Source organism: Streptomyces sp. NPDC019890 (assembly GCF_044903445.1).
Classification (GTDB): Bacteria; Actinomycetota; Actinomycetes; order Streptomycetales; family Streptomycetaceae; genus Streptomyces.
Window position 1 is genome coordinate 1 of sequence record NZ_JBJDQK010000022.1, and the last position, 41,146, is coordinate 41,146.

Sequence of the window (41,146 nt, forward strand, 5' to 3'; positions counted from 1 at the left end):
CGACCTTCGGGTCATCGATGTGGGCCTCGACCCAGTCGGCGTCTACCAGGACGTCGCTGCGGCTCATGCTCTTTCTCCTCCGGGGCAGTGTGCGGCGGGTGGTGCGAAGAGAGGGTGTGCGGGTACGCGAAGCGGGCGCTACCCGACACGAGGGGTGGCCCTGACAACGGTCGAAGGGCCCGAGGGATACGGGAGCCGGGCTCCCGTTCAGAAAGTGCGACAGAGCATGGCGGCGACGCGGCACAGGTCTACTGCCCGCCGCTTCGTAAGATCCGCCTGCTGTCGCTTCATGCGTCCGATCGTAGGGACGTATCCGGGCCCCTGTCATGGGCGTGTCGCATTCTGAGACGCGATCATCCACTATGTGGGACGAGAAGCTGGCTGGGGCGGTCCCGGCCCGCCCCTCGGCGCATTGTGGCTGTCGTGCTTCTACCCAGCGGACGAGTCCGTCTCACCATGCGGCCGAGGGCGGGTTCAGGCAGCCACCGGGGTCGTGGCAGCCGTGGGCGGGGGTGCGGGCTAGCCCGCGAGGGAGACGTTCGTGCCCGTGCCGGAGAACCGCAGGCCCCCGTCCGTCGCCGCCACCTTGTCCAGCTTGATGCTCGACGGCATTCCGTCGATCTTCATGTCGTAGTCGACGACCCTGCGCAGCTTGTCGTCGAGGCCCACCGGCAGGTTCGGCAGCGACTCGGCCTTCAGCTGGACCGTACTGCCGCCCTTGAGCGCGACCGTGCTGTACGTGGTGACCATGCGACCGTTGAGCATGCCCTTGAACGCCTCGGGCACCGAGATGCCCGCGCCTTCCAGCAGGTCGGCCAGCGGTCCTGTGACCTTGACCTGGCCCTTGGCGGCCCGGTCGGCGCCCGCATAGCTGACGGTGGCGCCCCTGGGCGCGGCCTTCGTCAGGTCGGCGTAGGAGATCCGGGCCGAGCCGTCGGCGCGGTCCGCGACGGCGGAGGAGAAGCTGCTGTCGATCCGCACGCTGCGCAGCTCGGCCTTGACCTCGGTGACATTGACCGAGCGGCCGCCCGCGGTGGCGGTGATTCCGGCGAGGCTGACGTCGACCTCGTCCAGCTCCTTGCCCACGACCTGGGTGAGGAAGGGGAAGCCCTTGATGGAGATCTCCGGCGTCGAGCTCAGCCCCTGGCTGCTTTTGATCTTGTCGGCCGCCTCGGACTCGGCCATGTTGACCGCGATCCGGTCCGCGGCGACAAAAATGCCGCCCAGGACCACAGCGATGATCAGCAGTATTCGCAGTGCACGCATTGCTCGGTGTCCCCCACCCTGTCTCTGGCCCCCCGTGACGCCCGCGAGCCTAATCCAGTCCGGACGACGCCTTCTTGTTAATGATCGACTCAGTGATCGACGTCCAGGTGGGGGCTTTTGGTTCCGGCCGGGGGGACCGCGCAGGTCACACGAGGGCCCGCCCGATCAGATAGACCGCGGGCGCCGCGGCGGTCAGCGGCAGGGCCACGCCCGCCGTCATATGGACGAAGCGGGACGGATAGTCGTAGCTCGCCACGCGCAGCCCGATCAGCGCGCACACGCCCGCCACGAGACCGAGCAGCGCGCCGTTGGCACCGATGTCGGTGAGGCCGCCGGCCGCAATGCCCGCGCCGGTCGCGGCCAGCAGCGACAGGACCAGGGAGGCGACGTCCGGCAGCGGCAGCGCACGGGCCAGGACGGCGACGGCGACGGCGACACCGCCGATGACCACGGCATCGTCCGCGGCCGCGAGATGTCCGGCCGCAAGGATCGCGAGGGCAGCCGATGCGACGGTCGCCATCAGGCCGTGCATCCGCTCGTCCGTGCCCGCGTGGCTGCGCAGCTGCAGTACGAGGGTGAGCAGCACCCACACGCCCAGCGTGCCGATGATCGCGGCGGGGGCGTGCTCCCGGCCGACGGAGAGCAGTACGACGTCGGCGGCGAGGCCGCCCGCGAAGGCGAGGGCGATGCCCTGCCGGGCGGGCCACATGCCGTTCAGCCGGAACCAGCCGGCGGCGGTGACGGCCTGCAGCAGCACGAGCGGCACGAACAGCGCGTACTGGCCGATGGCCGCGCCGGTGGCGAGCAGCAGTCCGAGGGCGGCGGTCAGACCGGCCGGCTGCATGCCGGGCGCGATGATCGGCGAGCGTCCCTCGGCGCGGGCGCGCTGGGCGTCGGTGAGCCGGGGGTTGCCCGAGACGCTGGGGGCGCTGTACCCGGCGGCGGGCGGCTCGTACGTCATGGGTGCCGTAGCCGGAGCCGGAGCCGGTGCCGGTGCCGGTGCCTCGGGGGGCAGCGGGTAGGCGGCCTGCGGCGGCAGATAGGCCGTGTCGGCCGCGGCCTGCGCGGGCGGCACGACCGGCTGGTACTGCGTGTCCCAGGTCTGGCCCTCCCACGTCTGGGCGACGTTGGGGTCCGGGTAGCTCTGCGGATAGCCCTGCGGCTGGCTCTGCCGACTCTGTGCGTACGGGTCGTACGGGTCGTACGGGTCGTACGGATGCTGCTGATCGCTGCTCATGATGTGCGGCTCATCCTCCTGCGAACGGCGGGAGCACCTCGACCGTGCCGCCCTCGGCAAGCCGTACGGTCTCATGGCCGCGGGTGCCGACGGGGTCACCGTCGATGAGGAACGAACTCCGTTGCAGTACGCGCGTCAGCTCCCCGGGGTGCCGCTCGCGCACCGCTTCGAGCGCCTCGGCGAGCGTTCCCGCCGCGTACGGCTCCTCCGCGACCCCGGCGGCTGCCTTGGCCGCTGCCCAGTAGCGGATCGTTCCCGCTGCCATGACGGCACTCCTTTCGTCGGCTTCCATGATGAGCCACGCGCGGACGGTCCCGGCGAGACGGCTCGCACGCCGTCCCACGCGCCGTCCCACGCGCCGGCTCACTCGCCGGTGAGCCAGGCCGCGATGCGGGTCAGGAGCTCGTCGTCCGCGGCGTTCTCGGCGTGGCCCATGCCAGGTTCCAGCCATAGTTCGGCTCCGTCCCCGGCCGCGGCGGCGAGCATCCGCGGATGGTCGAGCGGAAAGTACGGGTCGCGGTCGCCGTGGACGATCAGCAGCGGCGTCGGCGCGATGAACGGCACAGACTCCACCGGGGAGGGTGGGACCGGGTCCCATTCCTCGGGATGGATTCGGGTGCCGAGGCCATAGCGGCCGACCAGGCGCCCGACCGGCCGGGTGACCACCCAGTGCAGCCGCCGCATGGGGGCCGTACCGCGGTAGTACCAGCGCGCGGGCGCACTCACAGCCGCCACTGCGTCCGTACGCGCCTCTTTGCGCCCCCCATGCATCCCCGCATGGCGCAGCACGACCGAGCCGCCCATCGAGAATCCGGCCGTCACCACCCGGGTGTGACCGAATCCACGCGCCCACTCCACCGCGGCCGCGAGATCGAGCACCTCGCGGTCGCCGACAGTCGAGCGGCCGCCGGAGCCTCCGTGCCCGCGGAAAGAGAACGTGACCACGGCCGCATGCTGTGCGAACACCCGTGCCGCACGGCGTACTGCGGGCCGGTCCACCGACCCCGTGAAGCCATGCGCGATCACGATCGCGGTGGCGCTGACGCACGCCGTACACGGCTCGTACACAGCCTCGATACGGACTCCGTCACTGGTACGCAGGGTTGCGCGTTCCGGGCCACGAATTGTCGACGAAGCGTCCGAAGTGTGAAATGACCCCTCTGCCAGGGAACTCATGTGGGCTATTCTGCTGGACAGAGGATCCGGGCAACGAAGCCCCCGGGTCCTTTTGTGTTTTCCGGCCGTTGTTACAGGCAGGTGAACAAGGGCTCTCAGGGCGCGGGAGCCAAGCGTACGAAGCAGTGCCGCAACGTCCTCGCAGGGACCGAGGAGGAACCGACGTTATGGGCGAGCGAACCGTGCACAACCGCAAGACGACCCAGGCAGGTGGGGCGCGATGAGCTCTCTGCTGCTCCTCACCAATGCCCTTCAGCCGTCGACGGAGGTGCTTCCCGCCCTCGGACTGCTGCTGCACAACGTGCGGGTGGCCCCCGCCGAGGGCCCGGCTCTCGTCGACACCCCTGGTGCCGACGTGATCCTGATCGACGGCCGCCGCGATCTGCCGCAGGTGCGGTCGCTGTGCCAGCTGCTGCGGTCCACCGGGCCCGGCTGTCCGCTGATCCTCGTGGTGACGGAGGGCGGGCTCGCCGCGGTCACCGCGGACTGGGGCATCGACGACGTCCTTCTCGACACCGCCGGACCCGCCGAGGTGGAGGCGCGTCTGAGGCTGGCCATGGGCCGCCAGCAGATCACCTCGGACGACTCCCCCATGGAGATCCGCAACGGCGATCTGTCGGTCGACGAGGCGACGTACAGCGCGAAGCTGAAGGGCCGGGTCCTGGACCTGACCTTCAAGGAGTTCGAGCTGCTGAAGTATCTGGCCCAGCACCCGGGGCGGGTCTTCACCCGCGCCCAGCTGCTGCAGGAGGTCTGGGGCTATGACTACTTCGGCGGTACGCGGACGGTCGACGTCCATGTGCGGCGGCTGCGGGCGAAGCTCGGCCCGGAGCACGAGTCGCTGATCGGGACCGTACGGAACGTCGGGTACCGCTTCGTCGCGCCGGAGAAGGTGGAACGCGCGGCCGAGGAGGCCAAGGCGAAGGCCGCGGCGGAGGCGGCCGCCAAGGCCACGGCGCCGGTCGCCCGTACGGAGGACACCACCGAGGTACACGAAGAGGCCGTACGGCCTGCCCAGCTATAGGTCACCCCGCGTAGACTTCGCGCGTGGCCAAGGTGACGCGGGACGATGTGGCGCGACTGGCGGGGACTTCGACCGCGGTCGTCAGCTATGTCATCAACAACGGACCCAGGCCGGTCGCCCCGGCCACGCGCGAGCGGGTACTCGCAGCGATCAAGGAGCTGGGGTACCGGCCTGACCGGGTTGCCCAGGCGATGGCATCGCGGCGCACCGACCTCATAGGCATGATCGTGCCGGACGCGCGGCAGCCGTTCTTCGCGGAGATGGCGCACGCGGTGGAACAGGCCGCGGCGGAACGCGGAAAAATGGTCCTCGTCGGGAACTCCGACTACCGCGACGAGCGCGAGGTCCACTATCTGCGGGCTTTCCTCGGGATGCGGGTGTCCGGGCTGATCCTGGTCAGCCAGGGCCCGAGCGAGCGGGCCGCCGCGGAGATCGAGGCGTGGGACGCGCGGGTGGTGCTGCTGCACGAGCGGCCCGAGGCGATCGACGACGTCGCCGTCGTGACGGACGACATCGGCGGTGCGCAGCTCGCCACGCGCCATCTGCTGGAGCACGGTCATGCGTACGTGGCGTGCCTCGGCGGCGTCGAGTCGACCCCGGCGGTCGGCGACCCGGTGGCGGACCATGTCGAGGGCTGGCGGCGGGCGATGCTGGAGGCGGGGCGCTCGGTGGAGGGGCGGCTGTTTCAGGCCCCGTACAACCGCTACGACGCGTACCTGGTCGCCTTGAAGCTGCTGTCCGGGCCCGAGCGGCCGCCGGCGATCTTCTGCTCGACGGACGACCAGGCGATCGGTGTGCTGCGGGCGGCGCGAGAGTTGCGGATCGATGTCCCGGGCGAGCTGGCGGTGGCGGGCTTCGACGACGTGAAGGAGGCGGCGCTGACGGATCCGCCGCTGACGACGATCTCGTCGGACCGCCCGGCGATGGCGCGCGCGGCGGTGGACCTGGTCCTGGACGACGGGCTACGGGTGGCGGGATCGCGCCGGGAGCGGGTGAAGCAGTTCCCGTCGGGGTTGGTGATCCGGCGGTCCTGCGGGTGCGTTTAGGGGGTACGGGAGTTCGGCGCGGGGGTCCGTTGCGCGGGTTCGGGCGTCCGGGGCGCGGGGGGACCGCTGCGCGGGGGCACACTTCTGTCGGGCTTCTCAGCGCCGCCTCAGAAAGCTCTCATCTACAGGCCCGACAGTCAGCTCCATGACGGACTACTACCAGTACCCGCAGCAGCCGGAGCCCCAGCCCTACGGCGCCCCCGCCTACCCCCCGCCCCCACCCGCGCCGCCGCAGGCCGTCGCGCCGCCGCGGGCCAGGGCCAAGCGGCCCGTCGCGCTGATCGCCGCCGTCGCCATCGCCGCCGCGGTCATCGGCGGCGGCGCCTCCGCGCTCGTCCAGCAGCTCACCGACAAGGGCAACAGCAGCGGCTCCGGCGTCAACGGCACCACCGTGGCCCAGAGCAGCAAGGGCACCGTCGCCGGCGTCGCGCAAGCCGTCTCGCCCAGCATCGTGGAGATCAGCGCGACCTCCAACGCCGGGCAGTCCACCGGCTCCGGCGTGATCATCACGGCCGACGGTGAGATCGTCACCAACAACCACGTCGTCTCCGGCGCCGACTCCGTGAAGGTGCGGCTCAGCGACGGCAAGACGTACACCGCCAAGGTCGTGGGCACCGACCCCGACAAGGACCTCGCGCTCATCACGCTGGAGGGCGCGAGCAACCTCAAGGCCGCGACCCTCGGGGACTCCGGCAAGCTCGGCGTCGGCGACGAGGTCGTCGCCATCGGCTCGCCCGAGGGCCTGACCGGCACCGTCACCAGCGGCATCGTGTCCGCCCTCAACCGCGATGTCACCGTCGCCAAGGACCAGGAGCCGCAGCGACAGCAGGGCCGCGGCAACTGGCCCTTCGAGTTCGGCGGGCAGCAGTTCAACGGCGACACGGGCTCGTCGAAGACGACGTACAAGGCCATCCAGACCGACGCCTCCCTCAACCCCGGCAACTCCGGCGGCGCCCTCATCAACATGAACGGCGAGATCATCGGCATCAACTCGGCCATGTACTCGCCCAGTTCCACCGGCGGATCCACGGCCGGCAGCGTCGGCCTCGGCTTCGCCATTCCCATCAACACGGTCAAGGCCGACCTCGACGACCTCCGATCGGGCGGCGACAGCTGAGCGCGTGCGAGGCTGAAGCCATGACGACCCCCCGTGAAGGCGACCGCATCCTCATCGTCGACGACGAGCCCGCCGTCCGTGAGGCGCTCCAGCGCTCTCTCGCCTTCGAGGGGTACGAGACCGAGGTCGCCGTCGACGGCATCGACGCGCTGACCAGGGCCGAGGCGTATGCGCCCGATCTGATCGTGCTCGACGTCCAGATGCCCAGGATGGACGGACTGACCGCGGCCCGCCGGCTGCGCGCCTCCGGATCGACGACGCCGATCCTGATGCTGACCGCGCGGGACACGGTCGGCGACCGGGTGACGGGGCTCGACGCGGGGGCCGACGACTATCTGGTCAAGCCGTTCGAGCTGGACGAGCTGTTCGCCCGGGTGCGGGCGCTGCTGCGGCGCAGTTCGTACGCGACGGCGACGAGCGTCACCACCGACGCCGACGTGCTGGCCTTCGCCGATCTGCGGATGGACGTGGTGACCCGCGAGGTCATGCGCGGCACCCGCCGGGTGGAGCTGACCCGTACGGAGTTCACGCTGCTCGAAATGTTTCTGGCGCACCCGCGCCAGGTGCTCACCCGCGAGCAGATCCTCAAGGCAGTGTGGGGCTTCGACTTCGAGCCCAGTTCGAATTCGCTGGATGTGTATGTGATGTATCTGCGGCGCAAGACGGAGGCAGCCGGCGAGCCGCGCCTGGTCCACACGGTGCGCGGAGTGGGGTACGTGCTGCGGTCGGGCGGCGCGGAGTGATCCGAAGATTCCGTGCGCTGCCCCTGCGGTCGCGGCTGGCGCTGCTGGTCGCGGTCGCGGTGGCGGTGGCGGTCGCGGGCGTCTCCGTGACGTGCTGGTTCGTCGTGCGCGGCAAGCTGTACGACGAGATCGACGCCAAGCTGAAGTCCCAGAACGCGCCTCTGCAGCCCGGCGACATCGAGCTCGCACTGCGTACCTGCTCCCAGACCCCGGCCGGGCGGACCGGCTACGGCCCCATGCCCGTCTACTACGTCCAGCTCGTCCGGGCCGGCAGCGACAGACCGTGCGTTTCCGCCTACTCCGCCGGCACCGTCAAGGTCAACAGCGGCGACCAGCAGGTGGCGCGGGACGCGGACCTGACCGTCCTGACGTTCCGCGACGGCACGGACACCACCGGGAAGGACGTCCGCGTGCTCACCGTCCCGGCCGTCGTCCAGGGTCCGGCGGGCGGAGTCGTCACGGACACCGCCGTGACGATCGCGTACCCGCTCAAGGAGACCGAGGCCACCCTCAACGATCTGGCCCTGCTGCTGCTCATCGTGTCCGGCGTCGGTGTGGTGGGCGCGGGCGCGGCCGGGCTCTGGGTCGCGCGGGCCGGACTCAAGCCCGTCGACCGGCTCACCGGGGCCGTCGAGCATGTCGCCCGCACCGAGGATCTGACCGTGCGCATCCCGGTCGAGGGCGAGGACGAGATCGCCCGGCTGTCCCGCTCCTTCAACTCGATGACCGCCGCGCTCGCCTCCTCCCGGGACCGGCAGGCGCAGCTGATCGCGGACGCCGGGCACGAGCTGCGTACGCCGCTGACCTCGCTGCGTACGAACATCGAGCTGCTGGCGCGCAGCGAGGAGACGGGCCGGGCGATCCCGCCCGCGGACCGTGCTGCGCTGATGGCCTCGGTCAAGGCACAGATGACCGAACTCGCCGCGCTCATCGGCGATTTGCAGGAACTGTCGCGGCCGGACGCCGTGGACCGCGGGCCGCTGAAGGTGGTCGCCCTGCATGAGATCGCCGGGGCCGCACTGGCCCGGGTGCGGCTGCGCGGGCCCGAGCTGGCCTTCGTGGCGGAGCTGACACCCTGGTACGTACGGGCGGAGCCGGCCGCGCTGGAGCGGGCGGTGGTCAATGTGCTGGACAACGCGGTGAAGTTCTCGCCGCCGGGCAGCACGGTCGAGGTGGCGCTGAGGGCCGGCGAGCTGACGGTACGGGACCATGGCCCCGGCATCCCGGCCGATGAACTCCCGCACGTCTTCGAGCGGTTCTGGCGCTCGCCGTCGGCGCGCGCGCTGCCGGGCTCGGGCCTCGGGCTGTCGATCGTGGCCCGTACGGTCCAGCAGTCGGGCGGCGAGATCTCGCTCGGCCCGGCGCCGGGCGGCGGCACGCGCGCGGCGATCCGGCTGCCGGGGGCGGCGACGCCGCCCCCGGCAGCCGCCTGACCGTGCCGCGGCCCCGCGTCCGACCGGAATGACCCGATCCTGACAACCGCGAGCTCACCAGTCGCTACCTTCGGTGGAATGCAGCCACAGGAACTTTCCTCCGCGCCCTTTCCGCCGCCTCCGCCCGGCTCGTCCGGACCGCCGGTACCCCTGCCCCGTCGTCGCAACGGCCCCCTGATCGCGGCCCTCGCGATCGGGCTGCTGACAGGCGGCGGGGCGGTGGGCGCAGCCTGGGCACTCTTCGGCGGCGCCGGGTCCGGTCCGGCGTCCGATGCCCAGGGGGCGTGCAACGCCCTGGCCGGCTTCGACGACTCCAAGATCACGGGCAGTGGCAAGGAGAGCGAGATTGCGCTCAACCGCTGGTCAGGGGCGGTCACCCTCTCCGCGGCGGCGGCCGCGGGCGACTCGGAGTACAAGCCGCTCGCGGACGCCATCATGTGGGCACGTCAGCGCCAAGCCAATGGTTACGACGTCAAGAAGGACGTGGCCAAGGCCCGCAGCATCTGCGACGACCTCTGATGTTCCGCATGGACACGCCCTAACCGTTGTGGCGGATCAGTGAATCGACCAGTCCCGAGCGGGTGTTGGGGAAGTCCAACGGCACGATACCCAGTCCCTTCCACCCGCTCGCCTCGGAGCCGTTGATGAAGGAGTGGACCCGCGGGTTGAGGTTGTCGGAGTTCCAGCGCGGCGGCAGATACGCGGAGGTGCTGACGAAATTGATGTACAGCTTGCCGGGCTGCTGGGCCGCCTTGCGGAAGTGCGCCTCGATCTTGGGGTACTTGGCGTTCGGCGCGGCGTTCCAGTCGTCCTGGATGTCGAAGAAGCTGCCGTCGCCCCAGCGGAGGCCGGGCAGCCCGCCGTTGTCGCCGATCAGCACGACCTTGCCGCGTGCCTCGCCGAGCGTCGGCAGCCCGTCGCCGATGCGGAACAGCGGGCGCCAGCCCTTGTTGTCGAGGTAGATGTCGAAGATACGGCGGAAGGCGGCGTCGCTCTCCTGCGAGTACTCCTGCTTGACGCGCATCAGGACCGTCTCGGAGGGGTGGGCGGCGAGGAAGTCCCGGCAGGCGATGAGCACATCGCCGAACATCAGGTTCTGGTAGGCCGCCCCGTGGTGGATGGCGAAGGAGTCCCCGGTGATCCGGCACCGTACGTCCAGGAAGCGGATGCCGCTGTTCAACTGGTCGGTGATGGTGGTGTTCTGACACTCCGCCCAGAGCCCGCCGAAGCGCGCGCCCGAGTCATGGGTGCCGGGGATCGTCAGCCGTGCCAGCGCGGTCGAGTCGCCGGGGCCCGCCATCCAGTCCTGCGCGGACAGGGTGCGCCGCGGTGCGGCGAACGCGGGTGCGCCGATGAGGGCGGTCGCTGAGATGGCTGCCGCGCCCGCGAGAAAGCTCCGTCGGTCCATGGTCGGGGATTATGGCGGGGCCACGTCAAGTCCCGCAGGGCGGGTACGCGCCAGTAATGACCGACACTTTCCAGCCGCGATTTCCCACCCCGCCACCAACACGCGTGGGGCGGCAGGCCCTTGGCCCACCGCCCCACCGTCGTACAACTGGTACCGCTACTACTTCACGACCGTGATCCGGTCCGCAGCCGGCGGCGTGATCGGCTTGGCCGCCGTCGAGTTCGCCGCCAGGTAGGCGTTGAAGACATCCAGGTCGGACGCACCCACCAGCTTGTTCTTGTGCTCCTTGAAGACGGGGAAACCGTCGCCGCCACCCGCCAGGAACTCGTTCAGCGCGACCCGGTAGGTCTTCGCCGGGTCGAGCGCGACGCCGTTCAGCTTCACCGAGTCGACGACGATCCGCGCCGCCCCCGTCTTCGTCATGTCCAGGGTGTACGTGAAGCCCGCCGAGACCTGGAGGATCTTCGGCGAGGCCTCGTTCGGGCCGCTGACCTGCTGCTGGAGCGCGGTGATCAGCTGGGCGCCGGTGAGGTCGACGACGTTCATCATGTTGGTGAAGGGCTGCACGGTGAATGACTCGCCGTAGGTCACCACACCGTCGCCCTCGCTGCCGGAGGCCTTGTAGACCAGGTCGGACCTGATGCCGCCCGGGTTCATCAGCGCGAGCTGCGCGCCGCCCTTGTCCGCCGGGGCCAGGCCCGTCAGCTGCGCGTCCGTGATCAGGTCGCCGAGCGGCTTCTCCAGTGCGGTGGAGCCACGGCCGTTGATGTCGGCGGAAATCCAGCCCTGCGGGCGGTTGGCGACCGGCGCGGCGAGCTTGTTCCAGCGAGCGATGAGCGCCGTCATGTCCTCGGCCTTGGCCTGGTCACGGCTGACGATGTGGTTCGCGGACTTCACCGACGTACGCACGATGTCCTTGGTGCGGCGGTCGTAGGTGAGGGTGGTGTCCGTGTAGAGCTTGCCGTACGAGGCCGCCGAAGTGACCATGCGCGGCTTGCCGGACGGGTCCGGGATCGTGCACACGTACGCCTGATGGGTGTGGCCCGTGACCAGGGCGTCCACCTTCGGCGTGAGGTTCTTGGCGATGTCCACGATCGGGCCAGAGATACCGGCGCCGGGCCCGGCCGAGTCGCAGTTGTAGTTGTACGAGGAGGAGGTGGGCAGGCCGCCCTCGTGGATGAGCGCGACGATCGACTTCACGCCCTGGCGGTCGAGCTCACGGGCGTACTTGTTGATTGTCTCGACCTCGTCGTTGAACTTGAGGCCCTTGATGCCATTGGCGTTGACGATGTCCGGCGTGCCTTCGAGGGTGACCCCGATGAAGCCGATCTTGACGCCGTTCTTCTTCCAGACGGTGTACGGCTTGAGGATCGGCCGACCGGTCTTCTCATTGGTGACGTTGGCCGCGAGGTAGGGGAAGTCCGCTCCCTTGAACCTCTTCCCCTGCTCGTAGCAGCCCTCGACCGGGTGACAACCGCCGTTCTGGAGGCGGCCGAGCTCGACCGCGCCCTCGTCGAACTCGTGGTTGCCGACGGCCGTGACATCCAGGTCAATCTTGTTCAGCGCCTCGATGGTCGGCTCGTCGTGGAAGAGCCCGGACAGCAGCGGGCTGGCTCCGACCAGGTCGCCGCCGGCGGCGGTGATGGAGTACGGGTTCCCCTTGCGGGCATTGCGCAGGGAGGTCGCAAGGTACTCGGCACCACCGGCCGGTATCACCTTGACGGTGCCGTCGGGCTGCGTCTCACTGATGGTCCCGGCCGAGCCGGCGGGCGGCTCAAGGTTCCCGTGCAGGTCGTTGAATGAGAGCAACTGCACGTCGACGGTGCGGCCGTGGGCCCGCCCATGTCCATGGCTCTGCTCCTGCGCCCCGGCGGGCATCGCGGCGACCAGTGCGCCGACGGTGGTCAGTCCAGCGACCGCGGCGAGTATGCGGAGGCGGTTCTTTTGCGGTGTCGCTGACATCTGTCCCCTTGTCAGTTCAGCGTGGTCAAAGGCTGCGAGCGGCAGCCTAGAGTCAACGCGCGTAGCGCGACAGGGGGTACGGGTTACGACCTGGTTGCCATCGTTCGTCAAAGGGGCCACTCGCGCCCTCGGCCTCTCCTCCGTCCGGCCGTCGCCGACGACCTCGTACGCGATGCGGAGCGGGACGCCCCGGACGATCCGCTGCACGCATGACCTGGCCCTTACCGCCGACAACGTGCCGCACAGCCGTACCCTCGACCCATGACCACTGAAGCGGTGATTCCGGAGCCCGGCCGGCAGATTCAGACCCTTGACGAGCTCAGCCCCGGGCAGGCCCGGGACGTGCTCGGCATGCTCGACGAAGCCGCCCGTGCCGACGGGATGCAGGCCGTCTCCGAGCAGGGGCGACTGCAGCTGAAGGGCGGCAGGCGGGAGGGCGTTCGGCATCTTCTGCTCACCGTCCGCGGCGAGCTGATCGGGTATGCGCAGCTGGAGGACACCGACCCCGTCGAGGCCCCGGCCGCCGAGTTGGTCGTGCATCCCGCGCACCGGGGGCGGGGGCACGGGCGGGCGCTCGGGAGCGCGCTGCTGGGTGCCTCCGGGAAGCGGCTGCGGGTGTGGGCGCACGGCGGGAAGTCCGCCGCGCGGCATCTGGCCCAAGTGCTCGGGCTGACCCTTTTCCGTGAACTGCGTCAGCTGCGACGGCCGTTGAGCCCGCTGGACATTCCCGAGCCGGTGTTCCCGGCGGGCGTGACCGTACGCGCCTTTGTCCCCGGGCAGGACGACGCCGCCTGGCTCGCGGTGAACGCCGCCGCCTTCGCGCACCACCCCGAGCAGGGCTCACTGACCCAGCGGGACCTCGACGACCGCAAGAGCGAGCCGTGGTTCGACCCCAAGGGCTTCTTCCTGGCCGAGCGCGAGGGGGAGATCATCGGCTTCCACTGGACGAAGGTGCACGCCGCAGAGCACCTCGGCGAGGTGTACGTCCTCGGCATCCGCCCCGACGCCCAGGGCGGCGGCCTCGGCAAGGCCCTCACGGCGATCGGTCTGCGCCATCTCGCCGCGCAAGGGCTGCCGACCGCGATGCTGTATGTCGACGCGGACAACCCCGCGGCGCTGGCGGTGTACGAGCGGCTGGGCTTCGTCACGCACGAGGTGGATCTGATGTACCGCACCGAGTCCTGAGGCGCACGCGTACCTCGCCGCACCTTGAAGCGCTGAACGGTCAGGCGGGGCGCCCGGGGCCCTGAGGGCGCAGACCTACCACACCGGGCCCTGAGGCAGAACGGCCGGCCGGGCGCCCGGGCCTTGCCGGGGCCGCCGTCGCCGCTGCATTCTGGCGGCTGCGCCGACGCCACGGCCGGCCCGCGCGACGCGGAACCACCCGCCGGACCCCCCGGGGGCCCCGCCCCGCTTCCCCTCACGTCATGTCGTTGTTACCGGCCATTCAGACGACCTTGCGACCCTCACCCAATGCAGCCCGCTGTGCCCGCCTCCCCGAACGGGAAGATCCCCCCGATCCCGGCCCTCTCCGACGCGCCCATCACACCTGCAAGGCGGAAGAATGGGTTCATGAGCCAGCAGCCCGCCGAGGTACCGGTCCAGCACCCCCAGCCGTCCGTCGGTTCCATAGCCGCGCACCGCCCGCACACCGTCGCGGCCACGGCCTCCGACCTGGAACCCGATATCGACGCCGATCTCGACTCGTACGAGGAAGAACACGAGGGCGCCGGGGAACTGCCGGCGGGGCGGTTCCTGGACCGCGAGCGCAGCTGGCTCGCCTTCAACGAGCGCGTTCTGGAGCTCGCCGAGGACCCCGCGACCCCCCTGCTCGAACGGGCGAACTTCCTGGCGATCTTCGCCAGCAACCTCGACGAGTTCTTCATGGTCCGGGTCGCCGGACTCAAGCGCCGCATCGCCACCGGCGTCGCCACCCGCTCCGCCTCCGGCCTGCAGCCCCGCGAGGTCCTGGACCTGATCTGGACCCGTTCCCGCGAGCTCATGGCCCGGCACGCCGCCGCCTACCAGCAGGACATCGCCCCGGCGCTCGCCGACGAGGGCATCCACCTGATCCGCTGGCCCGACCTCACCGAGAAGGAGCAGGCGCGCCTGTTCACGCTCTTCCGCCAGCAGATCTTCCCCGTGCTCACCCCACTGGCCGTGGACCCCGCGCACCCCTTCCCGTACATCTCCGGTCTGTCGCTCAATCTGGCCGTGGTGGTGCGGAACCCGGTCAGCGGGCACCGCCACTTCGCCCGGGTGAAGGTCCCACCGCTGCTGTCCCGCTTCCTGGAGGCGTCCCCGCAGCGATACGTGCCGCTGGAGGACGTCATCGCGGCACACCTGGAGGAGCTCTTCCCCGGCATGGAGGTGCTCGCGCACCACATGTTCCGGGTGACCAGGAACGAGGACCTGGAGGTCGAGGAGGACGACGCCGAGAACCTCCTGAAGGCCCTGGAGAAGGAGCTCATGCGGCGCCGCTTCGGCCCGCCGGTGCGCCTCGAGGTCGAGGAGTCCATCGATCCGTACGTCCTCGACCTGCTGGTCCGCGAGCTGAAGGTCTCCGACGCCGAGGTCTACCCGCTGCCCGGGCCGCTGGACCTGACCGGACTGTTCGGCATCGCGGCGCTGGACCGGCCCGAGCTGAAGTTCCCGAAGTTCGTCGCGGGCACCCACCGGGACCTCTCCGAGGTCGAGTCGGCCTCCGCGCCCGACATCTTCATGGCGCTGCGCGAGCGCGACGTGCTGCTGCACCACCCCTACGACTCGTTCTCGACGTCCGTCCAGGCCTTCCTGGAGCAGGCCGCGGCCGACCCGGACGTACTGACCATCAAGCAGACGCTGTACCGCACCAGCGGCGAGTCCCCGATAGTGGACGCGCTGATCGACGCCGCCGATTCGGGCAAGCAGGTCCTCGTCCTGGTCGAGATCAAGGCCCGCTTCGACGAGCAGGCCAACATCAAGTGGGCGCGGAAGCTGGAGGAGGCCGGCTGCCATGTCGTCTACGGACTCGTCGGTCTGAAGACCCACTGCAAGCTGTCGCTGGTGGTACGCCAGGAGGGCGACACACTGCGCCGTTACTCCCACGTCGGCACCGGGAACTACCACCCGAAGACCGCCCGCCTCTACGAGGACCTGGGGCTGCTCACCGCGGACCCGCAGGTCGGCGCGGACCTCTCGGACCTGTTCAACCGGCTGTCGGGATACTCGCGCCGCGAGACCTACCGCCGGCTCCTGGTCGCCCCCAAGTCGCTGCGCGACGGCCTCATTTCGCGCATCAACAAGGAAGTCGCGCACCACCGCGCCGGACGCCCCGCCTACGTACGCTTCAAGGTCAACTCGATGGTGGACGAGGCCGTCATCGACGCCTGCTACCGGGCCGCGATGGCGGGCGTACCGGTGGACATCTGGGTCCGCGGGATATGCGCAATACGTCCCGGGGTCCCCGGCCTCTCGGAGAACATCCGGGTGCGCTCGATACTCGGCCGCTTCCTGGAGCACTCCCGGATCTTCGCCTTCGGCAACGGCGGCGAGCCCGAAGTGTGGTTCGGCAGCGCCGACATGATGCACCGCAACCTCGACCGCCGTATCGAGGCACTGGTGCGGGTCACCGACCCGGCCCACCGCGCTGCCCTGACCCGGCTGCTGGAAACCGGCATGTCCGACACCACGTCCTCCTGGCACCTGGGCCCGGACGGCACCTGGACCCGGCATTCGACGGACCCGGACGGCCAGCCGCTGCGGCATGTACAGGAGATGCTCATAGACGCCCGGAGGCGCCGGCGTGCACAGCCCTGATCTGTCCCAGCAGGACGCTGCCCCCGTCCCGGCCGCCCTCTCCGCCGCGCCCACGGCCGGCGAGGCGCTGGCCAGGTATCTGCACGCCCGGGCGGGCGACTTCCTGCGCAGTCTGCGGCTGCACAGCGAAAGCGGCGCGGACACCGCGGGCGTGGCGGAGGCCGCCCGCGCACTGCGCCGGGCCGCCCGGCGCATCAGCGGGACGCTGCACACCTTCCGGCCGCTGCTCGACCCCTCCTGGGCGGACGAGCTGCGCACCGAACTGGCATGGCTGTCCGCGACGTTGGCACAGGAACACGCCTGCACCTCGCGGCTCGGCCGGCTGCTCGAAGCGCTGTCGAGGCTGTCGGGGGCGAGCCCGTTGCCACCGGCGAGGGGGGAGCTTCGCCCGCTCGACAACGATGCCCCCTCGTCCGTCGCGTCCGGTGCCTCCGAAACCGCCGCCGGCGCCCTGCGCCCCACGGGCAGCCTGACCGTGGGGGCCGCGCGCGCCGGAGCCCTCCTGGAGCGGCAGCTCACCCTCGCCAGGACCCGCGCCCACTCCGCTGCCCTCCAGGCACTCGGCTCCTCCCGCTTCCACGCGGTCGCCGACTCCGTCGCCGTGCTCGCCTCCGAGCTGCCGCTGGTCCCGGCGGCAGCCGGCCCGGCCGCCGAGACCCTGGCCCTGCCCGCCGAACTCGCCGAGCGGCAGCTGCTCGAAGCCGTCGCCGCGCTGCCGCTGGGCCGCGCCGCGCACCCGTACAACGCGGACGCCCTGGTGTACGGCCTCGCCACCGCATCGGCCGAGGAGGCGCAGGACGCCCCCTGGCACCAGGTCCGGCTGCTGCTGCGCATGCACCGGTACGCACAGGAAGTGCTGCACCCGCAGGCGGATCCGGTCCTCTGCCGGGCCGGCCTCGTCCTCGACCACCACCGCGACGCCGCCGAGGCCGCCGCGGCCGCGGCCACGGCCGCCCGCACACCGCGGATCGCCCCGGCCACCGCGTACGCCCTCGGGGTGCTGCACGCCGACCAGCGGCACGAGGTGGAGGCCGCCCGGTTCACCTTCCAGCAGGTGTGGCGGACCACGGCGGTGACGGCCCCATGAAGGGGGCGGGGCTCCGATGAGGGACGAGACCGTACTGGCCGCGGGCTGTGTGCTGTGGCGGCGTTCTCCGTATGGCGACGAGGGCATCGAGATCTGCCTCGTGCACAGGCCGAAGTACGACGACTGGTCGCATCCGAAAGGGAAGCAGAAGCGCCTCGAGAAGACACTCGACTGCGCACTGCGCGAGGTGCTCGAGGAGACCGGCCACCGCTGCGTACCGGGTGCCCGGCTGCCCAGCGCGCGGTACGTCGCAAACGGGCGGCCCAAGCAGGTCAGTTACTGGGCGGCCGAGGCGACGACCGGGTCCTTCACCCCGGGCGAGGAGGTGGACCGCATTCTCTGGCTGCCGCCCGCGGCGGCCCGCAACCGCCTCACCCAGCCCCGCGACCGCATTCTCGTCGACGCCCTGCTAGAGGCCCTGCACTCGGCGTGAGGGCCAGTGACCCGGGCCACCGGCGGGCACTCAGCTGCCCGACACGGTTCACCTTCCGTTCACTCTCCCCCGTGGGCGGCTTCATCTGATCTGCCTAATTTCGGCCCTACAAGGTGACCGGCACCGCGCCGGTTCCCCCACCCCCGAAACGCGCCGCGTCCCGCGGCTCCTGGAAGGAACACCCGAAAGTGAAGCTTCAGCGCAAGAACGGGCTTCGCGCCACCGCGCTCGGCGCCCTCGCCGTGACCGGCGCCCTGGTCCTCACGGCGTGCGGTTCGGACAACAACGCGGGCGGCACCGGCGGCAGCGGCGAGAAGACCAGCGCCGCGTCGAACATCAAGTGCGACGGTGCGAAGGGCAAGCTGCTCGCCTCCGGCTCCAGCGCCCAGAAGAACGCCATGGACCTCTGGGTCAAGAACTACATGGCGGCGTGCTCGGGGGTCGAGGTCAACTACAAGGCCTCCTCGTCCGGTGAGGGCATCATCGCCTTCAACCAGGGCACCGTGGGCTTCGCCGGCTCCGACTCGGCGCTCAAGCCCGAAGAGGCCGCCGAGTCGAAGAAGGTCTGCAAGAGCGGCCAGGGCATCAACCTGCCCATGGTCGGTGGCCCGATCGCCATCGGCTACAACCTGCAGGGCGTCGACAATCTGACGCTGGACGCCCCGACCCTCGCCAAGATCTTCAACGGCAAGATCAAGAAGTGGAACGACCCGGCGATCGCCCAGCTCAACAAGGGCGCGACGCTGCCGGACAAGGCGATCCAGGCCTTCCACCGCTCCGAGGACTCCGGCACCACGGCGAACCTCGGCAAGTACCTGGCCGCCACCGCCAAGGCCGACTGGCCCTACGAGCCCGAGAAGAAGTGGCCGGCCCCCGGTGGCCAGGCCGCGTCCGGCTCCTCCGGCGTCGCCGCCCAGGTCAAGCAGGTCGACGGCGCGATCGGTTACTTCGAGCTCTCCTACGCGAGCTCGCAGTCCATCCCGACCGTCAAGATCAACACCGGTGCCGCGGCCCCGGTCGAGGCCTCCTCCGAGAACGCCTCCAAGGCCATCGCCGCCGCCAAGATCAAGGGCACCGGCAAGGACCTGGCTCTCGGCCTCGACTACACCACCAAGGCCGACGGCGCCTACCCGCTCGTCCTGGTGACCTACGAGGTCGTCTGCGACAACGGCAACAAGGCCGACACCCTGGGCACGGTCAAGTCCTTCCTGACCTACACCGCCAGCGACGAGGGTCAGAAGATCCTCGCGGACGCCGGCTACGCCCCGATCCCGGCCGAGATCAACTCCAAGGTCCGCGAGACGATCGCGGGTCTGAAGTAACGCAACAGGCCGGCGGGGGCCACTCCAGCCTCCGCCGGCCAACCCATCCGGTGCACCGCCGCCAGGGGAGTCCTGCCGCTCCCCCACCACAGACCGGAAAGATCATGGCTTCCACCACATCCATAGACTCCCCTCCTCCAACGCCGGCTCCGCCGTCCGCCAGGAAGAGCACCTCCACGGGTCGCGCAGGCGACAAGGTCTTCATAGGCCTGTCCCGCGGCTCGGGAATCCTGCTCCTGGTGATCATGGCGTCGATCGCCGCGTTCCTCACCTACCGCGCCACCATCGCCATCTCGAAGGACCAGGGCAACTTCCTCACCACCTTCGACTGGAACCCGGCGGGCAACCCACCGGTCTTCGGCATCGCGGTCCTCCTCTTCGGCACGGTGATCAGCTCGATCATCGCGATGGTGATCGCCGTTCCGATCGCCGTCGGCATCGCGCTGTTCATCTCGCACTACGCGCCGCGCAAGCTCGCCGCGCCCATCGCCTACGTCGTGGATCTGCTGGCCGCCGTGCCGTCGATCATCTACGGCATCTGGGGCGCCCTCTTCCTGGTCCCGTACCTCGAAGGTCTCAACCTCTGGCTGGACGAGTTCTTCGGCTGGACGTACCTCTTCGAGAAGACCGAGGTCGGTGTCGCCCGCTCGCTGTTCACCGTGGGCATTCTGCTCGCGATCATGATCCTGCCGATCGTGACCAGCGTCAGCCGCGAAGTCTTCCTTCAGGTCCCGCGGATGAACGAGGAGGCGGCCCTCGCCCTCGGCGCCACCCGCTGGGAGGTCATCCGGATGTCGGTCCTCCCGTTCGGCCGCTCGGGCGTGATCTCCGCCTCGATGCTGGGCCTGGGCCGCGCGCTCGGCGAGACGATGGCCGTCGCCACGGTCCTCTCCCCGAGCTTCGTGATCTCTCTGCATCTGCTCAACCCGGGCGGCGGAACGTTCGCCCAGAACATCGCGGCGAAGTTCGACGAGGCCAATGAGCTCGGGCGCGACGCCCTGATCGCCTCCGGCCTGGTCCTGTTCGTCCTGACCCTGCTGGTCAACGGCGCGGCCCGGCTGATCATCGCCCGCCGCAAGGAGTACTCGGGGGCCAACGCATGAGCCACACAGCCATAAAGGACCGGCCGACCCCGGCCCGCGCCGCCCGCAAGGGCCCCCTCAGCGCCCGGTCCCTGCCGCGCTGGGCCCCCATCGCATTCGCGGTCGTCTCGATCGCCCTCGGCTGCGGCATCAGCATCGCGGCCGGCTGGGAGAGTCGCGTGCAGTGGGGCCTCGTGTCGGCCCTGCTCTTCGTGCTCGTCTCGTACGTCGTCACCTCGATCGTCGAGAACAAGCGCCAGGCGAAGGACCGCCTCGCCACCAGCGTCGTGTGGGTCTGCTTCATCCTCGCCGTGATCCCGCTGTTCTCGCTGATCTGGGTGACCGTCAGCCGCGGTCTTAAGGTCCTCAACGCGTACTTCCTCAGCCACTCCATGGCCGGCGTCCCCGGCTTCGAGCAGGGCGGCGGTGTCTACCACGCCATCATCGGCACCCTGGAGCAGGTCGGCCTCGCCACCCTCGTCTCGGTACCGATCGGTCTGCTGACCGCGGTCTACCTGGTGGAGTACGGCAAGGGCGCGCTCGCCAAGGCCGTCACCTTCTTCGTCGACGTCATGACGGGCATCCCGTCGATCGTCGCCGGTCTCTTCATCCTCTCGATCATGCTGATTGCCCACCTGCAGCCGTCCGGCCTGATGGGCGCGCTGGCGCTGTCGATCCTGATGATCCCGGTCGTGGTCCGCTCCACCGAGGAGATGCTCAAGCTCGTCCCGAACGAGCTGCGCGAAGCCTCGCTGGCCCTCGGCGTACCGAAGTGGCGCACGATCCTGAAGGTGGTCATCCCGACCGCGCTCGGGGGCATCACCACGGGTGTGATGCTCGCGATCGCGCGTATCGCCGGTGAGACCGCGCCGATCATGCTTCTGGTCTTCGGCAGTCAGCTGATCAATACCAACCCGTTCGAAGGCGCCCAGTCCTCGCTCCCCTTCTACATCTGGGAGCAGTACCGGGTCGGCAGCGAGGCGTCGTACGACCGCGCCTGGGCCGCCGCCCTGGTCCTGATCGCCTTCGTCATGCTCCTCAACCTGGTGGCCCGCGGCATAGCCCGCTGGAAGGCCCCCAAGACCGGCCGCTAAGCGTCAATTTGCGGCTGCCGCCGCGTGGCGGCAGATTGGAAGTGATCCCCATGGCCAAGCGAATCGACGTCAGCGGCCTGACTGCCTACTACGGCTCCCACAAGGCGATCGAGGACATCTCGATGACTGTGGAGCCCCGCTCCGTGACGGCCTTCATCGGCCCGTCCGGCTGCGGCAAGTCCACGTTCCTGCGCACCCTGAACCGTATGCACGAGGTCACGCCCGGCGGCCGCGTGGAGGGCAAGGTGCTGCTGGACGACGAGAACCTGTACGCCTCCAGCGTGGACCCCGTCGCCGTACGCCGTACGGTCGGCATGGTCTTCCAGCGGCCGAACCCGTTCCCGACGATGTCGATCTTCGACAATGTCGCGGCGGGCCTGCGCCTGAACGGCTCGTACAGGAAGAACCAGCTGGCGGACGTCGTCGAGAAGTCCCTCAAGGGCGCGAACCTCTGGAACGAGGTCAAGGACCGCCTGAACAAGCCCGGTTCGAGCCTGTCCGGCGGTCAGCAGCAGCGGCTGTGCATCGCCCGCGCGATCGCGGTCGAGCCGGACGTGCTGCTGATGGACGAGCCGTGCTCGGCGCTGGACCCGATCTCGACGCTCGCGATCGAGGACCTGATCGGGGAGCTGAAGGAGCGCTTCACGATCGTCATCGTGACGCACAACATGCAGCAGGCGGCGCGGGTCTCGGACCGTACGGCGTTCTTCAACCTCTCGGCGGTCGGGCAGCCCGGGAGGCTGATCGAGATCGACGAGACGGAGCGGATCTTTGCGAATCCGTCGGTGCAGGCGACCGAGGACTACATCTCGGGACGCTTCGGATAGTCACCGGCGCCACGAGCGTCCTGCGGTGCTGCATGGCGGTGCCACCGCAAGACGAAGGGCCCGCCCCCTCTCCCAGGGGGCGGGCCCAGCCATTGCCCCCTGCCGGGGCCGACCCGGACCCGCGCCTCAATCGCCGGCGGGGCCGCATGGTCGGCCCGTCCGGGATGCCGGGGGAGGGGTCCCCGCCGCGACGCCGACGCTCAGAGCGTCCGGGGCGGAGCCGCAGAATCGATACTGCAGGCAGGGGCTGGGGACTCTTCGAGCCGTCAGCCGAAGATCAGGTACACGAGCCCATAGCTCAGCGCAGCGACAATCGCCGCGGCCGGCATCGTGATGAACCACCCCATGATGATGTTCTTCGCAACCCCCCAGCGCACCGCGTTCACCCGCTTCGTCGCGCCCACCCCCATGATCGCGGACGTGATCACATGCGTCGTCGAGATCGGCGCGTGGAACAGGAACGCGGAGCCGAACATGATCGACGCCCCCGTCGTCTCCGCCGCGAACCCCTGCGGCGGATCCAGCTCGATGATCTTGCGGCCGAGCGTCCGCATGATCCGCCACCCACCCGCGTACGTCCCGAGCGACAGCATCAGCGCACATGCGATCTTCACCCAGACCGGAATCGCGTCGCCCTGGTCCTCCACACCCGCGATGACGAGCGCCATCACCACGATGCCCATCGTCTTCTGCGCGTCCTGGAGCCCGTGACCGAGCGCCATGCCCGCCGCCGAGACGGTCTGCGCTATCCGGAAACCACGCTTGGCCTTGTTCGGGCTGGCCTTCCGGAACGTCCAAAGAATCGCGACCATCACCAGATACCCGCAGATCAGACCCACGACCGGCGAGACGAACATCGGGATGACGACCTTGTCGAGCACCCCGGACCAGATGACCCCTGTCCCGCCCGCGAGCGCCGCGCCGACCATTCCGCCGAACAGCGCGTGGGACGAGGAAGACGGCAGTCCGAAGTACCAGGTGACCAGGTTCCACACGATCGCCCCGAGCAGCGCGGCGAAGAGGATGCCCATCCCCTGGTTGCCTGTGGGCGTCTCGATGAGCCCTTCGCTGACGGTCTTCGCGACGCTCTGTCCGAGGAAGGCACCGGCGAGGTTCATCACCGCGGCCATCGCCAGCGCCGCGCGCGGCGTCAGCGCACGCGTGGAGACCGAGGTCGCAATCGCGTTCGCGGAGTCGTGAAAGCCGTTGGTGTACGTGAATCCGAGCGCGACACCAATGGTCACGATCAGGGCAAGGGTGTCCACGAGGTTCAGGACTCCTTGACCGCGATGGTCTCCACGGTGTTCGCAACATGCTCGAAGGCGTCGGCCGCCTCCTCCAGCACATCCACGATCTGCTTGAGCTTGAGCACCTCGATGGCGTCGTACTTACCGTTGAAGAGCGTCGCAAGGAGCTTGCGGTGAATCTGGTCGGCCTGGTTCTCCAGGCGGTTGACCTCGATCCAGTACTCGGTCAGGTTGTCCATGGTCCGCAGATGCGGCATGGCCTCCGCGGTCAGCTCCGCGGCCCTGGCCAGGACCTCGATCTGCTGCTCGACCCCCTTGGGGAGCTCCTCGACCTGGTAGAGCACGACCAGGTCGACGGCCTCCTCCATGAAGTCCATGATGTCGTCGAGCGACGACGCGAGTTTGTAGATGTCCTCGCGGTCGAACGGCGTGATGAACGAGGAGTTCAGCTGGTGGAAGATCGCGTGCGTGGCGTCGTCCCCAGCGTGTTCCGCCGCCCGCATCCGCTCCGCGATCTCGGCCCGGCCGGAGGCATCCGCCCCGAGCAGTTCCATGAGGAGCTTCGAGCCCGTGACGATGTTGTCCGCGGATGCGGCAAACATGTCGTAGAAGCTCGTCTCCCTGGGGGTCAGACGAAATCGCACGTGGGGTCCTCGGGGTGCTCTGGATTTGGTCAGGCTGATGCTAGGTGCATCATCCGGCCACGGCTAACCGGCGTCCATCAGTGTCGCCCATCAAACACAGTGATCAGCACGGGGTCCCCATGCCCCGTTCCGGCGGGATTCGTTACCATATACCCACGAGGGGTATCCAGGCCCTTTCTGGACAACGGGAGGACGCGATGACGACCACCGAGGCGGCCGGCCCCCCGGTCACGGACCACGACCACGGTGTGCACGGCTACCACAAGCAGAAGGACGAGCACCTCAAGCGGCTGCGCCGGATCGAGGGCCAGATCCGCGGGCTGCAGCGGATGGTCGACGAGGACGTCTACTGCATCGACATACTTACCCAGGTCTCCGCTTCCACGAAGGCGCTGCAGTCCTTCGCCCTTCAGCTTCTTGAGGAGCATCTGCGGCACTGCGTCGCAGATGCCGCGGTGAAGGGCGGCGAAGAGATCGACGCGAAGGTCGAGGAGGCGACGAAGGCGATCGCGCGTCTTCTTCGTACCTGATCCGCCCGACAGCAACCGGTATGTCCAGCAGGCCGGATACGCCCATGGGGCGCGGCGACGACCTCCCGGCCGCGCCCCTGATTCATGTCTGCCGGTTCATGCCTGCCGGTTCATGCCCGCAGGGTCGCGGCAAACCGCTCGGCCGCCACCTTCAGCACCTCGTCGATCCGGTCCGGGCTGAGCCGCTCCTCGTCAGCGGCCGACGCCGCAATGATCAACTCGCCACACAGCTCGATCTCGGCGAGGGCCACGTGGTCCTGGACGAGTGTCGTACTGGGCGGTGCCACGTGCAATCACCTCTTCCTGCCGGTCCCGACTTCCTAGCGTAGGGAGTGATGCACAGCGCGCGCATGGCACGTCCGGACCATTTAGGCCCTGATCCTCCCGGCGTAAATGTCCCGTTCCTCCGGCAGACGCACGACGATCGGCGCCCCGAAGTCGTACAGCAGGGTGGTCGAGGTGACGGCGACCGTACCCCTCTCATTGGTGAAACTGAACCGGTGCCGCACCTTGCGCAGCCGGCCCTGTTCGTCGAGATAGGCGTCGAAGGGCACGATGTCCTTGGCGAACCCTTTTGCCGCTGCCGCCAGTGTGGCGCGGGCATGCGGTTCGGCGACGCGCGCCGCCTGTGCGATGTCGGTGGTGCCGCGGTAGTGCCGCACCGTCGTCCCGGCGAGCCGCTCGTCCCCGACGTAGGTCACGCCTTCTGCGCTGCGCAGCAGTTCGGCGGCGGCGAGCGGATCGGTCGCGCCCCCGGTGACCAGGTTCCCGTCCTCCAGCGTGGTCGTGTCGACCCGTACCCACTTGTCGGCGGGCACGCCCGCACCCCGGTTCTTCATGTACAGCGCGCCCGGCGCCAGCAGCTCGGTGACCGGACTGTGCTCGTCCGCGCCCGCGGGGTCCTTGGGCAGTACGACGACGAGCTGCCCCATCCGCCGCCTGAAGTCGTAGCCGCCCTCGCCCCGGATCGTCACCCGGGTCCCGCCGGTGGCCGTCTCCATGGACGTACGGGCCCTGGAACTCCCGGTCGCGGCAAGCACATCCGCGGCCCTGCGCACCCGGTCGGCCGCTCCGCCGCCCCACCGGTCGTCGGCGACCGCGCCACCGCCTGCGGAGCAGCCGCTGGTCGCCGCCATCCCCAGTACGGCGGCCGCCACGGCGATAGCCCCGCTCCTGCGCCTGTGCTGCTGCACCACCATCGCCTGCCAACCCCCAACACCGGACCGCTGCTTCCAGGAGAGCCCCACCCGTCCCGCATAACGACGGCCTGGGCCCCTCGTCACGCGAGTCGGGCGCCCGCAAGTCCCAGTACCGTGGAGTGGTGCACCCGCAGGCCCCCGCCGGCGACGCGTCGGCCCACCACACCACCACCACCGAACGCGGCTCCTTCGCCATGGCCCGATGCACCTGCGGCTGGCTGGGGCCCGCGCGGCGTTCGCGCGAACGGGCACGTACGGACGCCGCATTGCACATCTCGGCATTCGACTCAGCGCACTGACGGAACCTCTCGCTCCCCAGAGCCGTCTCGTCCCCCAGGAGGTTCCATGGACCGGCGCGCGCTGCTCACCACCGCTGTAGTTCTGACCGCTGCCGCCTGCACGGGCAAGAAGGACGGCACCGGCACGACAGCGGCCACCACGACGACAACCACGACCACCCGGAGCAGACCCGGCACCGCTCCCGCCACCGCTTCCGCGGCGGGCTCGGACTGGACCGCGCTCGCACGCGGGCTCGACGGGAAGCTCGTACGGCCCGGGGACGCCGCGTATCCCGCCGCCCGGCAGCTCTACAACACGCGCTTCGACTCGCTGAAGCCCGCGGCCGTCGCGTACGTCGCCGGTGCTGACGACGTCAAGGAGTGCCTGGCCTGGGCCAGAGCCCACCGCACCCCCGTCTCCATCCGCAACGGCGGCCATTCCTACGCCGGTTGGTCGTCGGGCAACGGCCGCCTCGTCATCGACGTGTCGTCCCTCAACCGCATCACGGCGGACGGTTCCATCGGTGCGGGCGCCAAGCTGATCGACGTCTACAACAACCTCGCGCGCAGCGGCCGCACCATACCCGCGGGCTCCTGCCCCTCCGTCGGCGTCTCCGGGCTCACCCTCGGCGGCGGGCACGGCGTCACCTCGCGTGCGTACGGGCTGACCTGCGACAGCCTCGTCTCGGCGACCGTCGTCACGGCCGACGGCAAGCTGCTGACGGCGAGCGCGAAGGAGAACAAGGACCTCTTCTGGGCGCTGCGAGGCGCGGGCAACGGCAACTTCGGCGTCGTCACCGGGCTCCGGTTCCGTACGCATCCCACGCCCGCGACCGTCACCGCCTATCTCACCTGGCCCTGGTCGAAGGCCGCGGCGGTGCTTGCCGCCTGGCAGCGCTGGGGCCCGGAGCAGCCGGACGAGATCTGGTCGTCGGCGCACCTCGCCGCCGGTCCCGGCGCCACACCCACGCTCTCCGTCGCCGCGTTCTCGCTCGGCAGCGAGGGCGATCTGCGCAACGCCCTCGACCGGCTCGCCGACCGGGTGGGCTCGCCGGCGCGCTCGGTCTCGGTGCGCCGCCGAAGCTACCGCGATGCGATGCTCGGCTACGCGGGCTGCTCCACGTTCAGTGAGGCCCAGTGCCATCTGCCGGGCAGCACTCCGGGCCGTACGAAGCAGGGCGCGCTGCAGCGCGAGACGTACGCCGCGGCCTCCGACTTCTTCGACCGCGATCTCTCACCGGCGGGGCTGCGCGCACTGATTTCCGGGGTCGAGGCTTTCACCCGGATCAAGCCCGGACAGGGCGGAGGCGGCGGCTCCGTCGCGCTGACCGCACTCGGCGGGGCGGTCAACCGCGTGGACCCGCTGGCGACGTCGTTCGTACACCGGCGGTCCAGGATGCTCGCGCAGTACATCGCCTCCTGGCGGCCCGGGACAGCGGGCGCGGCCCAGCAGGCCTGGCTGAAAAACACCCATGCGGGGATGCGCCGCTATGCGTCCGGCGCCGCCTACCAGAACTACATAGATCCCACGCTGGCCGACTGGCGCAAGGCGTACTACGGCCCGGCGGCGGACCGCCTCACCCGCCTGAAGAAGCAGTACGACCCGGACCGGATCTTCACCTTCCCGCAGGCGCTCTAGCCGACGGGCCGCCGAGGCGATGGGGCGGTCCGCCCGGCCGGTCGGGCGCTCCGAGCGGTCCGGCGCCCGGCCGGTCAGGTGCTCCGATCCGCCGGGCGGTCAGGTGCTCCGATCCGCCGGGCGGTCAGGTGCTCCGATCCGCCGGGCGGTCAGGCGTCCCAACCGGCGACGCGGTCAGGCGCTCCGAGCGTCCGGCGGCCGACCGGACCGGCCGGTCACGCAGTCGGCCGGTCAGGCGTCCCAACCGGCCACGCTGCCGGCCGCGGCCAGGCGTTCCGAGCGGCCAGCAGGACGGGCGCTCCGAGCCGCCCGGGCGGGCCGACCGGATCAAGCCGCACGCGGCCCGCAGGACAGGCGCTCCGAGCCGTCAGGCAATCACGCCGCGAGATCGTTTTCGCCGCTCCCGGCGCCCTCGGTCCTCGGCTCCGGGATGCCGAGCGTCTCCGGCCGGCCCTCAGGACCGCCCTCCGCCCGCCTCGACCGTACGAGCCACCCCGCCCGCCCCGACCCGGCCACCGCCGACACCAGCGGCGTCAGCAGTGCCAGCGCGAGCGGCGCCAGCAGCAGCGCCACCGCCGTGCCCAGTGCGAAGCCGCCCACCACGTCGGACGGGTAGTGCACGCCCATGTAGACCCGGCAGAAGCCCTCGGCGAGCGCGAGCCCGATCGCGGCAAAACCGAACCTGCGGTTGGCGACGAAGAGCGCGGCACCGATCGCCATCGCCAGCGTCGCGTGGTCGCTGACGAAGGAGTAGTCGGTCTTGCCCGTCACCAGGACCTCGATGCCCTGGTGCTCGACGAACGGCCGCGGTCTCTCGACGAACCCGCGGATGGGGATGTTGACCAGCAGCGCGATCCCCGCGGCCAGCGGCGTCCAGATCAGCCCGGCGACCGCGGCGACCGAGTCCTCGGCGGTGCCGCGCCTGCGCACGCTCCACCAGCACCACAGCACGACCAGGACGAGCGCGAGCATGATTCCGTATTCGCCGACGAACTCCATCGTGCGGTCGAGCCACGACGGGGCGTCCTTGGCGAGGCCATTGATGCCGTAGAGCAGGCTGAGGTCAGGGTCGGACCCTCCCCTTGACTGTGTCAGGGGGGACCCCATCGGCTCCGCCACGGGGAAGCCCACTGCGAGTCCGGCCATCTGCTGCAGCCCCTTGCCTTGTTGCCTGGTGCGACGCCCCTTCCGGATGCCTCGCCTCTACCAACCCCCGTGGTCAGTGCGGTGCCTGCTGCATGGTCAGTGCGGCTGTACCCGTCCAGGGAACGGCCCATTCCCTGTGTACGTTCCACTCTCCACCGAAAGATCACCATGACGTTACCGAAGAGTGATACATCGTCGCAGCTCAGGGCCTTGGCCTTGCGGACAGTTCCGGCCATGTCCGACGCTTCATCAGGCTTCCGGGACGGTCGTCGGCAACGCTTTCGCGCCATCCTTGGTGACCCTCGTCGCGCCGAAGTAGTCCGGGGTGTCGATCTTGTCGAAACGGATCACGGCCCCGGTGTACGGAGCGTTGATCATGTACCCGCCACCCACATAGAGCCCGACGTGCCGGATCGCCCGCGAATTGGTGAGGTCGTCCGAGAAGAAGACGAGATCGCCGGGGAGCAGCTCGTCACGCGAAGGGTGCGGGCCCGCGTTGTACTGATCGTTCGCGACACGTGGCAGCTCGATGTCCACGGTCCGGTACGCGGCCTGCGTCAGCCCTGAACAGTCGAAACGCCCGCCCTGCTCAGGCGTGCCGTTGCCGCCCCACAGATACTTCGTGCCGAGCCTCTGCTGCGCGAAATAGATCGCCCCGGCAGCCTGCCGGGACGGCTCGACCCGCCCGATGGGCCTGGCGAAGCTCTTCTCCAGCGTGCGGATGACCTTGACGTAGTTCTGGGTCTCCCGGTACGGCGGCACGCCCCCGTACTTGATGACGGCATAGGCACCCGCGTTGTATGCGGCGAGCATGTTGTCGGTCTGATCGCCGGGCGCCTTCTTTACGTATCCGGCCAACTCACAGTCGTACGAGGCAGCAGACGGAATCGCATCTGCCGGATCCCAGACGTCCTTGTCCCCGTCCCTGTCCCCGTCGATGCCGTGCGCCGCCCAGGTACCTGGGATGAACTGGGCGATGCCCTGGGCGGCGGCGGGGCTCTGCGCCTTCGGGTTCCAGCCGCTCTCCTGGTAGAGCTGGGCGGCGAGCAGCGCCGGGCTGATAGCCGGGCAGAGGTTGCCCCACTTCTGTACGAGCGGCTGATAGAGCGCGGGCACAGCACCCTTGGCGAGCCCGACGGCCCGTCCGCCGACGCCGTTCGCACCGCCGAAGAGCCCGGCGGCCGCGGAGTAGGTCCCCACGACGAGCAGCGCGACGAAGCTCAGGCACAGCCCCAGCCCGATCCCACCGGCCACCCAGATTTTTCGCACGCCCTCAACCCTCCCCCATCCGCGCCGTGTTCCAGCCCGTTTCCACCCGCGCGCCTACGGCTTGCGTCCGACGCCGCCGAACATGGCCACCTCGGCGGGCTCTTCACCGTCGGCGGCCGGCGGCCGCCAGCGGGAACACGACACCAGTCCGGGCTCCAGCATGTCGAGCCCGTCGAAGTACCGGGTGAGCTGCTGCGGGGTGCGCTGGGTGAGCCGGGGCGTACCGTGCTCGTTCCAGAACGCTACGGCCGCGTCCACATCGGGCATCGCCGGGCTGGTGACCGTGTGGGACAGCACGAGATGACTGCCCGCGGGCAGCGCGTCCATGAGGCGGCACACGATCCCGTACGACTCCTCGTCGTCCTCGATGAAGATCACCACGCCGAGCAGCATCAGCGCAACCGGCCGGGTGAGATCGAGCGTGCCGGCCGCGCGCTCCAGGATCGAGTCCACATCGCGCAGATCGGCGTCGAGATAGTCGGTGCGGCCCTCGGGCGTACTGGTGAGCAGGGCGCGGGCATGCGCGAGCACGAGGGGATCGTTGTCCACGTACACGATCCGCGCGTCGGGCGCGGCGCGCTGGGCGACCTCGTGGGTGTTGTCGGCACTGGGCAGCCCGGTGCCGATGTCGAGGAACTGCCGGATGCCGACATCGGCGGCCAGATGGTGCACGGACCGCCCCAGGAACAGCCGGTCGGCGATTGCGTAGTCGCCGATGCCGGGGTGGAGCCTGCGGATCTGGTCACCGGCTTCGCGATCGACTTCGTAGTTGTCCTTGCCGCCGGTCCAGTAGTTCCAGATCCGGGCGGTGTGCGGACGCGTGGTGTCGATCCGGGCGAGTAAGTGCGCGTTGTCGGTCACACGGACCAAGATAGCCAACTCCGCCTGGCACGCGAGCTGTTGGAGGCATGGTGCGGGGGCGCCCGAACTCCTCCTCCCTGCGGAGCCGGCCTCCCCCGGCCCGCCGTCCCCATGGACCACAGGAGTGGAGCGCTTCCGCCACGGGGATTCGCGCATGGCGCTCAACGTGAGTGCGGGCGGTACCTCGGCTCAGATGCCGCCCCGCATGCTTCCACGCGCCCCAAATGCGCAACAACGACAGTCATTGCCCGGAGTCACCCTCCGTGATACATAGAGTGACCATACGCACTTCTCGCATCGCCCCGATCCCCGCCGCCGCAGGTCAGGGCGGCGCGATCGGTCATACGTGCGGAGATCGGGTAAAGAGACCCGCCAAGGCGGCTTACGCGGGCGGTTTCATCAGCGAAGATAGAGCGACGGCCCATGCCGAGGGGCAGGGCACTGAACAACCCAACAGGGGCGGTGAGTTACATGATCCTGGCAGCCGAAAAGGGCGACATCACCACCATCATCGGCGGAATCGCCCCGAACTGGGGGCCTTTCGGGAGCCTGGGGAACGAGGCGCGGGTGATGATCGAGGTCGTGATGGCGGTTGCCATCCTCCTCTGCCTGGGCATCGCGATCTGGGGCGCGGCCAAACAGCGCATCGGCGCGACGGCACTGCGCGACACCTTCAGCGCGGAGCAGGGCAAGGGCCTGATCGTCGCCGGCCTTACCGGCGTCTTCATCATCGGGTCACTGGGGACCTTGTTCACCATCGTGTACGGGATGGCTGTCTAACCGCCCGTCAGACCCTCCGGGCGTGCCCGGCCCACCTTCGAGGTTGCGTCTCCCTGATGTCGAGTCACCACACCGCGCCCGCGCGGGAAGCAGCACGACTACCGTCGTACTTCGGGTCGTACTACGCGGCACAGCAAACGGTTGAGGGGGCGTACGCGAGATGAGCCTCGGGGACGAACACGGCTACGGCGGCGAGTCGGGCGGCCGCACGGACGACGACTTCGGCGGCACGGGCCAGACGCGTACCCGCCTGCCGGGCGGCGCCGACACCGACGTCTACGGCGGCGCGCGGCGCCCCGTACGGAACTCACGCTCTCTGATCACGGTGGTGGGCGTCGTGGTGCTGCTGATCGCGGCTATCGCGTTCGCGAACCAGGGCGGTGACGACGACGGCACATCGGCCGAGGGCGAGAAGGGCGCGGGGGCGGCGCCGACGGCGGCGACGGGGGTGCGGCCGGTGAAGGGGGAGGCCGGGGGGATTCCGTCGGGGTTTGCGAGGGATGAGCAGGGGGCGCAGAGCGCGGCGGCGAATTATGCGGTGGCGCTGGGTTCTGACGGCATGTTCAACACGCAGCGCCGTCAGAGCATCGTGAAGTCCCTCGCCGACTCCAGCACGCTGGACAAGCTCCAGTCAGGGTTCGACGCCGACTACTCCCCCGCCTTCCTCGCGCAGATCGGCCTGAGTGCCGACGGCGCCGCCCCAGTCGGCTCCACGTTCGTCAACCGGACCCTTCCGGCAGGCACAAAGGTCAAGAGCATCTCGAGCGAGGCCGCTGATGTCGACGTCTGGTGCATGGGCTTGTTCGGGCTGACGGGTGCGAAGTCCACCAAGCCGGTGACGAGCGGCTGGTTCACAGTGAGCGTCAAGCTGAAGTGGAACGGGTCCGACTGGAAGGTCCTGGCTACCAGTCAGAAGACGGGGCCTACGCCAGTCACCGGTGACAACCCCGTGTCCGGGTCCGACGAAATCGCTGGAGCAGTCAAGGAATTTGGAGGGTTCACATATGCCCGCTAACCCTCACCTCCGGCTGCGCTCCATCATGACCACCCTGGCGGCCGTCCAGGCGGCGGCGCTCCTGTTTGCGGTCCGGGCAGCCGCAGCACCGACGCCCACGCCCACACCGGGCAAGTCCGACGATCCCTGCGGGCTCATCGCTGGACCCGCGCGGGACTACTGCGACAACGGCTCACCTGGCGGAGCCAAACGCACCCCCCTCGAACCCACCGACGCCCTCGACCCCCTCGCCTCCCTCGCCCGCGGCTGCGCCGACGCCGCCGTCTGGACCATCGACCAGCTCTCCAAAGCGGTGAATTCCACCGCCACCGTCGACTTCACCAACTCCGCCTTCCGAGCCCAGTACGCCATCGTCTTCGCCGCTTCCACCATCCTCACCCTCGTCCTCTGGCTCCTCGCCGTCGCCAAGCGCGCCGTCCGCGGTGTCCCCCTCACCACCGCCGTCTCCGAAGCCGTCGGCTTCCTCTGGCTCACCGTCCTCGCGTCCGCCTTCACCCCGCTCATCCTCTACACCCTCGTCTCCGCGACCGACGGCGTCACCGAGGTCATCGCGGGCGGCACCAGCGGGCAGACCGACCAGTTCTTCGGGAACTTCTCCGGCGCCCTCAAAAAGGGGACCGACATCGGCGGCGGGCCGATCATGCTGATCGTCGTCTCACTCGTCACGATCCTCGCCGCCGGCGTCCTCTTCCTCGAGCTGTTCATCCGCGCCATCCTGCTCTACGTCGGCGCACTCCTCGGCGTCGTCGTCTACTCCGGTCTCGTCGACAAGAACATGTGGGGGCGTGTCCGCCGCTGGGCCGGAATCATGATCGCGATCATCATGGTCAAGCCAGTGATCGCGATCGTCCTGGGTCTCGCGGGCGCACTCTCCGCCGAGAACGGACCCGACTCCTTCTCCGCCGTCGTCTCCGGCCTCGCGATCATCCTGCTCGCCATCTTCGCCTCCGCGGTGATCTACCGTTTCGTCCCCGGCTTCGGCGACGAGATCGTCGCCTCCCGCAACAACCGCCTGCAGAACGGCGCCGAGAACGCCGCGGCCGCCGTCATCAGCTCGCCCGCCAACCTCGTCTCCCAGGGCATCAAGACCCACAGCAGCCGAGGCAACCAGCACGGCGGCGACAGCAACGGCAGCGCCCCCCGCCCCGCCAACCCCATCAGCGGCGGCGTCGCCGCGCACAGCAGCCGCCCCTCCGGCGGGACCGGCGGGGGAGGCGGCGGCGGATCCGTACCCGCCGCACCCCCGCCCCGTAGCAGCGCCCCCGGCACCAGCAACCCGCACAGCAACCGCAAGAGCACAGGAGGTGGAGGGCGTTGACGACCCAGTCCCAACCCATCACGCCCCGCCGTACGTATCTGATCGGCCGGGCCCGGCCGAACGCGATCGTCGGCAAGAACCGCGAGACCGGCGAGATCGCCCTGATCATCGCCGGCGCGTTCCTCGGCATGATGAGCGGGCTGCTGGTCCCCGTCCTGTCCCTGCGGATCGTGCTGCTGATGGGTTTCCCGCTGCTCGCCCTCGCCGCCGTGTACGTCCCGTACAAGCACCGCACCTTCTACAAGTGGTTCGAGATCAACCGCAGTTACAAGCGCACCCTGCGCAATGGCACCCTCTACCGCTCCTCCGTCGCCGAGGCCGGCACCCGGCTCGACGGGCGTGAGGTCGAGGTCGGCCCGCCCCCGGGCATCGGCCGGATCAACTGGCTCGCCGCCCCCTTCGGCCCCGACGAGATCGCCGTACTGCTGCACGCCGACCGCCGTACCGTCACCGCCGCCATCGAGATCGAGGGCCCCGGCGTCGGCCTGCGCGACAGCGAGGACCAGGAGGCCCTCGTCGACCGCTTCGGCACCCTGCTCAAGCATGTGGCCAACGGCGACGGCTTTGTGACGCGCCTGCAGATGCTCGCGCGTACGCTCCCGGCCGACCCCGACGCCCACGCCAAGGACGTCGCCCAGCGCGGCAACCAGCAGTCGCCCGGCTGGCTGCGCGACTCCTACGACCAGCTCCAGTCGATGGTCTCCACCTCCAGCGAGCAGCACCGCGCGTACCTCGTCGCCTGTATGCACTACTCCCGCGAACTGGCCGCCGAGGCCCACACCATGGCCCGCGCCGCCCGGCACTCCTCCGGCTCGAAGGCCTCGGGTTCGAGGAAGCTCGACAAGGACGCCGGCCTCGCCGTCGTCATGGCCCGCGAGCTCACCGACATCTGCGCCCGCCTCGCCGAGGCCGACATCCGGGTCCGCCAGCCGCTCGGCCAGGGCCGGCTCGCCTCCCTGGTGCACTCGATGTACGACCCCGACCACCCCATCGACCACATCCAGGCGATGACGAAACGCAACGCCTGGCCCGCCGAGCTCGACGCCATGCAGCCCACCTACCTCCAGGCGAAGACCCGCGAGTCCTCCACCCGTGCGCCCTGGTGCCACTCCACCGCCTGGGTGAAGGAGTGGCCCATGACCCCGGTCGGCGTCAACTTCCTCGCGCCGCTGCTCGTCCACACCCCCGATGTGATCCGTACGGTCGCGGTCTGCATGGACCTGGAGCCCACCGAGGTCGCCATCGAGCGGATGCTCACCGAGAAGACGAACGACGAGGCGGACGCGAGCCGCGCCGCCAAGATGAACCGCACCGTCGACCCGCGCGACATCGCCGCCCACGGGCGGCTCGACCAGCGGGGTGAAGATCTCGCGAGCGGTGCGGCAGGGGTGAATCTTGTCGGGTACATCACTGTGTCGTCGCGTTCACCCGAGGCTCTGGCCCGGGACAAGCGCACAATCAGGGCCTCGGCCGGCAAGTCCTATCTGAAGCTGGAGTGGTGCGATCGCGAGCACCACCGGGCGTTTGTGAACACCTTGCCGTTCGCGACCGGCATCCGACGCTGAGGAGAGGGCAGTCCGCCATGCGAGATCCGCTGTCCGTCTTCACCGATGCCTTCACGTCCTTCCTGTTCGGCAAGGTGGAGACGACGCGCCTGCCGGTGCGTACGTCCACGGGGCAGGCCCAGGCCGTCTACCTGCCGACCGCCGCGCCGGGCCTCGGCGACTCGGGCGTGATCATCGGCCGCGAGGTGTACAGCGGAAAGGGCTATATCTACGACCCCTTCCAGCTGTACGGCCAGCAGCTCCCGGCCCCCCACTGGCTGGTGCTCGGAGAGTCCGGCAACGGCAAGTCGGCACTCGAGAAGACGTACGTCCTGCGCCAGTTGCGCTTCCGCGACCGGCAGGTCGTCGTCCTCGACGCACAGGGCGAGGACGGGGTGGGCGAGTGGAATCTCGTCGCCCAGGAGCTGGGGATAACCCCCATCAGGCTCGACCCGATGACCGCCCTGGACGGCGGCATCCGCCTCAACCCGCTGGACCCGGCGATCACCACGACCGGCCAGCTGGCCCTGCTCCGTACGATCATCGAGGTCGCGATGGGGCACGGCCTCGACGAACGCTCCGGCTTCGCGCTGAAGGTGGCGCATGCGTATGTGAACGAGACGATCGTCGACCGGCAGCCGGTGCTGACGGACATCGTGGACCAGCTGCGGCATCCGGAGGCGGAGTCGGCGGAGGCGATGAACGTCGACATAGACGACGTACGGGCCTGGGGCCTGGATGTCGCGCTCGTGCTGGACCGGCTGGTCGACGGCGACCTGCGGGGCATGTTCGACGGGCCGACGACGGTCGGGATCGACCTGGACGCCCCGCTGATCGTCTTCGATCTCTCCCACATCGACCGCAACTCGATCGCCATGCCCATTCTCATGGCGATCGTCGGAGTCTGGCTCGAACACACCTGGATCCGCCCGGACCGCAAGAAGCGCATCTTCCTGGTGGAGGAGGCGTGGCACATCATCAACTCGCCCTTTGTGGCCCAGCTCTTCCAGCGGCTGCTGAAGTTCGGCCGCCGACTGGGCCTGTCCTTCGTGGCAGTGGTCCACCACCTGTCGGACGTGGTGGACGGGGCGGCTGCGCGGGAGGCGGCGGCCATCCTCAAAATGGCCTCGACGAGAACGATTTACGCCCAGAAGGCGGACGAGGCGAGAGCGACGGGAAGGGTGCTGGGCCTGCCGCGATGGGCCGTCGAGATCATCCCGACGCTCACTCCGGGCATCGCTGTCTGGGACGTCAACGGCAATGTCCAGGTGGTCAAACACCTGGTGACGGAGACGGAGAGACCACTAGTCTTCACCGATCGGGCCATGACGGAATCGTCGGGTCCGGCTCTGCCGGAGGACGTACAGGCCGCGGAGTGGGAGGCGGAGCAGCGCGCGGCCCTGATCGAGCGCCGGCAGCTGGACGAGTCCTCCGAGTCGACGGTGGCATGACATGCGCGACCGACGGGACTTGCGGGAGGACGAACGCGGCATCCCGGACGGCCTGTTGGTCGGCCTGCTCGGCTTCCTGCTCGGCCTGACGCTCCTGGTCTGGACGGCGACGGGCCTGGCGGGCGTCCTGTCCCACGGCGCCTGGCCGAGTGGCGTGACCTTCACGCAGACCCCGATGGCGATGCGCGCGCTGGCGGCCAAGCCGCACGACCTCGCCGGGGCGTGGCCGGACGCCCCACCGGCGGAGCTTTCGGGCTACGGGCTGTTCTGGGGCCTGGCAATCGGCGAGTTGATGGTCCTGCTGGTCCTGACGATCTTCGTCCTGGGCACCTTGGCCCGTTGGCGCACGGTCCGTGCGAACCGGTCGGCGGCCGCGCGGGAAGCCGCGAGCCCCGGGGCCGGGGCCGGGGCCGGGGCCGGGGCCAGGGCCAGGGCCGGGGATCCCGACCCGCCTACAGAGCAAGGGGCGAACGGCACCGGCACCTCCGCAGGACCCGTTGCCGCGGACCCGAGCCACCGCGAAGCCGTCGGCCACCCGGCACAGCCGAGGCACGGCACCGGCGGGTGGGAGTCCCCGGTCACGGGCAGCGGCTCAGCCACGACGCCGCCCCCTGGGGCCAGGGGCCCCAACACCCCCGCGCAGCCGAGAGGCGTGCCCGCGGCCGCGTACCCGGGCAACCTGTACGACCACGCAGCACCGAGCCACGGCGGAGCCGTCGGCGACCCTACGCAGCCCGGGCACGGCTCCGGGCAACCGCTGGTTGCCGAATACGGGGCGGGCGGACGGAACAGCACCCTGCCCGCACCCCGAACCCCCCGCATCCTCTACGGCGACCCCGCCACCCGCCGCCCCGCCGCTGTCCGTGCCGTCCTCGACGCCGCCGGCCCCGCCCTCCTCATCACCTCCGACCCCGCAGTCTGGGCCGAGACCAAGGACGCCCGGGCCAAGCTCGGCCCCGTCCTCGTCTACGACCCCGGGCACCTCTGCGACACCCCGGCCCGCCTCCACTGGTCCCCCACCGCGCACTGCGAGGACGCCGCCACGGCTCAGGACCGCGCCACCGCCCTGCTCGCCCCCGTACGCCCCCGCGCCCTCCTCGACGCCGCCATGGCCGACACCGCCGAAACGCTCCTGCGCTGCTGGCTCCACGCGGCTGCCGTGGACGGACGCCCCTTCAAGCAGCTCCACCGCTGGGCCCAGGGCGGCAGCGCCCACGACGCCGTACGCATCCTCCGTACGCACCCCAAGGCGACCGCCGGCCTCGCCGGCCTGCTCGAGTCCGCGCTCACCGCCCACCCCGAACGCCGCGAGATCGCCGAGCAGTTGGTCGTACGCGCCCTCTCCGCCCTCTCCTCGATCCATATCCGCGAGGCTTGCACCCCGAACCGAACGGATTCGCTCACCTTGGAATCATTCATAAACGAAGGGGGCACCCTTTATCTGGTGGGGGAATCCATCGAGGACCCCAGAACGCACCCCGGTGCCATGCCACTGCTCACCGCACTGGCCTCACACGTGGTCGAGCACGGCCGCCGCATGGCCGCACGGTCATCCGACGGTCGGCTCGACCCACCAATGACGCTCGTTCTCGACGACGTCGCGGCCGTGGCTCCGCTTCCCCTGCTTCCGGAGCTGCTGGCAACCGGTCAGGACCAGGGACTGCCGACCCTGGTCCTGCTCCGTTCCGCCGAACAGGCCCGCGCCCGCTGGCCGGAGCCACTCGGGCAGTAGGGCAGGCGTCATGAAGGGGTGTTGCCAGCCCCACCCCCCAACCTGCCTGCTACGCCCACTGACCCACACCCCGTCACACGGAAGAGTCATGGCCAGGCCCGGCACGAAGACCGGTCGGGCACGACGACTCAGGGGGTCCCGCCCATGCTCGCTCGACGCCACGTCCTCGGCACCGCAGCCGCAGCCGCAGCCACCGGCACCGCGCTCATCGGCGGAACGGCCACCCCCGCGGCGGCGCACGCCATCGGGAAGGACCACGCGACCGGGCAGGGCCACGAGATCCTCGCCCTCACCCACGCCACCCTCGTCGAGGGCTCGCGCACCACCCCCGACCAGACCCTCCTCGTCCGCGGCGGCCGTATCATCCGCTCCGGCCGCAGCGCCGAGGTCGTCGTCCCGCGCGGCGCACGGACCGCCGATCTGCACGGCAAGTACGTCATCCCCGGACTCGTCGAGGCCCACGTCCACACCTCCGGCCCGGAAGAAGTCGCCGCACCGCTCTTCCCGCTGAGCGGCGTCACCTCAGTACGGGAGATGTGGGGCGGGCCCGTCCACCACGAGTGGCGACAGAAGGTCACCACCGGCAGGCTCCTCGGCCCTCGCTGGTGGATCGCCGGCCCGATCATCGACGGCCCGCCCACCCTCTTCACCCAGGACACCGGCAACCCGGTGATCGAGGTGCGCGACGAGGCGTCGGCCCGCCACGCCGTACGTGAGGTCAAGCGGGCCGGCGCGGACTTCGTCAAGGTGTGCTCCCGGCTCTCCCGCCCCGCCTACCTCGCCATCGCGGACGAGGCCCGCAGGCAGGGCATCCGCTTCGCGGGCCACTGCCCCGACTCCATGACCATCGCCGAGTGCAGCGACGCGGGCCAGCAGACCATCGAGCATCTGCACGCGCTGCTGCTTGCGACCTCGTCGAAGGAGAAGGAGATCCGCCGCGGCCTGGAGCAGGTACGGCTCGACCCGCGCGAGCCGTCCAGCCTCGCCCGCTACCGCTCCTGGTTCCGTCAGGTGCACGCGCTGGAGTACGAGGCCGTACGCAGCTACGACCCGGCCCGCGCCCGCGCCCTCTTCGACCGGCTCGCCGCCAACGGAACCCGCGTCGTGCCGACCCTCTCCGTCCACCACACCCTGGAGCGTCCGGACGAACTCCCGGCGACCCAGGAGGAGTCGAAGTACCTCCCCTCCTGGATGGTGGGGGAGTGGCCTGCCACCTGGGAGGCCCTGATCGGCGGTCGCACACCGCGTGATGCGGCCCGGATCCGGCAGATCTACGCACACCGGCTGCGCCTCGTCGGAGAACTGCACCGCTCCGGAGTGGAGTTGCTGGCCGGCACCGACAGCGGCACCGGCTATCTCGTACCGGGCTTCTCGCTCCACGACGAGCTGGCACTGCTCGCCGAGGCCGGTGTGCCCGCCCACCGGGTGCTGGAATCCGCGACGTCCGCGCCCGCCCGGATGCTGGGCCTGCAGGACGGCCGAGCCGACCTGGTGGTGCTGGACGCGAACCCGCTCGACGACATCCGCCACACCCGCCGCATCGACTCGGTGGTGGTCGCCGGGCGCTACATCGACCGGGCCGAGCGCGGCCGACTGCTGACGGACGTAGAGAGGGCGGCGGCATCCAGCCGGCCGCCTTTGGCCACCACCGCCGCCGGCGCCCTCCGCCCCTGCTGCTGAGCGGGGCAGTTCGGGGCCCGGCAAACGCGGCCAGGCCGCCGCAGGCCCCTGCGCCTACCGCAGGACCTCCAGCTCCAGCTCCCGTTCCGCGGAATCTCCCGGCACCGGCACGGAGTCCCCGCTCGGCACGAACCCGATCCGCCGATAGAACGCCGCAGCCCGCGCATTGCGCTCGTCCACATACAGCCGCACCCGCTTCACGGGCGGTCCCGGCAGCTCCCACGACCAGTCCAGGGCCGTTCGGAACAGCGCCTCGGCCACACCCGCTCCACGCGCCTCGGGCCGCACGAACACCGCCACCACCTGCGTCTGGTCGAACTTCGCGACCTCCCCGAACCGCACCTCGCCCGCCGGCCGCTCGACCAGCACGGTGACCGCCCCCGCCCACTGCCCGTCCGGCGCCTCGGCAATGAACTGCCGGGCCACCACCCCCTCCGCGTCCCTGGACGTGCGGTCCCGCCAGAACCCGTCGGGTCGCTCGACAGCCTTCTCGTACGTCTCGAGGAAGGCGATGGGCGCGGCCGGATCCTGCAGGGCGCAGAGCCGAAGCTCCCGGGCCTTCGCCCACTCCTCGGCACGTACGGGTCGAATGACATAGTCCATCTGTCGATACTGGCCCTGCCCCGCACCCCTGGGCAACGCGGTTCCGTCCGGTGAATCCGTCCGGAACGCAGAAAAGCCCCGCACCAGAAGGTGCGGGGCTTCCCCACAATAATTGTTCGGCGGCGTCCTACTCTCCCACAGGGTCCCCCCTGCAG

39 protein-coding genes are annotated in these 41,146 nt (G+C 70.0%); 24 read left to right on the forward strand and 15 right to left on the reverse strand.

The features are described from left to right. Window positions 1-207 precede the first annotated feature (207 nt). From ACI2LP_RS32295 to ACI2LP_RS32315, 5 genes are all read right to left on the reverse strand, one after another. Window positions 208-291, reverse strand: coding sequence for a putative leader peptide (locus tag ACI2LP_RS32295; RefSeq protein WP_352376456.1), 84 nt, complete (start codon window positions 289-291; stop codon window positions 208-210). Window positions 292-519: 228 nt separating this feature from the next. Further along, window positions 520-1,266: a DUF2993 domain-containing protein gene (locus ACI2LP_RS32300; RefSeq protein ID WP_404728094.1), complete on the reverse strand. Its 747-nt coding sequence runs from the start codon at window positions 1,264-1,266 to the stop codon at window positions 520-522. A gap of 145 nt (window positions 1,267-1,411) precedes the next feature. Beyond that, window positions 1,412-2,578 carry a hypothetical protein gene (locus ACI2LP_RS32305; RefSeq protein WP_404728095.1) on the reverse strand — a complete coding sequence of 389 codons (1,167 nt, stop codon included), beginning with the start codon at window positions 2,576-2,578 and terminating at the stop codon, window positions 1,412-1,414. Then, a complete protein-coding gene (locus ACI2LP_RS32310; RefSeq protein ID WP_404728096.1) occupies window positions 2,514-2,768 on the reverse strand; it encodes a MoaD/ThiS family protein in 255 nt (84 codons plus the stop codon). Before ACI2LP_RS32310 ends, ACI2LP_RS32305 begins: the two co-directional genes overlap by 65 nt. Window positions 2,769-2,866: 98 nt before the next feature. Continuing rightward, window positions 2,867-3,679 (reverse strand): alpha/beta hydrolase, encoded by an 813-nt coding sequence (locus tag ACI2LP_RS32315; protein ID WP_404728097.1) that lies wholly within the window; start codon window positions 3,677-3,679, stop codon window positions 2,867-2,869. Window positions 3,680-3,899: 220 nt separating this feature from the next. Here ACI2LP_RS32315 and ACI2LP_RS32320 point away from each other — a divergent pair, with 220 nt between their 5' ends. The 6 genes from ACI2LP_RS32320 (at window position 3,900) to ACI2LP_RS32345 (ending at window position 9,561) form a co-directional block, all read left to right on the forward strand. After that, entirely contained in the window at window positions 3,900-4,703 is an 804-nt protein-coding gene (locus ACI2LP_RS32320) for a response regulator transcription factor (RefSeq protein ID WP_404728098.1), read from the forward strand. Window positions 4,704-4,726: 23 nt separating this feature from the next. Then, a complete protein-coding gene (locus tag ACI2LP_RS32325; RefSeq protein ID WP_404728099.1) occupies window positions 4,727-5,749 on the forward strand; it encodes a LacI family DNA-binding transcriptional regulator in 1,023 nt (340 codons plus the stop codon). Window positions 5,750-5,894: 145 nt separating this feature from the next. Then, window positions 5,895-6,866, forward strand: a complete 972-nt coding sequence (locus ACI2LP_RS32330; protein WP_404728100.1) for a S1C family serine protease — start codon at window positions 5,895-5,897, stop codon at window positions 6,864-6,866. A 20-nt stretch (window positions 6,867-6,886) separates the two neighbouring features. Then, window positions 6,887-7,609, forward strand: coding sequence for a response regulator transcription factor (locus ACI2LP_RS32335; protein WP_404728101.1), 723 nt, complete (start codon window positions 6,887-6,889; stop codon window positions 7,607-7,609). Then, window positions 7,606-9,042 carry an ATP-binding protein gene (locus ACI2LP_RS32340; protein ID WP_404728102.1) on the forward strand — a complete coding sequence of 479 codons (1,437 nt, stop codon included), beginning with the start codon at window positions 7,606-7,608 and terminating at the stop codon, window positions 9,040-9,042. The genes ACI2LP_RS32335 and ACI2LP_RS32340 overlap by 4 nt, the downstream gene beginning before the upstream one ends. Before the next feature lie 78 nt (window positions 9,043-9,120). Then, a complete protein-coding gene (locus ACI2LP_RS32345; RefSeq protein ID WP_404728103.1) occupies window positions 9,121-9,561 on the forward strand; it encodes a hypothetical protein in 441 nt (146 codons plus the stop codon). Window positions 9,562-9,580: 19 nt separating this feature from the next. Here the strand turns inward: ACI2LP_RS32345 and ACI2LP_RS32350 are convergent, their stop codons facing one another. Both ACI2LP_RS32350 and ACI2LP_RS32355 read right to left on the reverse strand, forming a co-directional pair. Continuing rightward, window positions 9,581-10,450, reverse strand: a complete 870-nt coding sequence (locus ACI2LP_RS32350; RefSeq protein WP_404728104.1) for a phosphatidylinositol-specific phospholipase C — start codon at window positions 10,448-10,450, stop codon at window positions 9,581-9,583. 159 nt (window positions 10,451-10,609) lie between these two features. After that, entirely contained in the window at window positions 10,610-12,412 is a 1,803-nt protein-coding gene (locus ACI2LP_RS32355) for a bifunctional metallophosphatase/5'-nucleotidase (RefSeq protein ID WP_404728105.1), read from the reverse strand. Window positions 12,413-12,673: 261 nt separating this feature from the next. Here ACI2LP_RS32355 and mshD point away from each other — a divergent pair, with 261 nt between their 5' ends. The 8 genes from mshD (at window position 12,674) to pstB (ending at window position 22,055) form a co-directional block, all read left to right on the forward strand. Continuing rightward, on the forward strand, window positions 12,674-13,597 hold the full coding sequence (gene mshD / locus ACI2LP_RS32360; protein WP_404728106.1) for a mycothiol synthase: 924 nt from the start codon (window positions 12,674-12,676) through the stop codon (window positions 13,595-13,597). Window positions 13,598-13,984: 387 nt separating this feature from the next. Then, the gene (locus ACI2LP_RS32365; protein ID WP_404728107.1) at window positions 13,985-16,210 is read left to right on the forward strand and encodes an RNA degradosome polyphosphate kinase; all 2,226 of its coding nucleotides are present in this window, start codon (window positions 13,985-13,987) and stop codon (window positions 16,208-16,210) included. Window position 16,211: 1 nt separating this feature from the next. Then, entirely contained in the window at window positions 16,212-17,297 is a 1,086-nt protein-coding gene (locus ACI2LP_RS32370; protein ID WP_404728127.1) for a CHAD domain-containing protein, read from the forward strand. A 16-nt stretch (window positions 17,298-17,313) separates the two neighbouring features. Continuing rightward, complete coding sequence (locus tag ACI2LP_RS32375; protein WP_404728108.1) at window positions 17,314-17,730, forward strand: NUDIX hydrolase; 417 nt, start codon at window positions 17,314-17,316, stop codon at window positions 17,728-17,730. Between the two features lie 188 nt (window positions 17,731-17,918). After that, on the forward strand, window positions 17,919-19,052 hold the full coding sequence (pstS, locus tag ACI2LP_RS32380; RefSeq protein ID WP_404728109.1) for a phosphate ABC transporter substrate-binding protein PstS: 1,134 nt from the start codon (window positions 17,919-17,921) through the stop codon (window positions 19,050-19,052). A 104-nt stretch (window positions 19,053-19,156) separates the two neighbouring features. After that, window positions 19,157-20,155: a phosphate ABC transporter permease subunit PstC gene (gene pstC, locus ACI2LP_RS32385; protein ID WP_404728110.1), complete on the forward strand. Its 999-nt coding sequence runs from the start codon at window positions 19,157-19,159 to the stop codon at window positions 20,153-20,155. Beyond that, entirely contained in the window at window positions 20,152-21,228 is a 1,077-nt protein-coding gene (gene pstA, locus ACI2LP_RS32390; RefSeq protein WP_404728111.1) for a phosphate ABC transporter permease PstA, read from the forward strand. Before pstC ends, pstA begins: the two co-directional genes overlap by 4 nt. A gap of 50 nt (window positions 21,229-21,278) precedes the next feature. Next, window positions 21,279-22,055, forward strand: a complete 777-nt coding sequence (pstB, locus tag ACI2LP_RS32395; protein ID WP_404728112.1) for a phosphate ABC transporter ATP-binding protein PstB — start codon at window positions 21,279-21,281, stop codon at window positions 22,053-22,055. A 266-nt stretch (window positions 22,056-22,321) separates the two neighbouring features. Here the strand turns inward: pstB and ACI2LP_RS32400 are convergent, their stop codons facing one another. Next, the gene (locus ACI2LP_RS32400; protein ID WP_404728113.1) at window positions 22,322-23,320 is read right to left on the reverse strand and encodes an anion permease; all 999 of its coding nucleotides are present in this window, start codon (window positions 23,318-23,320) and stop codon (window positions 22,322-22,324) included. A 5-nt stretch (window positions 23,321-23,325) separates the two neighbouring features. After that, window positions 23,326-23,946: a DUF47 domain-containing protein gene (locus ACI2LP_RS32405; RefSeq protein ID WP_307662564.1), complete on the reverse strand. Its 621-nt coding sequence runs from the start codon at window positions 23,944-23,946 to the stop codon at window positions 23,326-23,328. A 197-nt stretch (window positions 23,947-24,143) separates the two neighbouring features. Here ACI2LP_RS32405 and ACI2LP_RS32410 point away from each other — a divergent pair, with 197 nt between their 5' ends. Continuing rightward, complete coding sequence (locus ACI2LP_RS32410; protein ID WP_251017580.1) at window positions 24,144-24,476, forward strand: metal-sensitive transcriptional regulator; 333 nt, start codon at window positions 24,144-24,146, stop codon at window positions 24,474-24,476. A gap of 110 nt (window positions 24,477-24,586) precedes the next feature. Here ACI2LP_RS32410 and ACI2LP_RS32415 read toward each other — a convergent pair whose 3' ends face one another. Continuing rightward, a complete protein-coding gene (locus tag ACI2LP_RS32415; protein WP_404728114.1) occupies window positions 24,587-24,769 on the reverse strand; it encodes a hypothetical protein in 183 nt (60 codons plus the stop codon). Between the two features lie 75 nt (window positions 24,770-24,844). Continuing rightward, window positions 24,845-25,675 carry a hypothetical protein gene (locus ACI2LP_RS32420; protein ID WP_404728115.1) on the reverse strand — a complete coding sequence of 277 codons (831 nt, stop codon included), beginning with the start codon at window positions 25,673-25,675 and terminating at the stop codon, window positions 24,845-24,847. Between the two features lie 122 nt (window positions 25,676-25,797). Between ACI2LP_RS32420 and ACI2LP_RS32425 the strand changes: the two genes are divergently transcribed. Beyond that, window positions 25,798-25,974 (forward strand): hypothetical protein, encoded by a 177-nt coding sequence (locus ACI2LP_RS32425; protein ID WP_404728116.1) that lies wholly within the window; start codon window positions 25,798-25,800, stop codon window positions 25,972-25,974. Between the two features lie 46 nt (window positions 25,975-26,020). After that, window positions 26,021-27,592 (forward strand): FAD-binding oxidoreductase, encoded by a 1,572-nt coding sequence (locus ACI2LP_RS32430; protein WP_404728117.1) that lies wholly within the window; start codon window positions 26,021-26,023, stop codon window positions 27,590-27,592. Between the two features lie 375 nt (window positions 27,593-27,967). Here ACI2LP_RS32430 and ACI2LP_RS32435 read toward each other — a convergent pair whose 3' ends face one another. The 3 genes from ACI2LP_RS32435 to ACI2LP_RS32445 all read right to left on the reverse strand — a co-directional run bounded on the left by ACI2LP_RS32435 (window position 27,968) and on the right by ACI2LP_RS32445 (window position 30,877). After that, complete coding sequence (locus tag ACI2LP_RS32435; protein ID WP_404728128.1) at window positions 27,968-28,699, reverse strand: phosphatase PAP2 family protein; 732 nt, start codon at window positions 28,697-28,699, stop codon at window positions 27,968-27,970. Window positions 28,700-28,987: 288 nt separating this feature from the next. Then, complete coding sequence (locus tag ACI2LP_RS32440; protein ID WP_404728118.1) at window positions 28,988-30,007, reverse strand: NlpC/P60 family protein; 1,020 nt, start codon at window positions 30,005-30,007, stop codon at window positions 28,988-28,990. A 54-nt stretch (window positions 30,008-30,061) separates the two neighbouring features. After that, window positions 30,062-30,877 carry an SAM-dependent methyltransferase gene (locus ACI2LP_RS32445; protein ID WP_404728119.1) on the reverse strand — a complete coding sequence of 272 codons (816 nt, stop codon included), beginning with the start codon at window positions 30,875-30,877 and terminating at the stop codon, window positions 30,062-30,064. A 462-nt stretch (window positions 30,878-31,339) separates the two neighbouring features. Here ACI2LP_RS32445 and ACI2LP_RS32450 point away from each other — a divergent pair, with 462 nt between their 5' ends. The 7 genes from ACI2LP_RS32450 to ACI2LP_RS32480 all read left to right on the forward strand — a co-directional run bounded on the left by ACI2LP_RS32450 (window position 31,340) and on the right by ACI2LP_RS32480 (window position 40,388). Further along, entirely contained in the window at window positions 31,340-31,648 is a 309-nt protein-coding gene (locus ACI2LP_RS32450) for a hypothetical protein (protein ID WP_142217964.1), read from the forward strand. A 160-nt stretch (window positions 31,649-31,808) separates the two neighbouring features. Next, window positions 31,809-32,663 (forward strand): hypothetical protein, encoded by an 855-nt coding sequence (locus ACI2LP_RS32455; protein WP_404728120.1) that lies wholly within the window; start codon window positions 31,809-31,811, stop codon window positions 32,661-32,663. Further along, window positions 32,653-33,981 carry a hypothetical protein gene (locus ACI2LP_RS32460; RefSeq protein ID WP_404728121.1) on the forward strand — a complete coding sequence of 443 codons (1,329 nt, stop codon included), beginning with the start codon at window positions 32,653-32,655 and terminating at the stop codon, window positions 33,979-33,981. Before ACI2LP_RS32455 ends, ACI2LP_RS32460 begins: the two co-directional genes overlap by 11 nt. Beyond that, entirely contained in the window at window positions 33,978-35,546 is a 1,569-nt protein-coding gene (locus ACI2LP_RS32465; RefSeq protein WP_404728122.1) for an SCO6880 family protein, read from the forward strand. Before ACI2LP_RS32460 ends, ACI2LP_RS32465 begins: the two co-directional genes overlap by 4 nt. Window positions 35,547-35,563: 17 nt before the next feature. Next, entirely contained in the window at window positions 35,564-36,976 is a 1,413-nt protein-coding gene (locus ACI2LP_RS32470) for an ATP-binding protein (RefSeq protein ID WP_404728123.1), read from the forward strand. Window position 36,977: 1 nt separating this feature from the next. Then, window positions 36,978-38,708 (forward strand): type VI secretion protein, encoded by a 1,731-nt coding sequence (locus ACI2LP_RS32475; RefSeq protein WP_404728124.1) that lies wholly within the window; start codon window positions 36,978-36,980, stop codon window positions 38,706-38,708. A 144-nt stretch (window positions 38,709-38,852) separates the two neighbouring features. Next, on the forward strand, window positions 38,853-40,388 hold the full coding sequence (locus tag ACI2LP_RS32480; RefSeq protein ID WP_404728125.1) for an amidohydrolase family protein: 1,536 nt from the start codon (window positions 38,853-38,855) through the stop codon (window positions 40,386-40,388). 54 nt (window positions 40,389-40,442) lie between these two features. On the opposite strand, the gene ACI2LP_RS32485 is transcribed toward ACI2LP_RS32480, so the two are convergent. Then, window positions 40,443-40,991 (reverse strand): GNAT family N-acetyltransferase, encoded by a 549-nt coding sequence (locus ACI2LP_RS32485; RefSeq protein ID WP_404728126.1) that lies wholly within the window; start codon window positions 40,989-40,991, stop codon window positions 40,443-40,445. Window positions 40,992-41,146 lie beyond the last annotated feature (155 nt).

Coding starts and splice junctions, on each gene's coding strand:
- ACI2LP_RS32330 (WP_404728100.1), top strand. CDS start 5,895: ATGACGGACTACTACCAGTACCCGCAGCAGCCGGAGCCCCAGCCCTAC.
- pstC (WP_404728110.1), top strand. CDS start 19,157: ATGGCTTCCACCACATCCATAGACTCCCCTCCTCCAACGCCGGCTCCG.
- ACI2LP_RS32300 (WP_404728094.1), bottom strand. CDS start 1,266: ATGCGTGCACTGCGAATACTGCTGATCATCGCTGTGGTCCTGGGCGGC.
- ACI2LP_RS32475 (WP_404728124.1), top strand. CDS start 36,978: ATGCGCGACCGACGGGACTTGCGGGAGGACGAACGCGGCATCCCGGAC.
- ACI2LP_RS32345 (WP_404728103.1), top strand. CDS start 9,121: ATGCAGCCACAGGAACTTTCCTCCGCGCCCTTTCCGCCGCCTCCGCCC.
- ACI2LP_RS32470 (WP_404728123.1), top strand. CDS start 35,564: ATGCGAGATCCGCTGTCCGTCTTCACCGATGCCTTCACGTCCTTCCTG.
- ACI2LP_RS32430 (WP_404728117.1), top strand. CDS start 26,021: ATGGACCGGCGCGCGCTGCTCACCACCGCTGTAGTTCTGACCGCTGCC.
- pstA (WP_404728111.1), top strand. CDS start 20,152: ATGAGCCACACAGCCATAAAGGACCGGCCGACCCCGGCCCGCGCCGCC.
- ACI2LP_RS32455 (WP_404728120.1), top strand. CDS start 31,809: ATGAGCCTCGGGGACGAACACGGCTACGGCGGCGAGTCGGGCGGCCGC.
- ACI2LP_RS32480 (WP_404728125.1), top strand. CDS start 38,853: ATGCTCGCTCGACGCCACGTCCTCGGCACCGCAGCCGCAGCCGCAGCC.
- ACI2LP_RS32485 (WP_404728126.1), bottom strand. CDS start 40,991: ATGGACTATGTCATTCGACCCGTACGTGCCGAGGAGTGGGCGAAGGCC.
- ACI2LP_RS32315 (WP_404728097.1), bottom strand. CDS start 3,679: ATGAGTTCCCTGGCAGAGGGGTCATTTCACACTTCGGACGCTTCGTCG.
- ACI2LP_RS32420 (WP_404728115.1), bottom strand. CDS start 25,675: ATGGTGGTGCAGCAGCACAGGCGCAGGAGCGGGGCTATCGCCGTGGCG.
- ACI2LP_RS32350 (WP_404728104.1), bottom strand. CDS start 10,450: ATGGACCGACGGAGCTTTCTCGCGGGCGCGGCAGCCATCTCAGCGACC.
- mshD (WP_404728106.1), top strand. CDS start 12,674: ATGACCACTGAAGCGGTGATTCCGGAGCCCGGCCGGCAGATTCAGACC.
- ACI2LP_RS32460 (WP_404728121.1), top strand. CDS start 32,653: ATGCCCGCTAACCCTCACCTCCGGCTGCGCTCCATCATGACCACCCTG.
- ACI2LP_RS32410 (WP_251017580.1), top strand. CDS start 24,144: ATGACGACCACCGAGGCGGCCGGCCCCCCGGTCACGGACCACGACCAC.
- ACI2LP_RS32435 (WP_404728128.1), bottom strand. CDS start 28,699: ATGGGGTCCCCCCTGACACAGTCAAGGGGAGGGTCCGACCCTGACCTC.
- pstB (WP_404728112.1), top strand. CDS start 21,279: ATGGCCAAGCGAATCGACGTCAGCGGCCTGACTGCCTACTACGGCTCC.
- ACI2LP_RS32375 (WP_404728108.1), top strand. CDS start 17,314: ATGAGGGACGAGACCGTACTGGCCGCGGGCTGTGTGCTGTGGCGGCGT.
- ACI2LP_RS32310 (WP_404728096.1), bottom strand. CDS start 2,768: ATGGCAGCGGGAACGATCCGCTACTGGGCAGCGGCCAAGGCAGCCGCC.
- ACI2LP_RS32365 (WP_404728107.1), top strand. CDS start 13,985: ATGAGCCAGCAGCCCGCCGAGGTACCGGTCCAGCACCCCCAGCCGTCC.
- ACI2LP_RS32355 (WP_404728105.1), bottom strand. CDS start 12,412: ATGTCAGCGACACCGCAAAAGAACCGCCTCCGCATACTCGCCGCGGTC.
- ACI2LP_RS32295 (WP_352376456.1), bottom strand. CDS start 291: ATGAAGCGACAGCAGGCGGATCTTACGAAGCGGCGGGCAGTAGACCTG.
- ACI2LP_RS32450 (WP_142217964.1), top strand. CDS start 31,340: ATGATCCTGGCAGCCGAAAAGGGCGACATCACCACCATCATCGGCGGA.
- ACI2LP_RS32335 (WP_404728101.1), top strand. CDS start 6,887: ATGACGACCCCCCGTGAAGGCGACCGCATCCTCATCGTCGACGACGAG.
- ACI2LP_RS32320 (WP_404728098.1), top strand. CDS start 3,900: ATGAGCTCTCTGCTGCTCCTCACCAATGCCCTTCAGCCGTCGACGGAG.
- ACI2LP_RS32305 (WP_404728095.1), bottom strand. CDS start 2,578: ATGAGACCGTACGGCTTGCCGAGGGCGGCACGGTCGAGGTGCTCCCGC.